The sequence below is a fragment of the Neorhizobium sp. SHOUNA12A genome (genome assembly GCF_023006505.1).
Taxonomy (GTDB): Bacteria; Pseudomonadota; Alphaproteobacteria; order Rhizobiales; family Rhizobiaceae; genus Neorhizobium.
Window position 1 is genome coordinate 1 of the sequence record NZ_JALBGV010000005.1, and the last position, 57,020, is coordinate 57,020.

Below are 57,020 nucleotides of genomic sequence, written 5' to 3' on the forward strand. Positions count from 1 at the left end.
CATCGCGATAAATCCCAAAGGGATTTACGCCTTACGCGGGGTGGAGCAGCCCGGTAGCTCGTCAGGCTCATAACCTGAAGGCCGCAGGTTCAAATCCTGCCCCCGCAACCAAAATCCCCAAACTCCCGAAGCAAGCGCTCCGGGAGTTTTTTGTTGTCGAGGGATATTGTACCGTTCCCAACCAGCCCTCGTCCTCCACGAGTGACCTTGCCCCCAAGTTTTATCCAGTTTTGAGTTCGCTCCAGCGGTTTTTGGTTGCTGTATTCGGGGCGGTAGCGGCGGGTTGCGGTGCAGAGCCATTCCGGCTGCGCAGCACCGCATCACGTCGCGGGTTAATTGTCTGAGCGAACTCGGCAGGTGTCATCCAGCCGAGTCCAGAGTGTGGTCGATGATCGTTGTAATCGCTGCGCCAGTTTGAAAGCGCTGATCGAGCATGGGTCAGTGACGAGAAGAGAGTTTCATTCAGGAACTCATCTCGCAGCCGCCCATTGAAGCTTTCGATGAAGGCATTCTGAATCGGTTTGCCCGGTGCGATGTGGTCCGATCCGTCCATTGCAGGATCGCGTTGCTGGTGAACTCGCTGCCATTGTCGCTGACGATCATCTTCGGCTTGCCGCGTTCTTCGATGATCCGATCCAGCTCACGGGCAACCCGCAGCCCGGAAAGGGACGTATCGGAGACGAGGCCCAGGCATTCCCTGGTGCAATCCAACGACCGTCAGCACCCGGAACCTGCGACCATCGGTGAGTTGATCCGACACGAAGTCCAGTGACCAGCGATCATTGGTGGTAAGCGGGATCAGCATCGGTGCTCGTGTGCCTATCGCTCGCTTGCGACCGCCGCGCTTGCGCACCGTCAGCTTCTCTTCCCGATAGAGCCGGAAGAGCCACTTGTGGTTCACAACGTGACCCTCGCGCCTGAGCAGAACATGAATGCGTCGATAGCCGAAGCGGCGGCGTTCATGCGCCAACGCCTTCATCCGCTCGCGAAGATCGTGGTCATCGCTGCGCCTGGCTTCGTAACGGATCGTCATCCGGCAAAAGCCGATGGCTTTACACGCCCGCCGTTCGCTCATCTGGTGGTGATCCATCAGATGAGCGACAGCTTTCCGCCTTGCTGCGGGCGTCACCACTTCTTTCCCAAAAGGTCTTTCAAGGCGGCATTGTCGAGCATCGCATCTGCCAGGAGCCGTTTCAGCTTCGTGTTCTCGTCTTCCAGCGCCTTCAGACGCTTGGCTTCGGATACGTCCATGCCGCCGAATTTGGCCTTCCATTTATAGATGCTGGCATCGTTGACGCCGTGCTTGCGGCAAAGCTCCGAGACCGACGTGCCAGTCTCGTGCTCCTTCAGAATGCCGATGATCTGTTCGTCTGTGAAACGATTGCGCTTCATTCCCTGGTCCTCTCAATGGGCCAGAGTTTACTTCAAAATGGATTATTTCAACGGGGCAAGGTCACCCTCGACCTCTTCCCGCCGCCCCTTCCGATATCGATATTGGGTATGAATCTATTCTGGCATCCCAGGATTCGAATGGATCCGGCACACTATCTGCAGGGTGCGACACCGGCGGCGCATAGCGTGGCCGAGAACCGCAGGCACGGGAAACTCGAAAAATCCTACGCCTGGTTAATTCACATAAGCATGATTTTAAGGCACTTGCTCAATCTGCAGCCACCTAAGCACATGAAAAAGCGTGCATCTTTCAAAAAACTCCCTATAAAAATATCAGTTGACATATTACAGAAGATACCGGAGGCTCGTCGTGATTATCGAGATAGGGTTCTGATGAAAATTCTTGTCCTCAATCCGAATAGTTCGGCGAAGGTGACCGAGGCAATCGCGGCGAGCATCGCGCCGTTGCAGGCGGTGACGAAGCACACGATCGTATGCGATCGCCTACCCGATGCGCCGATCGGCATCGAGACCGATGAGGATGTGGCGCTTGTCGCGCCTATGGTCGTCGACGCGATCGCTGCAAGCGATGCGGATGCCTTCGTCGTAGCCTGCTTTTCCGATCCCGGTGTTGCTGCGTCGCGATCGGCGACGAACCGACCGGTGGTTGGCATCGCGGAGGCTGCATATTATGCCGCGCTGCAGCTTGCGCCGCGCTTCGGTGTCGTCTCGCTCGGGGCTTCTTCGGTTGCTCGCCATGCGGCCCATATCGAACGGCTGGGCCTGACTGCGCGTCTCGCAGCGGACAGGGCTGTCAACATGTCCGTGGCGGAAGCGAACGACCTGAACCTGGCCGGCACATCGGTCGCGCGCACCGCCAAGGTCATGGCGGAAACGGACGGCGCCGGTGTCGTGATCCTCGGCTGTGCCGGCATGGGCGGTCATCGTCCCGTGCTGCAGCAGGAGTTGGGCGTGCCGGTCGTCGATCCCGTTCAGGCGGCCGTTGCGGCCGCGATCAACGCGCTCGATCTCCAATATTTTGCCAAGGGTTGATCCGATGGAGCTTGTCGTCAAGGGTCGCGTTGTGGTGCCGGATGGCACCCTTGAAAACGGCTGGGTAGCAATCTCCGGCGGTCGCATAGCCGCTGTCGGTACGGGCGAAGCGCCCTCAGCCGCGCGCATCGACGACCGTGGGAATGCGCTCATCCTCCCCGGTGCGGTGGATGGCCAAACCCATGCAACAAGCTACAAGGGCCTCCCCGGCATCGCCGACACGACGCGGTCGGCGATCGCAGGAGGGGTCACCACGCTGGTCGACATGCCTTATGACAATCCGGAGCCGCTTGATCGGCCGGAGCGTCTGGATGCCAAGGTCGCAGCGATCGCAGCGCATTCTCATGCCGACATGGCGCTTTATGGAACGGCGACCCGTGAGACGGGCACGGCCAACCTGGCGGCGCTGATCGAAGGCGGCGTGGTCGCCTTCAAAATCTCGTCGTTCGAGAGCAATCCCGTGCGCTTCCCGCGGATCGCCGAGGACCTCACGCTCGACCTGATGGAGTCGCTGGCTTCGACGCACATTCCGCTCGGGCTGCACAATGAGGATCAGGAGATCGTCATGGCCCGCATCGCACAGGCGAAGGCGGCTGGCCGCAACGGGATCGTCGCGCATGCGCAAGCACGGCCGGAGGCGGCCGAGCTGGCGGCGACCGGCCAGTTCCTGGCTCTCGGCCTTGCAAGCGGGGCGCATGTCCATCCGGTCCATCTGACGACGGAAGCGGGCTTTCGCCTGACCGGAGCGGTCGCCGGACTTGGTGCGGCGGCAACAGGCGAGCTTTGCGTCCATTATCTCTGGCTGGATGCCGCGCGCGACGGCGATCGGCTCGGAGCGAGGATGAAGGTGAACCCGCCCATCCGTTCGGCTGCGATCGATGGCTTGTGGCAGTCGATTTCCGACGACCTCGTGGCATTCGTTTCCTCCGATCATTCGAGCTGGCCGATCGACAACAAGCTGACCGACTCGATCTTTGATGCAGGTGCAGGCGTTCCCGGCCTCGAGACGCTCTTCCCGGCGTTCTTCACGGCCGCCGAAGCGCGTGGCTTCGACGCTGCGCGCCTTAGTGCTGAATATCTGGCTGAGCGTCCCGCCCGCTTCTTCGGCATCGACGACCGCAAGGGCGCGATCGTCGTCGGCCGCGATGCCGACCTGGTCGCGCTCGAACAGGGTTCGTTCGTCTGGGACGAGGCGGCCTCTCATGACGGCCTGAACTGGAGCCCCTTCCACGGCGAGACCTTCACGGTCCGCGTGGCGGCAAGCTGGCTGCGCGGACAGCTCGTCTGGGACGGCAAGGACATTCTCAACAGCCCCGGCAGCGGACAATTCGTACCGCGCGCCACCGCCGGCTGGTATGCGACCGAAAAGGACTGACGATGGCACGTCTTGACGAAAAGGTGCGCGGTGTCTTCGTGATCTCGGTCACGCCGTTCCAGGATGACGGATCGCTCGATCTGGATAGCCTCGACCGCGTGACAGACTTCTACCTGGAGGCAGGTGCCGATGGTCTGACCGTTCTTGGTATGATGGGCGAGGCGCCCAAGCTGACGGGCACCGAGTCCCGACAAGTCATCCAGCGCGTCATCGCACGGGCGCAGGGCAAACCGGTCGTGGTCGGCGTCTCGTCGCCCGGTCTTGCAGCTCTCGCCGAAGTCAGCCACGAGGCGATGGCACAGGGTGCTGCTGGCGTGATGATCGCGCCGCCGATGAGCCTTCGCACGGACGCGCAGATCCTGAATTACTACCGCCAGGCCTGTGGCTTCCTGGGCAGCGACGTGCCGGTCGTGCTTCAGGACTTCCCGCTGGCGACGACAGTGCAGATCAGCGACGAACTGCTTGGCCATCTGATCGACGACCTTCCGCAGATCGTCATGCTCAAGCACGAGGACTGGCCGGGCCTGTCGAAAATCTACAAGCTTCGCGATGCGGAAAAGAAGGGTCGTCGGCGTATTTCCGTGCTTTGCGGCAATGGTGGCGTTTTCCTCCCCGAAGAGGTCGCGCGCGGCGCCGATGGCGCCATGACCGGCTTCGGTTTCCCGGAAATGTTGGTGCAGGTTACTGATCTGGCGGGCCGCGGCGAGATGGATCGTGCCCAGGACCTCTTCGATGCCTACCTGCCGCTCGTCCGTTACGAGCAGCAGCCGGGCGTCGGGCTTGCGGTTCGCAAATACGTGCTGGCCAAGCGTGGCGCCATTGCCTCGGCCGCGCAACGCCAGCCCGGTGCTAAATTGGATGCGCTGGCGCAGGCCGAAGTGGAGCGGCTGCTTCGCCGGCAGGAAAAGCGCCTCGCGGAGCTGGGCTGATGGACTACGGATTTACCGGACGCAAGGCGCCGGTTCCTGGTGCAAGCCGCGGCTTGGGCGCGGCGCGCAATACGTGGAAATAAATCAGCAAGTAAAATCGAACCAACAAAAAAGGGGAATGACATGATGAAAAAAACACTGTGCCTTGCTTTCCTTGCCATGACGGCGACCTCCGCGCTGGCGGAACCGACCCTCACCAAGGGAAAGATCTCGTTTGCCGCAGATTTCGCCGCGGCTCCGAACCAGTTCATCCGTACCGATGGCCAGAAGGACGGCCTCAATGTGGACATGTGCGGTGAGATCGGAAAACGCCTCGGGCAGGAAGTCGAATGGACCAACCTTGCGTTTCCCGGCCTGGTCCCCGGCCTCCAGGCAAAGCGCTTTGACAGCCTCTGCACCGCGATCTTCATCAACCCGGACCGCCTGAAGATCATGAACATGATTGCCTACGTCCAGTGGGGTGAAGGCATGATGGTGCCGAAGGGCAATCCGGGCGGTATTTCGTGCGAAGGCAAGATCGGCATGCCGGCCAGCTACAATGCCTGCTTCGATGGCCTGGCCGGCAAAGTCGTCTCCGTCGCAGCCGGCGGCACGACCAACAAGAACCTGCAGGCGCAGAGCGACCGCATGGTCGCCGCCGGAAAGAAGGCGATCGACATCCGCGCCTTCGATTCCAACTCGGAAGCCATTCAGGCGGCTGTGACAAAGCAGGTCGATGCGGCCTACCTGAACGACCCGCAGGCAGCCTATTACATCTCCACCAGCAAGGCGCCGTTCGAAATGGCGTTCACCGGCAACGCGGCCAACCGCCTTGCGATCACGACGCTGAAGGACAATACCGATCTGGCGAACATGATCGTCAAGGCGCTCGAAGCGATGCGCGCGGACGGCACCTATAACAAGATCGTCGAGAAGTGGGGCGTGGCTCCGGTCGATGCCTTCGTCCTCAACCCGCAGTGATCTGATATAGGTTGCCGATGCAGTTCTCGGTCGAGACATTCCTGCATTATCTGGCTCAGCCACGGTTTGCCACCGTGGCTGGTGTCACACTGCTGGTCGCGATCGCAGCGCAAGCGATCGGAACCGTGATCGGGTTGATCCTGGCGTTGTGCGCCCTGTCGCGGCACAGGGCCTTGCGGATACTCTCCGGGACCTGGGTCTGGCTTTGGCGCGGCACGCCGCCGCTGGTCCAGCTTTTCCTTCTCTATTTCGGCCTACCCCAGCTCGGCATTCGGCTCGGGGTGCTGGAGGCGGGGCTGATCGGCCTCGGCTGCTACTCCGGCGCCTACATGTCCGAGATCATACGCGGCGCATTGCAGAGCGTGCCGCCCGACCAGATGCAGGCCGCCCGGGCAATGGGCATGAGCTGGCTCGGCGCCATGCTGCACGTGATCCTGCCGCAATCGGTGCGGTTGATCCTGCCGCCGTTCGGCAACGAATTTTCCTCGATGATGCGCACCACATCGCTTCTTTCGGTCATTTCCTTCAGCGAACTTCTGCGCGTCACGCGAACCGCCATCAACGAAACCTACGCTGTCATCGAACTCTATGCGGTCGCGGCCTTCTGGTACCTGCTGATGTATTCCGCCTGGATCATCGTGCAGAGCCAACTCGAACGCTACGCCGCAGCAGGCAGCGTCAAACGAAACATGACCAACGTCGCGACCCCGGTGGCGAAAGGTTGAGATACTCGTATTCCGGAGAAACTGAATGAAGACCGCTGTTCTGTTCGGCGTCGGCGCCATGGGCGGGCGACTGCTGCGCGTACTCGAAGCCGACTACCCGACCGTCGAGATAGTTGCCGCCATCGATACCGATGCCGCGAAGATCGGCCGCACGCTGGCCGACGTCACGGGCTACCAGCGTTTCGGCAGCGTAAAGATTGTCGGCGATCTCGCTTCGGCACTCGCCGGAATTTCAGGGAAACCGGACGTGCTGGTGCACATGACGGAGTCCAAGCCTCACCTTATTAAGGAGCAACTGCTCGATGCCCTGAATGCGGGCCTCAATGTGGTGTCGGCTGCCGAATCCATGTTCTATCCCGGCCTTCGCTATGGCGAGTTTGCTGAAGCGCTGGACAGTGCGGCGAGGGCCAGCGGCGTGTCGATCACCGGCACCGGCATCAATCCCGGGTTTTCCTACGATGTGCTTCCGCTGGTTCTGGCACGCGGCACCAGCGCCGTAAAGCGTCTGACCATCCATCGCTGCATTGACGTCACCGGCACGGGGCCGGGGGATATCGAGCATGTCGGATACGGTCTGACGCCCGAGGAGTTCAACCGCCGCATCGCCAATGGCCGCGTCGAGGGTCACATGGGTGCGCCGGAATCGCTGATCCGCATCGCAGATGCCCTCAATCTGGAGATCGACGAGATCACCGAGGCATGGGATCTCGAGACGGCCGATTTCGAAGTCGATAGCGGCGATCCGACACTCGGCATCCTGCCGCCCGGCCGCGTCATCGGCATCACCCAGCGTGCCCGGGCGCTACATCAGGGCAGGGAGGTGCTCAGCACCTCGCTTGCCATGTACTACCAGCCGGAAAAGTTCAACCTCGTCGAGGAAGACCGGATCGAGATCGATGGCGCTATGCCTGTCAAAATGTCGATCAAGCCTGCCATGCAGTCGCTGTTCGGCGCGGCCAACATCATGGCCAACACGATCGTGCCGCTGGCCGATGCCGAGCCGGGTTTGGTGTCTCCGCTGGATCTGCCTACGGGCGGCACCGTGCGCGGCGTTTCGCGCTACGCGGTGGATCCGTCGCGCCAGACCAGGCCCGGTTACCTACCGGTTGTGAGAAGGGTCTGATTTCGTGGGTTTCGACACCGGCATATTCCTGGATATCCTTCAGTCGCCTCTGTTGCTGAAGGCGGCCTGGGTGACGATCTGGGTTGCCGTCGTCGCTCAGACGATTGGCACGGGTCTTGGCTTCGTCCTGGCAGGCATGCTGGCGGCGCCCAGGCTGCTGCGCTGGCCGGCACTCGGCTTCCTTTGGCTGTTCAAGGGCACACCGCTGCTCGCGCAGATCCTGTTCTTTTATTCCGCGCTGCCGCAGATGGGCGTTCCCTTGAGCCTGATCGCCACCGGCCTGCTGTCACTGGGCCTGAACGAAGGGGCTCGCATGGCCGATATCGTGCGCGGCGGCCTGATGTCCGTCTCGCGCGATCAGCGCGAGGCAGGCCTGGCGCTGGGGCTCCATCAGTGGCAGATTTTCCTCAAGGTGGTGTTCCCGCAGGCAATAAGGGCAATCATACCGCCGCTCGGCAACAATTTCAGTTACATGATCAAGGCCACGTCGCTGCTCGCTGCCATCTCTTTCGCCGAGCTCCTGCGCGTCTCCCAGCAACTCGCCCAATCGACCACCCGCGCGCTGGAAGTCTATCTGGCCGTCGCGCTCTGGTATCTCGTCATCCTGACGATCTGGACGCTCATACAGCACCGGATCGAAAAGGCCGTCGCGCTGAAGACCTCCAGTCACGTATCCGCACCGCCGCCGATCGTCGAGCGCAGCGTGGTGCGAGGCGGCCTGGGACCGGATGCGCCTTCTCGTCGCGACCCGGTGCTCGAGGCGCGCAACCTCACCCGCAGCTTCGGGCCGATCAAGGGACTGGACGATGTCTCGCTTTCCGTCGGCAGGGGCGAAGTCGTGGTGGTCCTCGGTCCGTCGGGGTCGGGCAAAAGTACGTTGCTGCGCGCGCTGAACTGGATCGAGCCTGCGGATAGCGGCGATGTCCTGCTTGCGGGCGAAAGTCTGCCTTGGGCCGATGCGGTCCGTCGTATCGCTCGCCCGGAGCACATGCTGGACAAGCGTCGCCGTCGCCTCGGCATGGTGTTCCAGAGTTTCGCGCTGTTTCCCACGATGACGGCTCGGCAGAACGTGGCTTTAGGCCCTCGCAGGCTGCTCGGCATTCCGAAGACGGAGGCGCTTGCTGCCGCGGACAGACTGCTCGACAAGGTCGGGCTCAAGGACAAGCTGCACTCCTATCCCGTGGAATTGTCCGGTGGACAGCGCCAGCGCGTCGCCATTGCGCGGGCGTTGTCGATGAAGCCCGATGCCGTGCTCTTCGATGAACCGACATCCGCTCTGGACCCGGAATCCGTGGGAGGCGTCCTGGGCGTGATGGCGGATTTGGCCGGACAAAGTTTGACGATGGTGATCGTGACACACGAGATTGGATTTGCCCGACGAATCGCCGACCGCATCGCCTATATGGAGCGCGGCCGCCTGTTGATGGATTTGCCGCGCGATCAGGCTTTTGGCGATGATGCGCCGGATTACTTCCGCGCTTTTCTGTCTCGCGAAGGATAATCAGGGATAAGCCATGTGGAATTGGCCATCGGGTAAAAACGCCGCCTTTCGATTGTGTTTTGTACATGCATATCTGCCGGAGCGATCGTCGGATTGCGGGCTGAAAGGCCGACTTACAGATAGGAGAGCCCATGGCTGAGATATCAGCAATCAGGAAGAAGCGTCGGGTGGTGCAGCCGGCAAAGCCGGCATCGCTGATGGAACAGGTTCACGATGCGCTGCGAACCCAGATTCTGACATGCGCAATCCGTCCAGGTCAGGAACTGAACGAAGCTGAAATCGCGGAGCGCTTCAATATATCCAAGACGCCGGCCCGCGAAGCGTTGGCCGCCTTGCGGCAGGAGGGACTGGTCAGATCTTTTCCGCGCCGCGGCTACCAGGTCACGCCGATCACGTTTGCCGACATGGACGAACTGTTCGACGTGCGAACCATTCTGGAAGCAGGCGCCGCCGAACTCGCCTGCACCCGGCTGACGGGGGAGCAGATAGATCGTCTGAACTCCCTTGCAGATGCCACCTATAATCAAGGCGAGCAGCTCAGCCTCGCTACGTTCATAAGGTCCAACCGTGAATTCCATCTGGCGATTGCGGAAGCGACCGGCAATGGAAGGCTCGTCCAGCTACTGACCCATCAGATCGATGCGCTTGAACGTTTCTTCTATCTCGGCGCCCAGCTGCGGGACGTGAACAACGAGACCAGCGTCTCGCACCACCAGATCGTCGAAACCCTGGCCCGTCGTGACCAGGCGGCTGCACGGGAAATCATGATCCGTCACAACGAGCAGACCCGCCAGGGACTGTTCCAGGCGCTTGCGACAGGGCGGGGATACGATCTGATTAACCTCTAGCGCTGGGCCAAGGTCCCGCATGAACAGGAATGATGATGGAAATCGGGTCATTGTGGGAGGCGATCACGCCAGCCGCGCCCAAATGCGCAAAGCTGACGGACGCGATCACCGCCGATGTGGTGATAGTGGGTGCCGGGTTCCTCGGCCTTTCATCCGCCCTGCACGCCGCCGAGGCGGGGCTCGACGTGGTTCTGCTCGAAAGTCATCAGCCTGGCTTCGGCGCATCCGGGCGCAATACCGGCTTCGTGGTTCCGAGCCTCAAGACATCGCTGGGACCTGACGAGGTCGTGGCGGCGCTCGGCGCCGATCATGCCGGGCGCCTGCTGAAACTGGTGGCGGGCTCTGGCCGGGCGGTGTTCGATCTGATTAGTCGCTACGATATCGATTGCGATGCAGTCCAGAACGGCTGGTTGCAGCCCGCACATTCGCGCGCGGCAGAGGAGGTGCTTCATGGCCGTATGCCGCGGCTGCTGGACGCCGGCGTCGACGCCGAATGGCTCGATCGCGAAGCCATGCTGAAGCGGACCGGGCTGCCGTCGCTGCATGGCGGAATCCGCGTGGCGTCCGGTGGCCAGATCACGCCGCTGGCCTATGCGTACGGGCTCGCGCGCGCTGCCATATCAGCGGGAGTACGACTGTTCGGCGACAGTCCCGCAAAGAGCATCGAACCCCATGGGCAGAGTTGGCGCGTGCGGACTGCCGCTGGCGAGGTTCGCGCCCGCCGCGTGCTCATGGCCACCAACGCGCTGATCGGCAACCTGTTGCCGGAGTTGCGTGCGTCGATCATTCCCGCTCGTGTGTTCCAGATCGCTACCCAGCCGCTGCCGCTGCCTCTTCGCGAGACACTGTTGCCTGACATGGCCCCGGTTGCCGATACGCGCCGTCATACGTTCGCATTGCGCTGGTCTCCAGACGGCCGACTGGTGACCGGGGGCATGGTGCCACCGCTGCCCGGACGAATGGCATTGGCCCGCAGGCTTTTTGCAAATCGTCTTCGCCGCATGGTTCCGGATCTCCCGGAAGTCAGAGTGGAATATTCATGGACCGGGATGATTGCCGGTACACCGGATTTCCTGCCGCGGATGATGCGCATCAAGCCGGGCATCGATGCGGTGATCGGCTGCAACGGCCGCGGCGTAGCGCTGACGACGGCTTTCGGACGAGAAATTGGTCCCTGGCTTGCCGGCCGGATGGCGGATGCGGACCTGACCTTGCCGCTGACCGCGCCGCGACCGATTCCCTTCAGCCGCATATCCGGACTAGGACCGCATCTCATCCTGCCGGTCTGGGAGGCCCGGGACGCTTTCGAAGCGCGGTTCCGATAGAGCCGCCACACGTCTGGAAATTCAATTTTCTGCGAACCAAGGAGTCATGACATGAGCGAAGAAGCGGTTGGCGGCAAGATCAAGTGGTCGCGCCAGGAACAGGTCGCGCTGACCTGGGTGCATCCGGGCCAGGAGTTCAGCCACCGGCTGGTCACAAAGAAGCTGCACGGCTCGTCGATTTCCTTCCACATCACCACTTACATGCCGCACTTCGACACCATGGTCGAGGGTGATGGCGTGCATGAGGTGATCCTCTATTGCCTGCATGGCTGGTCCAAGCAGATCGTTGAGGAGACCGGCGAGGAGCACATCTTCAAGCCTGGCGATGCGATGTACCTGCCCGTCAATTACCGCTACCGCCACATCATCGGCGAGGCCGGCCTCGTGATCGCCGTCTGCGCCAACCCTTCGAAAGAAGCGGGCGACATGTAATTTCCGTGCGGGCGGGGATAAGCTGCCGCCCGCTACTCCAGCCGCGAGGGTTCCGGACATGACAGGCATTGCACCCAGGCATTTTGCGCCGTCTTCATTCATATGGGCCGAATTGACGCGTGCAGAGCTGGCGGCGAAGCGGGATGCCGGTGCTTTGGTCGTCGTGCCGACGGGTGCGATCGAGCAGCACGGCGACTTCCTTCCCGTGGAGACCGATACGCTGCTTTCGGCCGCGGTTGCCGAACTCGCGGCAAGCCGCGTAACCAGGGTGGAAATTGTCGTGGCGCCCGCTGTTTCCGTTGGCTTCTCGCCGCATCACCTCAGCCATCCGGGCACGATCAGCCTACGGCTGGAAACCTATCTGGCAGTTCTTTCCGATACCGCGCGATCAATCCTGGATTCCGGATTTCCGCGCGTCGTCTTCGTCAACGGTCATGGGGGCAACTCGGCGCCGTTGCGCTCGCTCTGCGCCCAGATGGTGACCGATGGATATGCGGTTGGCATGGTCGATTATTTCGCACCGGGCGAGAGGGACTGGTTGCCGCTTCTGAAGGGCGCACTGCCGCGCACCGGCCATGCCTGCGAACAGGAGGCGGCGTTGACGATGGCATTGACCTCTCCGGAAGCGAGCGAACGGGTCCGATCGGCGATCGAAGGGCTTCCGGCGCGCCTGGTGCAGCCCTGGATCGCGCCGGGCCACACGGGCGATCCGATCACCGCGTTCGGGGCAGGCTGGCCGCCGATCTTCCAGGCGGACGACTGCGGTTATTTCGGCGATCCGGCAAAGGCTACCATGGAAAACGGCGCCTTGATCCTCGAAGCGACGGTTGCGGGTCTGGCGGCATTTTTGGAAGCATTCGCCCGTACACCGTTGCGGCTGGGAATCGCTCGTGACGCCGCCTCGCCGAGGCTGGCGAGAGAAATTCGAGAGCGGACGTAAGCAAGAATGACCGGGTCAATATCGCGGCCAGACGTGGTAGTCGCTTGACAGTCGTCGCGCACGCGGTCACCATTTCACAATGGGGTTGCGATCACCCCACGAGGCGTCAGCCGAAGAATCGCGTCCATTCAACCCAAAACCAGGGAGGACGCGCTATGCCGTCATTTCTCGAAATTTCTCCTGAAAAACTCAACCGCCTTGTCGGTACGCCCGGCGCACCGCTCATCATCGACGTCCGCACGGACGAAGACTTCGCGCTCGATCCGCGGCTGGTACCGGGATCCGTCCGCCGCAAGCACGAGAATGTCACAGAATGGAGCGGAGCCGTCGACGCTGAATCTGTCGTTGTCGTCTGCCAGAGGGGTGGCAAGCTTAGCCACGGCGTCGCCGCCTATCTCAGGCACGAAGGGGTGGCGGCCGAAAGCCTGGAAGGCGGCTTCGAGGCCTGGGCCGCCGGAGGGATGGCGGTTCCGGAGGACAAGTTGCCTCCCCGCGACGGCCAAGGTCGAACCGTCTGGGTTACGCGCGTCCGGCCGAAGATCGACCGTATCGCCTGTCCCTGGTTGATCCGGCGTTTCATCGATCCGGACGCAGTGTTTCTTTATGTGCCGGCTTCCGAAGTTTCGATGGTTGGCAGCCGGTTCGGTGCGACACCCTTCGATATCGAGGATGTATTCTGGAGCCACCGGGGCGAGCTCTGCACGTTCGACGTCATGGTCGAGGAATTCGGGCTGACCTGTGATGCGTTGCTGCGTCTTGCAACCATCGTCAGGGCGGCCGACACCGCGCGACCCGATCTTGCCCCAGAGGCGCCAGGGTTGCTGGCGGCGTCGCTCGGTCTGTCGCGGATGTATAACGATGACCTTGAGCAGCTTGAGGCTGGCATGCTTCTCTACGACGCCTTCTATCGCTGGTGCCGCGATGCTACCGAGGAGACCCATAACTGGCCTTCGGTGAAGAAGGGAGCTTAAAATGGCCGAGGTCATCAGAGATGCGTCCGCGGATCGCGAGAAAAGCGAATATATCCATGGAGTCTCCTTCGGCGAGGCCTTCAAGGTTTGGGTCCGTATCGCCGCTCTCAGTTTCGGTGGACCGGCTGGACAAATCGCCGTCATGCATCGGATCATTGTCGACGAGAAGCGGTGGATCGGCGAAAACCGCTTCCTTCATGCCCTCAACTACTGCATGCTTCTGCCCGGACCGGAAGCCCAGCAGCTCGCGATCTATATCGGCTGGCTGATGCATCGGACCGCGGGCGGACTGGTTGCAGGCATCCTGTTTGTGCTCCCCGGATTTCTGGCCATCCTTGGCCTGAGCTACATCTACGCGGCCTTCGGAAGCGTAGGCGTTGTCGCCGGACTGTTCTTTGGTCTGAAGGCGGCCGTTCTCGCGGTCGTTGTCCAAGCCGTCTTCCGGATCGGCAGCCGGGCTCTCAAGAACAATGCCATGGTGACGATCGCTGCTGCCGCCTTCGTCTCGATCTTCTTCCTGCATGTCCCGTTTCCATTGATCGTTCTGACTGCGGGCATCGTCGGTTATTGCGGCAGCAGGTTCGGTCTTGCGTCTTTCAAGGTCGGGGGCGGCCACAAGACGGCCGGTGGCCCTACACTTTCAGACGCCGACTCGCTCCTCGGAGAGGGGACGCCGGCTCACGCACGCTCCAACCTCTCATGGTCGCTTCGCATCTCGGCGATCCTTCTCGCACTCTGGATCATACCCATCGGCTTATTGTGGTGGGTCCTGGGTTCGAATGACGTCTTCACCCAAATCGGGTTTTTCTTCAGCCAGATGGCAGTCGTCACCTTTGGCGGGGCCTATGCGGTTCTCGCTTATGTGGCGCAGGAGGCCGTCCAGCATTATGGATGGCTGAAACCTGGGGAGATGCTCGATGGCCTTGGCATGGCAGAGACGACACCCGGACCGCTGATCATGGTGGTGCAGTTTGTCGGCTTCATGGGCGCCTTTCGCGATCCCGGAGCGCTCAACCCGATGATCGCGGCGACCCTCGGCGCGATCCTGACCACATGGGTCACCTTCGTTCCATGCTTCCTCTGGATATTCCTCGGCGCGCCGTTCATCGAAAAGCTGCGTGGCAACATCGCGCTTGCCGGAGCGATGTCGGCGATCACCGCGGCGGTGGTCGGGGTGATCCTCAACCTCGCCATCTGGTTTGCGTTGCATACGCTGTTTGAAGAAGTCCACGTGGTCCGTCTGGGAGCGTTTTGGCTCGACATACCGGTCCTCGGTTCGATCGTCCTTCCGGCCGCTATCCTTTCGACCGCGGCCGCAGTTGCGATCTTTCGGTTCAGAGTCTCGGTGATTACCACGCTGCTCGCCTGCGCACTCGCTGGCATGGCGTGGACGCTCGCGACATGAGCGGAAATATCGGAGCCGTGGCATCCGAGGTCGAGTTTTTAGTTGCTTAGAGATGCGCGGCGCTTAAAGCATATGCGTATCAGACGCCGCGAAATTGGACCGCAAAACAGACCCATGACCAACAGAGATTATTATTCGAAACTCGGTGGCCTGCCGCCGCAGACCGAACTGCTTTCCAGCAAGGCTGTTTTCACGACATCCTACGCCGTCATCCCCCGAAGCGTCATGTCAGACATCGTGGCCAGCCTGCTTCCCCATTGGCAGGGAACCCGGGCATGGATCATCTCCCGCCCGATGACGGGGTTTTCGGAGACGTTCTCGCAATACATCATGGAGGTTCAACCTGGAGGCGGAAGCGACCGGCCGGAACCCGATACCCGCGCCGAGGCGGCGATCTTCGTCGTCGAGGGCGAGATGTCGATCGAGTTCGCCGGAAGCGATCATGCGCTGAGGGCCGGTTCCTTTGCATATATCCCGGCCGGATCGCCATGGAAGCTGCGCAATCGGGCCACGGCGCCCGTCAAGTTCCATTGGGTCCGCAAGGCCTTCCAGGCGGTCGAGGGGCTGGATGCTCCGCCGGCGGTCTTCACCCATGAAGACGAACATCCGATTTCCTGGATGCCGGACACGGGCGACCGCTGGGGAACCACCCGTTTCCTCGATACGTCCGACGTCCGTTACGACATGCATCTCAACATCGTCACGTTGGAGCCGGGCGCGACCATCCCCTTCATGGAGACCCATGTCATGGAGCACGGCCTCTACGTGCTCGAAGGCAAGGCGGTCTATCGGCTCAATCAGGATTGGGTCGAAGTGGAGGCCGGCGACTACATGTGGCTGCGCGCCTTCTGCCCGCAGGCCTGTTATGCGGGTGGTCCGGGACGTTTCCGTTATCTGCTCTACAAGGATGTCAACCGGCACACCCAGCTCTGGTAGTCGCTGGTTTTCGTGAACGCGAGCGGCGTCCGGGCGTTGGGACGCCGCCTCAGCCGAGTTCGAGAGTGGTAATTCCGAACACGCCCGGCATACGCACCGCCGGCGCCGTACCGCGATACATCCGCGCGGTCGTGAAGCCTTTCACGAAACGATGCGCCTCCAGATAGGTGGAAAATTCCGTCTGCGAGGCGGGTACGTCGACGTGCAGCATTTCGTCGCCGATCTCCGCGGCGCAGGCGTTCAGCAGCGTTTGCGCGTCGTCAGCGGTCTGCGCAAACAATGGGCCGATCTTATAACCGTCATGGCATTTGCGGCAGACTGCATAGCCGCGGATATCGCTGTCGCGGACGAGGACCTTGGCGGCACGCGGCGGCTTCAGCCAGGCGGTCAGGAAAGCATCGCGCTGTGCAGGGAAGAAAGCTTGGTCATAGCCAAGAATGGCAGGCACGAGATCATCGGTAATCGCGGCCACATCGGCATTGCGGCATCCAGCAAGGCTGCCGCTCCAGCGAAACGTCTCGTAGGCCGGCTCGAAGCCCATGCTGCGATAGTTTGCCTGCTGTTCCGGCACGCCGTCGAGGCCGATCGTCCGACCGTCGAGATGCGCCATGCCGGCATCCCAGACCTTTCTGCCCAGACCCCTGCCGCGAAAATTCGGGTGGGCGATATAGAGGCCGATGAAGCCGAAATCGGAACCGTAGCGGACTGCGGATATGCCGGCTGCCATCTGGCCGTCCACGAAACAGCCGATGAAACCTTGAGGATCGGCGGCATGCAGAGCCGGCGCATCGGCGAGGCCCGGATTCCAGCCCTCGATCCGCGCCCAGTCGACGAGCTGTTCGACCTCGAAGGAGGTGAGCGCGCGAATGGTGGGATGGGTTTTCATTTGGCGATGAGTTTCCCGGGCTCGAAATCTTCGAGCAGACCTATATAGGGCTTGCGGACCGGCGAAGCATAAGCGCCTCGCTTGGCCGTCGACAAGCCCAATGTCACCAGCGCCTCGGCCTGTTTCACCGCTGCCGCGACGCCGTCGACCACAGGCACGCCGAATTCGCGGCGCAGTTCGGCTGTCAGATCGGCCATGCCGGCACAGCCGAGCACGATCGCCTCCGCCTTGTCGTCGCGCAGCGCCGTCGCGATCTCGCTGCGCAGCCGGTCGCGGGCGTTGGAATTCGGATCTTCCAGCGAGAGGACGGGAATATCGGCGGCCCGTACCTTGCATCGCCCGGACATGCCGTAGCGATGAACAAGATGTTCGAGCGGCAGGCGCGAGCGTTCCATGGTGGTGACGATGGTGAAACGCTGAGCGATGAAGGCGGTCGTGGCCAGAGCCGCTTCGCAGATGCCGACCACAGGAATATTGGCCAGCGCCCGTGCGGCGTCGAGGCCGGTATCGTCGAAGCAGGCGATGATCGCCGCATCGGCACCGGCCTTTTCGCCCTTGGTAATCTCGATCAGCAGACCGGGTACTGCGAAGACCTCGTCATAATAGCCCTCGATCGAGACCGGGCCCATCGAAGAGGTGACGGCAAGGATTTCAGTGCCGACATTGGCGACGCGGGTTGCGGAATCGGCGATCGTCGCCGTCATGCTGGCGGTGGTATTCGGGTTTACGACAAGGATGCGCATTCTGTTCACGACCGCAGGCGGCGGCGATTGAGGTGGACGATCAGGCCGAGCGTGCCGGCGATGACGAGGAAGGAGAATACCGTCGTCACCGTGCCGAGCGCGTAGAGCACCGGCGTCGTGACATTGGTCGTCATGCCGTAGATCTCGAGCGGCAACGTGTTGAACGAACCTGCCGTCATCAGCGTGCGGGCGAATTCGTCATAGGACAGCGTGAAGCCAAACAGGCCGACGCCGATGAGGCTCGGCGCGATCATCGGCAGCACGACATGGCGGAAGGTCTGCCAGGGCGAAGCGCCGAGATCGCGCGCGGCTTCCTCGTAGGCCGGCGAAAAGCGGTTGAAGACGGCGAACATGATCAAGACGCCGAAAGGCAGCGTCCAGGTGAGGTGGGCGCCGAAAGCCGAGGTATACCAGGACGGCTGGAAACCGAGCTGCTGGAAGACGACCCCGATGCCGAGCGAGATGATGATCGACGGCACGACGAGGCTGGCGACTGCGAGATAGAACAGCGCGGTAGAGCCGATGAAGCGGCGGCGGAAGGCGAGGCCCGCCAGCAGCGAGACGACGACGGTGACGATCATCACCATAATGCCGAGCATCGCGGAACGGCGGAACGATCCGCCGAAATCGCCGACCGCCTGCGTCTCGAACAGGTTGGCGAACCAGCGCAGCGAAACGCCGTTCAGCGGGAAGGTGAGGCCGCCGTTCGGTCCCTGGAAGGAGAGGATCAGGATCGCCGAAAGCGGGCCGTAGAGGAACAGCACGAAAATGGCGAAGAAGATGGCGAGGATGTAGAATTCGCGGCCGCGCTTGTCGCTGTGCATCTCAGAGTTCCCCTTTTCCTAAAGTTCTTTGCGGATGTCGACGATGCGAAGAATGCCTGCGACCATCAGGAGAACGAGGACAAGCAGCACGACCGCGTTGGCGGCGGCTGCCGGGTATTGGAGCAGCGACATCTGGTTTTTCATCATCAGCGCCACCGAAGCGCTCTGGCCGCCCGACATCACCTGCACGGTCGAAAAGTCGGCCATGACCAGCGTCACGACGAAGATGGTGCCGATCGCCATGCCGGGCTTGGCAAGCGGAATGATGACGTTGGTGAGGATCTGGGTGCTGGTGGCACCGGCGTCGCGCGCCGCCTCGACCAGCGATTTGTCGATACGCATCAGCGTGTTGAAGATCGGCGTCACCATGAACAGCGTATAGAGATGCACCATGGCGAGCACGACGGCAAAATCCGAATAGAGCAGCCATTCGACCGGCTCTGGGACGATGCCGGCATTGATCAGCGTCGTGTTGACGAGGCCGTTGCGCCCGAGAACCGGGATCCACGAGATCATGCGGATGATGTTCGACGTCAGGAACGGCACCGTGCAGACGAGGAAAAGCACCATCTGCATTGCGGTGGTGCGGATGTGAAAGGCCAGAAAATAGGCGACCCAGAAGCCGACGAACAGCGTGATCGCCCAGACCAGCAAGGCGAATTTCAACGTGTTCAGGTAGGTCTTCCAGGTCACCCACGAACCGAGCGTCTCGGCATAGTTCATCGACAGGAAGTCCGGATACATCTGGGCGAAGTCGTAGTCCCAAAAGCTGACGGCTGTAATCATCAGGATCGGCAGCAGCAGGAAGGCGCCGAGGATCAGCGCCAACGGCGTCGCCTGGAGATAGGAGATCAGCGCCGGCGACAGACGAAAGCTTCTGGGCTTTGTGTTCTCTTCGGCCGTTTCCGGCTCGGATGATGCGATCGTCGCCATGTCTTGATGTCTCCCTGGGTTTGCCCCTCATCCGCCCTGCCGGGCACCTTCTCCCCGTCGGGACGGGGAGAAGGAGACTAGTGGTAAGCCGCTCGGTCCTCTTCAGTGCCTGCTCGGGGCACGTCCCCTCCCCCCGCGAGCGGGGAGAGGGCTAGGGTGAGGGGCAACTTTGTTTACGCAGCGATGAACTCGTTCCAGCGGCGGACCATGTAGCGGTCCTCGTCCATCACCGAGTTCCAGCAGGCCACGTGGCCCATGCGTTCCTCGAAAGAGCCGCCATCGCGCACGGCGCCTGCCTTTTCCATGATCTTGCCGTCCGGAGCGACGATATCGCCCTTGGCCGGCTTGCCTTCGATCCAGTAGCCCCATTCGTCGGCGGACATGTGTGCCTTGGCGGTTTCCATCGCGGCCGAGTAGTAGCCCTGACGGTTGAGATAGGCGCCGACCCAGCCGGACGTGTACCAGTTGATATATTCATAGGCAGCGTCGAGCTTGGCGCCCGAGAGATGGGCGGCAAGGCCCAGACCGCCGCCCCACGAGCGGTAACCTTCCTTGAGCGGCTGATATTTGCAGGCGATGCCCTTGGAACGGACGGCGGCGACGGCCGGCGACCACATGGACTGGATGATGACCTCGCCGGAGGCCATCAGGTTGACGCTCTCGTCGAACGACTTCCAGAAGGCGCGGAACTGGCCGGCCTGCTTGGCCTTGATCAGGAAGTCGATCGTCTTGTCGATTTCCGCCTTGGTCATGTTGCCCTTGTCGGCATACTTGATGTTGCCCATGGCTTCCATGATCATCGCGGCATCCATGATGCCGATCGATGGGATGTTAAGGATCGATGCCTTGCCCTTGAACTTCGGGTCCATGATGTCGGCCCAGGTCGAGATCTCGCGGCCGACCAGGTCCGGACGGATGCCGAGCGTGTCGGCGTTGTAGATGGTCGGAACCATCGTGAACCACTTGGTTTCTTCCTTGGCGAACGTCTTGTCGCCGGGTTTTGCGACGTAACCCACCGTGTGCGGCGCGGTCCCTTGCGCGATCACGCTGTCCGGCTTCAGCTTGCCGTTTTTGAACAGCGGCACGATCTTGTCGTAGTATTTCAGCTTGGTCGTATCCATCGGCTGGATGACGCCGGCCGGATAGACCTTCTTCAGGATCCAGTATTCGATATCGGCGATGTCGTAGGAGTTCGGCTGAGTGACGGCGCGCTGGGCGGCGGCATCGGAGTCCGTCGCGGTCATTTCGAGCGTGATGCCGAGGTCGGCCTTGCACTTCTCGGCGATCGCGTTGAGGTTCGAAACGCCGGTGCCGAACTGGCGAAGCGTGATCGGGTTCTGCGCCCAGATGGTCGGGAAGCCGGTGATGGCGCCGGAGCCGGCGGCAAGACCGGCCGCAGCGGACGCCGTCTTCAGAAGCGTGCGGCGCGAAATGCCCTTTGTTGGTTTCTTGGTCTCAGTCATTGCCTTGTTCTCCTCTGGTTGAGTTTTTTGGTGGCATCAGTTCTTGAGGCGGCCGAGGACGATGGCGTCCTCGCGGCCCCAGGAAAGCGGGATCGCTTCTCCGACCTTGACCGGATTGGCGAAAAATTCGGCGTCGGTCAGGATCGCGGTGAAATCCTCGATGCCCGCGCCGTTGACCGAGAGCTTTACCGAAGAACCACGGTATTCGACGTTGGAAACCGAGCCGGTGAAGCCGAGGCCTTTTTCAGAAGGCTGGCCGATACGGACATGGTCCGTGCGGATGGCGATATCGGCCACGTCGGTCAGCCCGGCGGCTCCATCGTCGGTGGCGAGGAAATCGCCGCCTGCGGGCACTGACAGCATCAGCTTGTCGCCGGAACTCTGCGTCACCCGGCCGAAGATGACGTTGTGGTCGCCCATGAACTTGGCGACGAAGGCGGTCGCGGGTTTTTCGAACACCACGCGCGGATGGGCGGCCTGTTCGATACGGCCATCGTTCATCACGACGATCAGGTCGGCGAGCGCCATCGCTTCTTCCTGGCTGTGCGTCACGTGCACGAAGGTAATGCCGAGCGAGGTCTGCAGCTTCTTCAGTTCCGCGCGCATGCGGATCTTCAGGAACGGGTCGAGCGCCGAAAGCGGCTCGTCGAGAAGCAGCGCTTCCGGATCGGTGATCAGCGCCCGGGCAAGCGCCACGCGCTGCTGCTGGCCACCGGAGAGCTGGGCCGGGCGGCGGGTCGCATAGGCTTCGAGCTGCATCAGCCGCAACATGTCCATCGCCTTGGCGCGCCGTTCGTCCTTGTCGACGCCCTTCATCTTGAGGCTGAAGGCGACATTGTCGACGAGGTCGAGATGCGGAAAGAGGGCGTAGGACTGGAACATCATCGCCGTGCCGCGTTTCGCCGGCGGCAGGTCGGTGACGACGGTATTGCCGAGGCGGACGTCGCCCGAGGAGATGCTCTCGTGCCCGGCGATCATCCGGAGCGTCGAGGTCTTGCCGCAGCCGGAAGGGCCGAGCAGGCAGCAATAGGTTCCGGCGGGAATCTTCAGGCTGATCGCATGAACGGCAGTGGTTGTTCCGTAGATCTTAGAGACTGAAGCGATGTCGATTTCGGCGGCTTTGCTCATCAGGCGCTCCCTTGCGTCTGATATTGTTATGCATCAGCCATGCCAACTGGATTAAACCTCTAGAAAGACTTGCGTTTACCTGAAAGGGTCAGCGGCGGGGTTTTGCCGGTGCGCAAAAATCAGGCGATCGTTTTCGATCCCTTGGGCAAATCGTATGCAATCTTGGCATTGGATCAAAAACAAGTCGCTTGGCATCCTGTAGACACTCGGGTTACAAAGGCCGTACATTGGACCGCAGCAATGAATATCAGCGAAAAGATCAATCTTACCGATACGACGCCCGAGGATCGCTCCCCGGAAGATCGCTCCATGGCGATCCGGGAGACTTTACGCAACGCTATTATCGATCGGCGTCTTGCGCCCGGCACCAAGCTGTCGGAAAGCGAAGTCGGCTCTCTTTTCGACGTCAGCCGCACGGTTGCCCGCGCCGCGCTGCAGATGCTCGCGTTCGAAGGCCTGGTGAAGACCGAGCGTAATCGCGGCGCTTTTGTTTCCAATCCGTCACCGGAAGAAGCGCGTCAGATTTTTGCCTCCCGCCGGCTGATCGAACCCGGCATCGTCGCAAGCGCGGTCGAGCGCATCACGCCCGAGGATATCGCGGAATTCCGCCGTCAGCTCGATGAGGAAGAGCGTTATCTGAACGAACGGGGTCCGGCTGCGCGGCGCGCCGAGATCAAGGCGTCCGGCGATTTCCACCTGATGCTGGCTTCCGTTGCCGGCAATGTCATCCTGCAGCGTTTCATGGATGAACTGGTTGCACGTTCGTCGCTGGTGATCGCGCTTTACGGCCGTTCCGGCGTGTCGAGCTGTGGGCATGCCGAGCATAGCGCCGTTCTCGACGCCCTGGAAAAGGGCGATGGCGAGCGCGCCGCCAAGCTCATGATCCACCACATCGACCATATCGAAGCCGATCTCGATCTTCAGCTGAAGCAGGGTCTTGGCCTTAAGGACGCCTTGTCGCTCGCCTAACCGCGCAAGTGTCGCAAGGCCTCGGTATAAGCGGCCAGGTCCCTTTCGGGATCGGCTGGCAGTGCCGCGGCGCGAATGACCCGGCCGCCACCTTCCTCGATGCCGACATCGATCATCAGGTTGTCGGCCTTGCCATGGTTCTCGATCGACAGCCCGTCCGGGCCGCGAGGACGACCGCTGCTCTCGTCGATATCGAGCCCGGAATACCAGATCGACCGCACCCGAGTGCCATAGTCGTCGGGATGGTTGGTATAGGCCCAGACCCGTTTGCCGAGCGCGATCATGAAGCCGATTTCATAGACGGTGCCGGGATCGGCACTGATGCCGCGAAACGGCGTGATATTGGCGAGGCAGACATCCGCGCGTCGCATCGCGCCGTCGTTGCGCTGGTAGATCGCGGCTGCCGTCAGCTGGCCTACGGGCGCCTGGTTCTCGTCGCTGCCGGGACCGGTCGGCTCAAAACCGAAGCTGCGAGCAAGCCGGCGTTTTTCGCCCATCACGGTCTGGGCATCGGGCAAAAATACTTCGGGGCCGGCGAGATAGATGGTGGGCATGAAAATCCTTTGATGAATCGGTCAGCACCAATGTTCCATAGCGTCCTGTCCGGCGCATTGCGAGCATGAATGCGCCGGTCGACTGGCTTGAACCGCCGAAGAGGCCTGAGTCCCTTCAGGAGGTAAACAGGTTCCTGAGTTGCGATGGCTGGCAGCGGAGATATTGCGGTGCGGGCTTCACCTGGGCGCCGAGTTCCGCCGCGGCATGCCAGGGCCAGCGCGGATCGTAGAGCACCGCACGGGCGATCGCGACGATATCCGCGTCGCCGGTCGAAACGATCGCTTCCGCCTGCGTCGGTTCGGTGATCAGCCCGACCGCCACCACCGGCATCTTCACCGCAGCCTTGACGGCGCGTGCCAAGGGCACCTGATAATTCGGGCCGAGCGGGATTTTCTGCTCGATATGCAGCCCGCCGCTCGACACGTGAATTGCATCACAGCCCTTCTCGTCCAGCATCTGGGCAAACGCGATGGTCTGGTCGATGTCCAGGCCGCCCTCGACCCAGTCGGTCGCCGAGACGCGCACCGTCACCGCTTTGTCGGACGGGAAGGCCTGACGCACGGCATCGAAAACTTCCAGCGGAAAACGCATGCGGTTCTCGAGCGAGCCGCCATATTCGTCGGTCCGCTGGTTGGAGAGCGGCGACAGGAACTGGTGCAGCAGGTAGCCATGCGCTGCGTGGATCTGGATCGCATCGAGGCCGATCCTTGCCGCCCGTACGGCGGAAGCCGCAAACGCGTCGCGCACCTCGTTCAGGCCTTGCCTGTCGAGCGCGACGGGGGCCACGTATTTCGGATTGAAGGGGATCGCCGAAGCCGATTGGGTCTGCCAGCCGTTCGCGTGGTCCGGGGCGATCTGGCTGCCGCCGAGCCAGGGCTTGTCGGTCGAGGCCTTGCGGCCGGCATGCGCCAGCTGCACGGAGATCGGCATGTCCGACCATTTGCGGATGCTGTCGAGCGTGCGGGCCATCGCCGCCTCGGTCGCATCGTCATAAAGCCCGACATCCGCATAGGTGATGCGGCCTTCCGGGGTGACCCCGGTCGCCTCGATCGTCAGAAGCGCTGCGCCGGAGAGCGCGAGCTGGCCGAGATGGATAAGGTGCCAGTCGGTCATGCAGCCGTCCTCGGCCGAATATTGACACATGGGCGCGATGACGATGCGGTTCGAGAGTTCGAGATTGTGGACGCGGATCGGAGTGAAGAGGGCAGGCTGGGCCATGATTAGGTTCCTTGCGCAAGCGACGCCGAGGCGGGAGGATCGGTGGCGCCGAAAAATCAATCCCAGCGGTTTTGGCAAATCAACCGGACCTCATCAAGTCACGCTGACGAGAGCGGCCTACTACCAGACGACCGGGTGCGTTTCGCCGGTCAGCACGTTGACGAACCCCTCAGGCGCCCGCTCCGATGGCGCCACCAGCACCCAGCGCCAGGGCGAACAGGTCAGTGTCGCAAACGACAGCCGCTCCGGGAAGCCCGGCCACCAGCGCGGCGAAAAGGTCGGCTCGTACATCCAGTCGATCGTCTCGCCGGCTTTGTAGAGCGCCTGCATTTCCGCATCCAGTTCCTCCGCCGAGCGCGCCGTCATCAGCCCGCCGACTTCGTAGTGGACGCGGGCGATCACCTTGCCGCCGGAGACCAGCACCCAGCCGCCCTGCTGTTCGGCGAGCGCATTGGCCACCATCGCCATCGCCTCGTCCGAGGAGCCAACCACCCAGATATTGTGCTTGTCATGCCCGAGCGTCGAACCGAGCGCGGTATCCGGCGTGCGCGGTCCGGTGCCGAGCCAGAACATTTTTGACACTTTCGCCTCACCCGAAAACCGGTCGACGATCGAGAATTTCGTGACGTTGCGGTCATGGTCGCGCTGGACTGCGCCATCCCTGACCGGCAGTTCCATGGTGATGAAATCGTCCGACCAGTGGAAGGGCCGCAGCAGGGCGGCATTCGCCGCGGCGCGATCCGCCGGCGCCTCGATGCGGAAATCGGCGGCGGTCACCTGTCGATCGATTTTCACCGTCTTGGTCGCCCATTCCGGCCAATCGATCTTCGGACGCGCGCCGGTAAATGTCCTGCCTTCCGAAACCGGCGTGCCATCCGCCCAGACCTTGGCGATAGACAGCTTTTCGACGTCGTCGAGCAGCACGATATCCGCAAAACGGCCCGGTGCGATCGACCCGACCCAGGGCGTCAGCCGCATATGCCGCGCAGGGTTGAGCGTCACGCACTGGATGGCGATTTCCGGCGAAAGGCCGTTCTCGATCGCAAGGCGGACATTGTAGTCCGTCGCGCCCATCTTCAGCGTATCGGAGGCGCTGCGGTCGTCGGTAACGAAAGCCACCTGCGACCAGTCGGCGAGGTTCTTCTCGATGAGGCCCTTGATCACCTCCGGCAGCGAATGCGGCCGAAGCTCGATGAACAGCCCGTGCTGCAGCTTCTGCCAGATCTCCTCCAGGAACCAGCCTTCGTGATCGGAGGCAAGGCCGGCGGCGGCGAAGGCATTGATCGAGGCCAAGTCGCGCAGGCCTGCGCCATGACCCTCGACCACGCCGCGCTGTTCGAAGGTCGCGCCGATCATGCCCCAGAGCCGGTCGTAGGAGGGGTTTGAGGGATCCGAGATCGACGGCCAGTCCATTACCTCGTCGAGGCCGGCGACCATCAGGCTTTCGCTCATGAACCGCTTCTGCTCGTCATAACCGAAATAGCCACCGCCCCATTCATAGGCCGTCGGAGGCACGGCCGAGCCCGGCAGCGGGAAGACCTTCATCGGCGAGCCGCGGCGGCGGGCCTCAAGCCAGAATTCCAGATTGCGGGCGCCGTTGACGTTCGAGAATTCGTGGCTTGCCTCACAGGTCCAGGTGACCCCGTGCGGCATGACGAGCGCCGCTTCCCATTCCGGCGTCAAATGCGAGCTCTCGATATGCTTGTGCGCCTCGCCGAAACCCGGCACCGCGAAGAGATCGGGCTCGTGACTACGTTCCGCCACCTCCCCTGCAAAACTGCCCGCCGGTCCCACATAGGCGATCCGCCGTCCCTTGATGACGATCTCCTGGTCCTCGAGCCAGGTCCTGCTGTGGACATCGAGCAATCTGCCAACCCTCAGCAGCCGGTCGGCCGGCCGTTTGCCGAGCGCGGTCAGCACCAGGTCCTGGCGGATGCGGACCTCGTCGGCCGCGTTGATCAGCAGGTCGTCGGGGAGGGGGGCGGAAACTGTCATCGGAGGAATGCCTGTCGGTTCTGATCGCCGGACCCTAAAGACGATGCCCGGATGTGTAAACCATCGCAAACCGTGCATCGGCCGCCACGTGAGGCCCGAAATCAACCTCCAGTATGAGATGGTTCAAGCCTAAAGAAATTTGGTTCTTGACTGCATATGCCTAATAATTGGGCTTGCGGCCGGGCCGTTCAAAAAATAGTATCACCCCCAATTCCCGGGGGTGTCCCAGGGGAGCATCAACGCCGCTTTCGCAAAAGGACCCCGCCTCATGAAGGCCACTCGTTTCACCCAATTGGCAACCCTTGCTCTCCTGGCGACGCTCGGCGGCACGGCAACGGCAAGTGCCCAGTCGAAGACTCTCACCATTTCCTGGTGGGGCTACAACGGCGAGAAGATGACCGCCAACATCATCGACCCGTTCAAGAAGATCTGCGGCTGCGACATCGTTTTCGAAACCGGCAACAATGCCGACCGCCTCAACAAGCTGAAGCTGCGCGACGGCAAGGGCGTCGATGTCATCTATCTGACCGACAGCTTCTCGCAGCTTGGCATCGAGCAGGGCCTCTTCCAGCCGGTCGATTCCGCGAAGATCCCGAACCTCTCCGAGATCTACGAACTCGGCCGCGCGCCGCAGGGCAAATACGGCCCGGCCTATACGATCGGCCGTATCGGCCTCGTCTACGATTCGGCCAAGGTGAACCCTCCGGTCACCTCCTGGAACGATCTGTGGCGCCCGGACCTGAAGAGCTCGGTTTCGCTTCCGGGCATCACCACCACGGCCGGCCCGATGGTCGTGGTGCAGGCCGGCAAACATGCCGGCGTCGATCCCTATGCCAGCACCGACAAGGCGTTCGAAGCCGTCGAAACCCTGAAGCCGAACGTCGTCAAGAACTACAATACCGGCTCCGAACTGGTGAATTTGATCTCGACCGGCGAAGTGCGCGTCGCAATCGGCCAGGATTTCACGCTCGCCTCCATGCAGGCGGCGGTGAAGACCATGACCTGGGCGAAGCTCAAGGATGGCGATATCGCCACGTTGAACACCGTCAACATTCCGAAGGGTTCAACAAACGTCGAACTGGCTCACCAGTTCATCAACTTCATCCTGTCGAAGGACGTGCAGCAGAAGGAAGCCGAGCAGGGCGTCGATGCGCCGATCTCCACCAAGGTCCAGCTCACGCCGGACCAGGCGAAGATCTGGACCTACGGTGCCGATCAGGTTTCCAGCCTGAGCCGTGTCGACTACGCCAAGATGAACGCCGCGAAGACCGATTGGATCGACCGCTGGAACGAGGTTTTCGGCAAGTAATCCCGGATGTCGCCTGACCGGCCACATGGTTGAAATGAAAACGGAGCGCCGCTATCAACGCGGCGCTCCTGCCTTTGAGAGAGACTGTCGATGAACAAGTTTGCCAGATGGAGTTTGACGTTGCCGGCGACGATCGCCGTCGTCCTGCTTCTGGTCATCCCCGTCGTTCTGACGATCGCCACCACGTTCGGCGAGGCGGGCGGGCCGTTCTCCACTTATGCGGCCTTCTTCAAGAGCGGCTTCCGCATGGCGGTTCTCTACCGCACCCTTCAGATCGCATTGATCACCACGGGCATCTCGCTCGTGGTCGGTTTCATCACAGCTTACGTCATCGCCCAGATGCCGGGACGGTTGAAGAGCATCATGATCGTCGCCGCAGTCTTTCCGCTGCTGACCGGCGTCGTCGTCCGCTCTTTCGCCTGGCTGATCATCCTCGGCAAGAACGGCATCATCAACAATGTCCTGATGTCGGTCGGACTGATCAGCGAGCCCCTGTCGATGCTCTACACGCAAGGCTCGGTCATCGTTGCGATGGTCTATCTGTTCGTACCGCTGATGATCCTGACACTGGTCGGTGTGCTTGAGGGAATCCCGCGCGACCTCATCGAGGCGGCCACCTCGCTCGGCGCCCGGCCGATCCCGACCTTCCTCCAGGTCATCCTGCCGCTCGCAGCTCCTGGCCTCATTGTCGGCGCGGTGCTGGTCTTTACCGGCAGCTTCACCTCCTATGCGACACCGCAGCTTCTCGGTGGCGAAAAGCAGATGATGATGGGCACGTTCCTCTATCAGCGCGCCATGGTGACCTTCGATTGGGTCGGCGCCTCGACGATCGCCGCCATCATGGTGGTCATAACCATCGGCGTCGTGCTCATCATGAGCCGCATGGCACGCCGTCTCAACCCGATGGCAGTCTGATGGCGACGCGTATTCATCCCCTGCTCGGCGCTTTCGCCATTCTCGTCTTTTTCTTCCTGCTCGCGCCGCTGGTGATCATCGTCGGCGCGGCCCTCAGCGACACGACATTCCTCACTTTCCCGCCACAGGGACTGACGTTGCGCTGGTTCGCCAACATCTTCCAGATCGAGGCTTTTCGGCGCACGGCGATTACCAGCCTGCAAGTCGCCATCCTCGGCACCGGCCTATCGCTGCTGATCGGCATTCCGGCGGCCTATGCGCTGAACCGTTATAGGGTCGAGCTGCCGCGCTGGCTCTCGACGCTGTTCGTGCTGCCGATCCTGGTGCCGGAAATCGTCTTCGGCTTCGCGCTCTTGAAGTCGATCACGATAGGCCTCGGCCTGCCGGTCTTCATCAGCCTCGTCGTCGGCCATGCGTTACTCATCCTGCCCTATTCGGTGCGCGTCGTCGGCGCCAGCCTCGCCTCCTTCGATTTCTCGATCGAGGAGGCCGCGAGAAGCCTCGGCTGCCCGCCGCTCAAGACCTTCATGACCGTGGTGCTGCCGAACATCCGTGCCGGGGTCATCGCCGCCTTCATCCTGGCCTTCATTACCTCCATCAACGACGTCTCGGTCTCGGTCTTCCTGACCGGACCCGGCATTTCGACGCTGCCGATCCAGATTCTCGCGCATATGGAGCAGTTCTTCGACCCGACGATCGCTTCCGTTTCCGTGCTTCTGATGCTGGTGACCGTCGGCGTCATGGCGATCGTCGAAGCGACGCTCGGCCTCACATTCCTCACCAAGTAGGTTCCCGTGACCGTATCTCTGACCATCGAAAACCTCTCCGCCCACTACGGAACCACCCAGGTTCTGAAAGACCTGTCGATTTCCGTTGCCGCCGGTGAACTGGTGTCGCTGCTCGGCTCCAGCGGCTGCGGCAAGACGACGACGCTGCGTCTGGTGGCGGGTTTCCTGCAGCCGACCAGCGGCCGGATCAGGCTCGGCGACCGCGATCTGACGACGCTCCCCGCTCATGCACGCGATATCGGCCTCGTGTTCCAGAACTATGCGCTTTTCCCGCACCTGACCGTGCTCGATAACGTCGCCTTCGGCCTGAAGCAGCGTGGCCTTTCCAAACCGGACCGGGCCAAGCGGGCGATGGCGATGCTGGAGCGCGTCGGTCTCGCGCCGCTCGCCGACCGCCTGCCTGCAGCGCTGTCCGGCGGCCAGAAACAGCGCGTCGCGCTCGCCCGGGCTCTCGTCATTGAGCCGCCGCTCCTGATGTTCGACGAGCCGCTCTCCAACCTCGATGCCAAGCTCAGGATCGACATGCGCGTCGAGATCCGCCAGCTGCAGCGCGCCAACGGCACCACATCGCTCTACGTCACCCACGATCAGGAAGAAGCGTTTTCGATCTCCGATCGCGTCGCGATCATGAATGCCGGCCGCATCCTGCAGCTCGACACGCCGGAGGTGCTCTACCAGAAGCCGGCCAGCGCCTTCGTCGCCCGCTTCGTCGGCTTCGAAAACCTGATCCGCATGAAGGTCATTGAGCGCCAGTCGGCCATCGTCGCCGCCGAGGCTGCAGGCGGCACGCGGCTTCATCTTTCCCAGGACCTGTTCGGCCCGATCAAGGACGATTTCATCCTGGCCTGCCGCGCCGATGGGCTTGCGGTCCGCCGCGAGGGCGAAGGCATTCCGGCGGTGCTCGGGACGCGCACCTATCTCGGTCGTGCCTATCAATACAAATGCGAAACCGCTGCCGGCGAAATCACCGCCAATGGCCCGCTTTCCGACCCGCTGGATGCCGGCGCAAGGGCAGTCCTCGCGCCGCTGCCGGAACAGTGCTGCATCCTCGATCCGGAAGACTGAGCCGGTAATAACATAAGCATGGAGCCGTTTGGGCGGGGCGTTGACGCAGGTCAAACCCCCGGCGCGGTCCGTATGTCAGCACATCATGGTCACAATCCTTCAACCGGCAGCGCATTTGCGCTGTGAGGCCAAAGACCATGAATTACGTCTCAGAAACACTCTGGCTGGCAATCGGCACCTTCCTGGCGTTGCTCGCCGCCGCTTATACCCATGACAGCCTGTTTGCAGCCCATATGTGGGTCCTGTTCTTCGTGCTGTTGATCAGCACGGTCGTTTTGACGCGCAGGATTTCCTTCGCGCCGCGGGCGTCTGCGATAAGCCTGCCGTCAAAATCCGAATATTTCGACGAGGTGGTGAAATACGGCACCATCGCCACGGTTTTCTGGGGTGTCGTCGGTTTTCTGGTCGGCGTCGTCATCGCCCTCCAACTTGCCTTTCCGGACCTGAACATCGAACCCTGGTTCAATTTCGGCCGCCTGCGGCCGCTGCACACATCCGGTGTCGTCTTCGCCTTTGGCGGCAATGCGCTGATCGCCACGTCCCTCTTCGTGGTCCAGCGCACCTGTCGGGCCCGCCTTTTCGGCGGCAATCTCGCCTGGTATGTGTTCTGGGGCTATCAGCTCTTCATCGTCATGGCCGCGACCGGCTATCTGCTCGGCATCACGCAGGGTCGAGAGTATGCCGAACCGGAATGGTATGTGGACCTCTTCCTGACCGTCGTCTGGGTCGCTTATCTCGTCGTTTTCCTCGGCACGATCCTGAAGCGCAAGGAGCCGCATATCTACGTGGCCAACTGGTTCTATCTCGCCTTCATCGTGACGATCGCCATGCTGCATGTGGTGAATAACCTCGCGGTCCCGGTCTCCTTCCTCGGCGTGAAGAGCTATTCGGCCTTTTCGGGCGTGCAGGATGCGCTGACCCAGTGGTGGTACGGCCATAACGCTGTCGGGTTCTTCCTGACCGCGGGCTTCCTCGGCATGATGTACTATTTCGTGCCGAAGCAGGTCAATCGTCCGGTCTATTCCTACCGGCTGTCGATCATCCACTTCTGGGCGCTGATCTTCCTCTATATTTGGGCAGGCCCGCACCACCTGCATTACACCGCGCTGCCCGACTGGGCGCAGACGCTCGGCATGGTCTTCTCGATCATGCTCTGGATGCCCTCCTGGGGCGGTATGATCAACGGCCTGATGACGCTCTCGGGCGCCTGGGACAAGATCCGCACCGACCCGATCGTCCGCATGATGATCATCGCCATCGCCTTCTATGGCATGTCGACCTTCGAGGGTCCGATGATGTCGATCAAGGCCGTCAATTCGCTCAGCCACTATACGGACTGGACGATCGGCCACGTGCATTCCGGCGCACTCGGCTGGGTCGGCATGATCACCTTCGGCGCCGTCTATTACATGACGCCCAAGCTCTGGAACCGCGAGCGTCTCTATAGCCTCGACCTCGTCAACTGGCACTTCTGGCTCGCCACCCTCGGCATCGTCGTCTACGCCGCCGTCATGTGGGTCGCGGGCGTGCAACAGGGCCTGATGTGGCGCGAATACGACAACCAGGGTTTCCTCGTCTATTCCTTCGCGGAAACCGTCGCGGCGATGTTCCCCTACTACCTGCTGCGTGCGGTCGGCGGCGCCATGTATCTCGCTGGTGGGCTCATCATGGCCTTCAACGTCACCATGACCATCCTCGGTTACCAGCGGCAGGAGAGGGTTCGGGGCGGTATATCCCCCGCCGCTCTCCAGCCGGCCGAATAAGGAGGGATACCCATGTCCATTCTCGACAAACATTACTTCATCGAACGCAATGCGACCCTGCTTCTGGTCGGTTCGCTGCTCGTCGTCTCGATCGGCGGCATCGTGGAAATCGCACCGCTCTTCTATCTCGAAAACACCATCGAGAAGGTGGAAGGCATGCGGCCCTATTCGCCGCTCGAACTGGCCGGGCGCGACATCTATATCCGCGAAGGCTGTTATCTCTGCCACAGCCAGATGATCCGCCCCTTCCGCGACGAGGTGGAGCGTTACGGTCACTACAGTCTGGCGGCCGAATCCATGTACGACCACCCGTTCCAGTGGGGATCGAAACGCACAGGGCCAGACCTTGCCCGCGTCGGCGACCGTTATTCGAACGAATGGCACGTGCAGCATCTGACCGAACCGCGCGACGTCGTCCCGGAATCGGTGATGCCGAGCTATTCCTTCCTCAAGACGACGCCGCTCAAGGTTACGGATGTTTCCATGAATCTGAAGGCGAACCGTGCCGTCGGCGTTCCCTATTCGGACGAGATGATCGCAAGCGCCAAGGCGGATCTGGCCGCCCAGGCGGATCCGAATGCGGATACATCCGGTCTGCTTGCCCGCTATCCCAAGGCTAAGGTCGGCGATTTCGACGGCAACGCCCAGAGCCTCACCGAAATGGACGCGCTGGTCGCCTATCTGCAGATGCTCGGCACGCTGGTCGATTTCTCGACCTATGACGATGCCGCCGGTTACCGCTGAAGGGACAAGATCATGGAATTCTACACGGCCATGCGCCACTTCGCCGATAGCTGGGGTCTGCTCGCCATGACCCTGTTCTTCCTCGGCGTTCTCGTCTTCACCTTGCGCCCCGGCGGAAAAGCCTCTGCAGACGAGGCCGCGCAGATCCCTCTGAAGGAGGATTGAACATGGCGGAAAAACATATCGACGAATTGAGCGGCATAGAGACCACCGGCCACGAATGGGACGGCATCCGCGAACTCAACAACCCGCTGCCGCGCTGGTGGCTCTGGACCTTCTACGCCTGCATTCTTTGGGCGATCGGTTATGCGATCGCCTATCCGTCCATTCCTCTCCTCACCAATGCGACAAAAGGCCTGCTTGGATATTCGAGCCGCGCCGAGTTTGCAGCCGATCTCAACGGTGCGAAGATTGCCCAGGGCGGCATCCTGGAGAAGATCTCGACCTCTTCGCTGGAAGACATCGTCGCCGATCCGCAGCTCAACCAGTTCGCAACGGCCGGCGGCGCCGCGGCTTTCCGCGTCAACTGTACCCCGTGTCACGGCACGGGTGCGACCGGCGGACGGGGTTATCCTAACCTCAACGACGACGACTGGCTTTGGGGTGGCGATATCAACGCCCTCTACCAGACGATCGCCCATGGCATCCGTGATCCTGCCGACGGGGAGACCCGCATCTCCGAAATGCCGGCCTTTACCGACATGCTGAAGCAGGACGAGGTGCGCCAGGTCGCCGCCTACGTGGTGAGCCTTACCGGAACCCCGCGCGATCCATCGATGGTCGAGCCCGGAAAACAGCTCTTTGCCGACAATTGTGTCGCGTGCCACGGTGAAAAGGCCGAGGGCAAACGGGACCTCGGCGCGCCGAGCCTTGCCGACGCCATCTGGCTGAAGGTTCACGGAGAAGCGGAGATTGCCAGACAGATCCAGACCCCGAAACACGGCGTCATGCCAGCCTGGCAAGGCCGCTTGGGCGACGTGGCCGTGAAGCAGCTCACGGTCTACATCCACTCGCTCGGCGGCGGGGAATAAGAATAACCGTTGCTCCATTCGATCTGACGAACGGCCGCCTGTCTGTCATCAGCGGGCGGCCGTTTTGTCACATCGGCGCGGTTGACTTGCGTCAAGGAGTGGGCGTCGCCGAGATGAGAAAACATGGACCAAAGGAACTGGTCCCATGAATCTCTATACGTCTCCCGCGCTTGGCCCCAGCGACGCCTCCGTTGAGCGCATCGATGTCCAGCCCGTGCATTCGCCGGGCGCATCGAACAACCCGCTTTACGAGAAGCGCAAGAAGATATTTCCAAAACGCGCCGAAGGGCGCTTCCGCCGCTTCAAGTGGTTGGTGATGCTGATAACCCTCGGCATCTATTACCTCACTCCCTGGATCCGCTGGGACCGCGGTCCCTTCGCGCCCGATCAGGCGGTACTCGTCGATCTTGCGAGCCGTCGTTTCTATTTCTTCTTCATCGAGATTTGGCCGCAGGAATTCTTCTTCGTCGCGGGACTTCTGGTCATGGCCGGTTTCGGCCTTTTCCTGGTGACGTCGGCTGTCGGTCGCGCCTGGTGCGGTTATGCCTGTCCGCAGACGGTCTGGGTCGATCTTTTCCTGGTCGTCGAACGGTTCTTCGAGGGCGACCGCAATGCCCGCATCAAGCTCGACGCCGCACCGTGGAGCCTCGACAAGTTGTGGAAGCGCGTCGCCAAACACGCCACATGGCTGGCGATCGCAGTGGCGACCGGCGGCGCCTGGATTTTCTATTTTGCCGATGCGCCCTCGCTCGCCTTCGATTTCGTCACCGGCCAGGCGGCGCTGGTCGCCTATTCGACCGTGGCCACCCTGACGGCCACGACCTACGTGCTCGGCGGGCTGTTGCGCGAACAGGTCTGCATCTACATGTGCCCCTGGCCGCGTATCCAGGCCGCCATGCTCGACGAGAGCTCGCTGGTCGTCACCTATAACGACTGGCGCGGCGAGCCGCGCAGCCGGCATACCAAGAAGGCGGCGGCAGCCGCGCAGCCGGTCGGCGATTGCGTCGACTGCAATGCCTGCGTGGCCGTCTGTCCCATGGGTATCGACATCCGCGAGGGGCAGCAGTTGGCTTGCATCACCTGCGCGCTCTGCATCGATGCTTGCGACGGCGTGATGGACAAGATCGGCAAGCCGCGTGGCCTGATCGCATATGCGACACTCGACGAATACGACGCCAACATGGCGCTTGCGACAAACGGCAGCACGACGGCGATCGACCCGGTACGGGTGCGCAATCCGGACGGTTCCTTCATCGACAAGATCCGCCACTTCGACTGGAGGGTGATCTTCAGGCTCCGCACGCTGATCTATTTCGGCGTCTGGTCGGCCGTCGGTCTCGGCCTCGTTTTCGCGCTGCTGTCGCGCGACCGGCTGGAGGTCAACGTGCTGCATGATCGCAACCCGCAATTCGTGCTGGAATCGGACGGTTCCATCCGCAACGGCTACACGATCCGGCTGCTCAACATGATCCCGGAGCCGCGCACGATCCTGGTTTCGATGGAAGGCTTGCCCGAAGCGACGATGAAAATTTCCGGCATCACGGATGTTCCGGGCCGTCTCTTCGCGGTGCAGGTGGAGCCCGACAAGACGCTCGCCCTGAAAGTCTTCGTGACCCTGCCCAAGGGTGCAGTTTCCGCCGAGGCCGCCGATTTCCACTTCATCGCCGAAGATCGGTCGAGCCACGAAAAGGACAGCTATTCAGCGGTCTTCAACACGCCGGGAGCCAGAAAATGAGCACGACGAAAATGGATACGATCCCAGCAAAACCTTTCGTTTTCACCGGCTGGCATATGCTCGGTGTGCTGGTGCTCTTTTTCGGCACCATCATCTCGGTCAATTTCTACATGGCCTACAACGCGGTTACGAGCTGGAGCGGGCTGGTGGCGGAAAATACCTATGTCGCCAGCCAGCAGTTCAATGGCAAGGCGGCCGAGGCGCGGATGCTGACGGCGACCGGCGTCACCGGGCGCATCACCGTCGACGGCTCCGATATCCGATACGAGGTCTTTCACCCGAAGAACGGGCCGGTCGCGGCCGATACGCTGACGCTCAAGTTCAAGCGGCCGGTCGGCGAACACCAGGATTTTGAACTCGATCTCGTTCCCGTCACCAAGGGTGTCTTCGCCGCCACCCATGAAATCCTGCCCGGCCATTGGATCGTCGATGCGAGCGCCATCAGGAACGGCAAGCGCATCCTGCATCAGGCCGAGCGGATCGCGGTTTTGAGGAGAGCGGAATGAGCTGCTGCGCGCCCGGAGCCGAAGGATATTCGGACCATTCGCTTCCGTCCTCCGAGGAGTTGACGCTGTCCAGCCGGATGATCGGGCCCGGCCTGCGCCAGACCGATCTCAGCGTTCCACAGGTCCATTGCGGCACCTGCATCGCGACGATCGAAAAGGCGCTCAATGCGTTGCCGTCCGTCGAGCGGGCACGGGTCAATCTTTCCACCAAGCGCGTTTCGATCGTCTGGAGGGAGAAGGCCGGAGACGACGCCACGGATCCGGTCGAACTGGTCAGGGCCATCGTCGATGCCACCGGCTACGAAGCACATCTTTTCTCGAATGCCGAGGAGGTCGGCGAAAAACTGCAGCGCGATCTGATCCGCGCCGTCGCCCTTTGTGGCTTCGCGGCAGCGAACATCATGCTGCTCTCGGTCTCCGTATGGTCGGGCGCCGATGCCTCGACCCGCGACATGTTCCATTGGATATCGGCACTGATCGCCGCGCCGGCGCTGATCTATGGCGGCCGTTTCTTCTATCAGTCGGCCTGGAATGGGCTACGCCGCGGCCGCACCAATATGGACGTGCCGATCGCGCTCGCCATCACGCTCTCTTATGCGGTGTCGCTGTGGGAAACCATGCATCACGGCGAACAGGCCTGGTTCGATGCGACTGTCTCGCTCCTGTTCTTCCTGCTGATCGGCCGCACGCTCGACCATGTCATGCGCGACCGTGCCCGCGCCGCGATCAGCGGTCTTGCACGCCTGTCGCCTCGCGGCGCCACGGTCATCGGTCCGGACGGCTCGCGTGAGTATCGTCCCGTGGACGAAGTCCGGCCGGGCGACCGGGTGGCGATTGCCGCCGGTGAGCGGGTGGTGGTCGACGGCACCGTCGAAAGCGGCGCAAGCGACATCGACGTCTCGATCGTCAACGGCGAAAGCGCTCCAAGGCCGGTCCGTGTTGGGGATATGATCCAGGCAGGAACGCTCAGCCTCACCGGTTCGCTGGTGCTGAAGGCGACGGCTGCCGCCAAGGATTCCTTCCTGTCCGAAGTCATTTCGCTGATGGAGGCGGCCGAGGGTGGACGGGCGCGCTACCGTCGGATTGCCGATCGGGCGGCGCGATATTACTCTCCGGCCGTCCATCTTCTGGCGCTCACCGCCTTTCTTTCCTGGGGTTTCATCGGCGGCGACTGGAAGCACGCCATGCTGGTCGCCATCGCCGTGCTGATCATCACCTGCCCCTGTGCCCTCGGCCTTGCGGTGCCGGTGGTGCAGGTGGTCGCGGCCGGCCGGCTGTTCCGCAACGGCATCATGGTCAAGGATGGTTCGGCCATGGAACGGCTTGCCGAAATCGACACGGTGTTATTCGACAAGACCGGCACGCTGACCCTCGGCCGGCCTCGACTGCTGGAAGTCGAGCGGTTCGACAGGAAGCTGCTCGCCTTGGCAGCCGGCCTCGCCGCCCATTCGCGCCACCCTCTCTCCCAGGCGCTCGCGATGGCGGTATCCGGTCCGGTTGCGGTCTTCGAGACGGTCACCGAAATCCCGGGGCGGGGCCTCGAAGCGGTGACGCCCGCCGGCATTTACCGCCTCGGCAGCCGTCGCTTCGCCTTGTCTGTGCCGGGCGACGGAAGCCCGGGCAATAGCGTGACTGAAACGGTTCTCTCGCTCGACGCCGAGGAGATTGCCACCTTCCGCTTCGACGATTCGCTTCGTCCCGGCGCCCCGGCCGCCATGGCATCCCTCGCGGCCAGCGGTTTCGAGACGGGCATATTGTCCGGAGACCGGCGCCGGGTGGTTGCCGATCTCGCCATTCGCCTCGGCCTCGAACATTGGCAGGCGGAGCTTTCGCCGAAACAGAAGGCGGAGTTCTGCACCTCGCTTGAGGCAAGCGGCCGCAAGGTGCTGATGGTCGGCGACGGCATCAATGACGCCCCGGCGCTCGCCGCAGCGCATGTCTCGATCGCGCCGGCGACGGCGGCGGATGTCGGCCGTCAGGCCGCCGACTTCGTGTTCATGCACGACAGCCTCGAAGCAGTGCCGCTGGCGATCGATATTTCGCGGCGCGCTGGCCGGCTGATCCGCGAGAATTTCGCACTCGCCATCGGCTACAATGTCATCGCCGTGCCGATCGCGCTGGCCGGTTATGCGACGCCTCTGATTGCCGCCGTTGCCATGTCCACATCCTCGATCATCGTCGTCGCCAACGCCCTGCGGCTCAGTGGATCGGGACGCGCCGCCGAGGCCGATGCGGCGGAGAGTAACGGCGGAGCAAAAATTCCTCCCGGTGAGGCTCGCGTCGCATGAACATGCTGATCTATCTCATCCCGATTGCGCTTTTCCTCGGCGGTCTTGGCCTCTTCGCCTTTCTCTGGTCGCTGAAGAGCGGCCAATATGACGACCTCGAAGGCGCCTCCTGGCGTGTGCTGCAGGACGACCCGCCGGAATGAATCGGGAATCTTGGACAAACGCCGGCCCCGATGCTGGTGCCACCAGCCACTCAGGCATTTCTTGAGCGATTATCAAAAAAAGGGCTGCAGATGCAGCCTTTTTGAAATCTAACTCAGTCCAGCAGTTCCCGAAGCCGCACCGCGAGCTCTCGGGCGGTATACGGCTTCTTTAGCCAGCTACCGGATTGGGCGAGCTCGCGCCCGGCGATCGCCGGCTCCGCGTAGCCGGAGGTGAACAGCACTTTCATGCCGGGCCGTCTTGCGCGCACTTCGGCCGCCAGTTCGTCGCCCGTCATTCCGCCTGGCATCACGATATCGGTGAAAAGAAGGTGGATGCCGTCGTGTTGGCCGAGCTGGTCCAGCGCTTCCCGGCCGTTCGAGGCCTCGATGACGCCGTAACCGAGCTGCGTCAGCCGGGACACGGCGATGCGCCGGACCCGCGGGTCGTCCTCGACGACGAGGATCTTTTCGTTGCCGCCGGGAATGGAGGCTTGCTTCGAGCCAGCCTCGACGGCAAGCGCACCCGCCGCCTCCGCCTTGTGCGCCACCGGCAGGAAAATTCTGACGCTCGTGCCCTGTCCCGGCTCGCTGTAGAGCTGGATGTGCCCGCCGGACTGTTTGGCGAAGCCATAGACCATGCTGAGGCCGAGGCCTGTTCCGGCGCCCAGGCCCTTGGTCGTGAAGAAGGGCTCGAAGGCTTTGTCCTTGACGTCGGGAGGCATGCCGATGCCCGTGTCGGTGACGGAAATCAGCACGAAATCGCCGGTGCGGACATCAGGATACATCTGCGCATAGTCGACATCCAGCCTGACGCGGGAGATCTCGATCGACAGCTTGCCGCCACGCGGCATCGCGTCTCGGGCATTGAGCGTCAGGTTGAGAAGCGCGTTCTGGAGCTGCGATGCATCTACCAGCGCTTCGTTGGAGACACCGGTGACGGTTGTGCGAAGCTCGATCGTTTCGCCGAGCGTGCGCCTGAGAAGCTCCGAGAAACCGGACACGAGATTGCCGACATCCGCGAGCTTCGGGTTGAGCGGCTGGCGCCGTCCGAAGGCGAGAAGCTGGCCCGTCAGTTTGGCACCGTCTTCCGCGGCGCCCTGGGCCTCGTGCAGCAGTTCGAGCAGTCCCGCATCCGCGAGCTTGTTCTCCATCATCTCGAGATTGCCGCTGATGACGGTGAGAAGATTGTTGAAATCGTGCGCCAGGCCGCCTGTCAGCTGGCCGATCGCTTCCATCTTCTGGGCCTGGCGCAGCTCTTCTTCGATCTTGTGACGGCTGGTTAGGTCGCGGACGAAGCCGGTAAAGATGCGTTTTCCGTTGGTGACGGCCTCGCCGACCGAAAGCTCCATGGGAAATGTGCTTTTGTCCTTGCGCTGCCCGGTCACGACGCGGCCGTAACCGATGATCCGGCGTTCGCCGGTGGTGAGGTAGCGCGAGATATATCCGTCATGGGCTTCGCGATCGGGGGATGGCATCAGCATCTTGACATTCTGTCCGCAGACTTCATCGGAAGAGTAGCCGAACAGCTGCTCGGCCGCGGTGCTGAAGGAGGAAATGCAGCCGACCTCGTCGATGACGATCATCGATTCCGGCACGGTGTCCAGAATGGAGCGCAGATGCGCTTCGCGTCCGGCAAGATCGTTCTGCACCCTTTTCATCTCGGTGATATCGTTGTTCGTTTGAATGATGATCGAAGGCCCGTCGCTCGACGGATTGACTGCCACCCAGCGGCTCGCCACGACGACCGTGTGGCCATTCTGGTGCCGATGGACGACTTCCCCTTGCCAGGCATGATAGGTCTGGACGTGACGACGGATCTCGTCGAGCGGCTCGGGAAACTGCGTCGCCAGAAGATCGTGGACGACCTTTCCGAGAGCTTCCTCCCGGCGCCAGCCGTAAAGCTGCTCGCAGCCGCTCGTCCAGCGGCTGATGATGCCGTCCACGCCATGGACGATGAGATTGGCATCGTCGAGAAGAAGAGTGACGGCATCGAGCTGGCTTTCCGTCGTGGCTTCGGATCCTGTATTGCCGATCATGTCTATTCCGTCTAATGGCGCCGTCGCTCGCCGAGAGCGATCAGGTCGCGCCGCATGTCTCCACAGTCATCGTCGTCTCCGGCAAGTTGCGCAAGCATTCCCGGCCGTTCGATTCTTATGGAATGACGGGCGGCCGGGTCCAGAACATTCAGCACGCCCTTGCCGATGAGCCTGGTGATCGTACGCGAAACGGTCTCGATCGTCAGGCCGAGATAGTCGGCCATGTCCTGTCGGCTCATGGAGAGTTCGACGATCGGTTGCGCATTGCCTTCGGCCATCGCACGTTTCAGGTATTTCAGCAGGAACGTGCAGATCCGTTCCTCCGCGCTCTTGCTCGACAAGAGCACCATCTGGTCCTGGGCTGCGGCCATTTCGTCGCAGACCCGGGCAAAGACCTTGGGCCTCAGGCTCTCGGAATTGATGATCGCCGCTTCGAACTGTCGGCGCGACAGCCGACGGACTTTCGCCGTCGTGATGGCCTCTGCGGTGTAGATATAATTGTCCCGGAGCGAAACGCCGATCATATCGCCGGCGTGCAGAAATCCGGTAATCACCCGCCGTCCTTCCGAAATGATCCGGAAAACCCGCAAATTCCCTTCGATGACTTCGAAAATATGCCTGGCCTCGTCACCTTCGAAAAAGAGGGGCTGGCCGGCCGCGAGATATTCGACAGGCTGCTTTGCAAACAGCGAATGCAGGCAGTCCGGCTCGTCTAGCGGTCTTGCTGCTGCCGAGTTGAAGGTCTTCGCATTATCCGTGACAAACATGAAACTGCCCCTATCCGTTTGGTTGAGGCAGTTGACCGAATCCCGGTAACGCGCGAATGCTAGTCGTGTGAAAGACGGTTCTAATTGGTAACAATCTGTAACACGCCGGTTCCCTGTTGATGTCATCCCCCGCCAGTTCCGCAAATATCCTCGTCGTCGACGACGACCCTCGAATCCGTCAGATGCTGACGCGATATTTCGAGGGCGAAGGATATGCCGTCAGCGCGGTGTCCGACGGGCAGGAAATGCGCGTTCAGCTGAAAAGGCAGGAGATCGACATCATCCTTCTCGATCTCTCGCTTCCCGGTGGCCAGGACGGCTTCGATCTTGCGCGGGAAATCCGGATGCAATCGGACATTCCGATTATGATGCTGACCGGCCGCGACGACGTGGTCGACCGGATCATCGGCATCGAGATCGGCGCTGACGATTACATCGCAAAACCGTTTCACCTGCGCGAAGTGCATGCGCGGCTGAAATCGATCCTCAGGCGGCGCCAGCCGGCTCAGCCGAAGCCGGAGGAGAACGAGGAGAAGATCGTCCGTTTCGAAGGATGGACGCTCAATCTTTCCAGACGCCAGCTGCTGTCTGCCGGAGATGGCGAAGTCGAACTGACAACCGGCGAATTCGACATGCTGGCGGCCTTCGTCCAGCACGCCGGCCGCGTGCTGACGCGCGATTTCCTGATGGATGAGACAAGGGGACGGCAGCTCGACGCCTTCGACCGCACGATCGACGCCCAGATCGTCCGGTTGCGCCGCAAGATCGAGGCGGATGCCAAGCATCCCCAGCTGATCAAGGCCGTCCGCGGCGTCGGTTACATTTTCACCGGCAAGCTTGGTTGATCAGACGACGCGTTGCCGGTCTGCAGCCGGAAGCCCGGCGAGCGCTCTTTCCCTGATCTCGTCTGCATCGGAACCCTGCAGCGGAACCGGGCCTGGAGGCAGACCTTGGTCCACCGGCCTGCCGACGGAAATCGGCAGCAGTTCAAGTCTCTCGCACGTACCGTCATCGGCAAGCGTCAGCCGGATTGCGGCGCTGCGCCAGACATCGACACCTTTTTGGTCATAGGTCGCCGGCCGCCGCGTATGGAAAACGAAGTTGCCGAGACCGGCGATGATCGCTCGCCCGCGATGAAAGGTGATCGGCTGCATGACCGGTGCGCCGGTGCCGAGAACCAGGTCCGCGCCGCTGTCGATCAGGCCGCGGCACAGATCGAGCAGCCAGTCGGGCGTCGTTTTCCAGTTCGCATCCCAATGATGGCCGTGGATTGCAACCGCGACCAGGTCGCCGATCGCCTTCGCGGCATCGACGCCGTCGACGAGCCGCTGCATGTCCTTTTCGTCGGCAGTCCAGCGGGCGCCGATCGCGTCGCCGGCAACGACGGGCGTACCGAAGACGTCCAACTCCGGGCGTTCGCCGAGGTCATAACCGACCGCAGCACGCGCCGCGCCGCGCTTGTCGTCACCGAGCGTCCCGACGATCCGTTTGAGCGTCTCGAATTCCGCAGGCGGCGCGGTTACCGTCCGCCTCATCCGCAAGGGTGTTATGCCGCTGCGATCGACCGAGGCGTAGTTGATGTCCGGCTGAGGTCCGAGATCGACGGAGAAGATAGCGAGCGATCTATGAGGTCCTGGCACGATCGCCGGCGCTGCGGCCTGCTCGATATCCGACCCGCTGCCGGCAAGCTTCAGCCCGGCCGCTTCCACGGCGGCGCGCGTCGATGCGATGCCCGGCGGGCCGAGGTCGAAGGCGTGGTTGTTGGCATGCGTCACCGCATGAAAGCCGAGTTCCCGTACCGAGACGAGAGCATCCGCCGAGGCCAGATGCAGCGTTTTCGTCTTGGTCGGCCATGCCCCTGCAGTCTCCACCGTCGCTTCGAGATTGCCGAAGGCCACATCCGCCTCGAGGAAATCCCGAACCTCGGCCTGCCCCTCGCCACAGAGGTCGAGGGGGCCGTGGATCAGGATTTGGCCGGTAACGGCGACGGTCAGCATGGCCTAGTTCATTTCGCGATGGGCATCAGCCCCACCATTGCCGCTCCACCGACGATCGGCAGGCGGATGGCAGATGCACGCGTACCATCGCAGAAAACTGTGTTGCGGGCCACTTGGCTTGTGCGCCCCCGGCCCTCCGGCGCATAGCTATTTGGATTTATATCGTACTTCGGGAAGTTGGATGATGAGATATCAACCCTGATGCGGTGGCCCTTGGCGAACAGGTTGGCGGTCGCGAACGGTTCGATCGTCACCTTGAACACCTCGCCCTCGACGATCGGTTCAGGCTTTTCGAAGGAATTGCGGTAGCGGCAGCGGATAATCCCGTCGGTGATGTTGAGCGCATACCCGGTCGGGTAATCCTTGCTCGGCGGATAGACATCGACGAGTTTCGCGGTGAAATCCGTGTCCGGCGCATCGGACGAGACGTAGAGCTCGACCGTGATCGGCCCGACTACGGCGACATCTTCGGCGAGCGGCTCTGTCTCGAAGGAGAGCACGTCGGCACGCGCCGAAAGTGGCAGGCCCGGATGTTTCGAGCCGTAGAATTTCTCTCCCTCGCGCTGGTCGAAACCGCCGCCTTCGAAAATCGGCTGGCCGCTTGTCAGCGATCCGCCGATGGTCGGAACCGGGTTCTTAGGGTCGAAATCGTAGGTGAAGGGCGCGGCACTCGTTTTCGGCTTCTCGGTCGAAAGCGAGCCGTTCTCATGGATGTAATAGTTGCGGAATTCCGTTCCCGGCAGCGGCCAGTCGCTTGCTTCGATCCAGCGTCCGCCGTGATCCAGGCGCCCGTCCGGATTGCGCATGCCGGACCCGCCGCCCATCACGAAGGCGCGCACCATCGGTTCCTGAGCAACCGTATTGTCGTTGGCCTTCAGCCAATGGTCGAACCAGTTGCGGCGGAAGGATAGCCAGCTTTCCACGACGTTCCCGCCGAGCGGCGCAGTCGGCCCGAAAGATGTATCGCCGGCGAGCGTCGTGTTGCGGTTGCCGTGCAGCCACGGTCCCATGATCAGCTGTAGCGGTCGGCTGTCCTTGCCGGAAAGGCCGCGATAATTGTCGAGCGTCGACTTCACATAAGCGTCGTACCAGCTCGACATCAGCACGATGGGCACTTCCGGAAAAGTCTCGTAGAAACCCTCCATATAAAGGCCGACACGACGCCAGCTTTCGTCGAACGTGCCGCTGCGCCACTGGTCGAGCAGGTAGCTTTCGTATTCCGGCATCCAGCGCACCGGAGAATTGCCTTCGCTCCAGGGCATGACGTTGAACCATGCGTGAAGATCCTCCGCTTCGATCGCCGCACGGGCAAATTCGTTGCCTTCGCCGATCGCCTGGTTGTAGGCCCAGGTCGCCTGCTTCAGCTCGAATGCGCCGCCCTGGCGGATGCCGCACTGATAGGCGTTCGAGAATCCCCCCGAGTCCATCACCATGCAGGCCAGCCCCGGCGGGTTGAGGCAGGCGAGCGCCGCTTGCGTATGCGCCGCGTAGGAAAGGCCCATCGTCCCGAACTGGCCGTTTGACCACGCCTGTTCCACCAGCCAGCAGGCGGTATCGTAGCCGTCCGCAGCTTCTGAAATGTATTTGCTGAATTCGCCCTCGGAATTGTAGCGGCCGCGGCAATCCTGGTAGATCACGGCATATCCGGCCCGGACGAAATAGCTTGCAACCTCATGGCGCTTCATCGGCTCGGTCATGCCCACCTCGATCTCGGAACGCGAGCGCTCCGCCTTGCCGTAGGGCGTGCGTTCCATGATCGCCGGCAGTCGGCCGTCGATCACCTTGCCGTCCTTGGCCGGTCGGTAGACGTCGGTCGCGAGCTTTATGCCGTCGCGCATCGTCACCATCACATCGCGTTCGACGATCACGTCGTCAGCAATCACCTCGAAGCGCGATGGCGTCAGGGTATCCATGTCCATATCCTCAAAATTGGCAAATCAATACCCGGGCCGGCCCCACCACACGTCAGGCCGGCCCAGGATGTTGCGGCTCCGGAAAGAGGGGCCGCAGCAAAGACCAGGCCTACTTGGCGATGCCGGCAAGCGTCGCGCTGGTGTCTTCCGTCATGTTGGCGACATAGGAGACGTTCGCCTTGCCGGCCCAGTGAACCTTCTGCCAGTAGAGCGGGATGACCGGCACGTCGGCGAACACCATCTTGGTCGCCTTCTGCAGCAGCTCCACGCGCTTCTTGACGTCGAATTCGGCGGTGGCGGCACGCATCGCATCGTCAAAGGCCGGGTTCGAATATTTCGTCCGGTTGAACGAGCCGGTACCGGCATCTTTGTTGGCCGTCATCAGCAGGTTGCGAAGACCGGTTGCCGAGGTCGGCGTAGAGTTGCCGAGCGAGAAGATGAAGGCGGAGAATTCGCCGGCTCCGGCGCCCTTGGTGTAGACGTTATAGGGCTGGGCGACGACGCCGTTGACCTTCAGGCCGCCGCGCGCAAACATCTGGCCGAGGGCCTGTGCCACTTCCGAGTCGCCCGGGAAGCGATCATTGGAGGTGTGGATGGTGATGCCGAAACCGTCCTTGTAGCCGGCTTCCGCCAGCAGTTTCTTGGCGTCCTCGGCGTTCATGGCCGGGGCCTTGATCGACGGATCGTTGCCGGCGACGCCGTTTGGCACCAGCTGGCCAGCGGCTTCCGCCGAGCCGTCGAGAATGCGGTCGATGATCAGCTGGCGGTTGACCAGTTCCGAGAGCGCCTGGCGGACCTTGACGTCCTTCAGCGGGTTCTTGTCGAGCGGCTTGCCTTCCTTGTCGGTGATGAAGGGGCTCTTGTCGCGGGCGCTGTCGAGCGCAAGGTAGATCATGCGGGACGAGGCGATCGAGAAGACCTTGAGGCCGGAGATCCCCTGGAGGGTCTTCACATCGCCCGGCGGCACGGCGTCGATCAGATCGACGGCGCCGGAGCGAAGCGCGGCGACGCGCGATGCATCGTTGGAGATGAACTTTATCGTGACGTTTTCGAAATCCTGTTTCTTGCCCCAGAAGGCATCGTTGCGGGTGAGTGCCAAGTTGTCGCCCGGGGTCCAGGACTTGAACTTGTAGGCGCCGGTGCCGATCGCCGCCTTGCCGCTGTTGAAGTCCTCGATCGAGGCGCCTTCCGCGACCTTCTTCTCGACGATGTAGACGAAACCGACCTGTTCGATGAAATCGGGCGTCGGCTTCTTGGTCTTGAATTCGACGGTCAGGTTGTCGATCGCCTTCATGCTGTCGATCGCCCCGACATTGCCGGAAAACGGCGCCGGGCTGTTCGGGATGTCCTTGGCGCGGGTGAGCGAGAAGATCACGTCCTCTGATGTCAACGGGTTGCCGTCATGGAATTTGACACCGTCGCGCAGTTTGATCTGCCAGGTCAGCGGATCGGTATTGGTCCAGGAGACGGCAAGCGCCGGCTCGACATTGATTGCCGGGTCGGTCTGCACCAGGCGGTCGAAGACCTGCATGGCAATGTTCTGGTTGTTGCCGGTGCGCGAAAACTGCGGATCGATCGCCGAGGGCTCGGTGGCGCTGCCGAGTATCAGGTTCGCGGCCTGAGCCGAGCTCAGCGCGAGGACCGAGGCCGCAACCCCGGCCAGGAAAAATTTCATCGGTTTCATTATGTTCGTTCCCTTCCTTTTTAGATGACCGGTTCGGCCGTCGCATGTGTTGCCTGATGGGCGGCAAGATCGTTCAGGTGGCAGGCGCTGACATGGCCTGCGGCGTTTTCCTTCAAGACCGGCCGTTCAACGCGGCAGCGGTCGAAAGCCATTGGACAGCGGGGGTGGAAATGACATCCAGGTGGCGGATGGAGCGGCGAGGGGATCTCGCCTTTGATCGGCGTGAATACCCGGCGGCGGTCGGTGACCGACGGCAGTTCGCGGATCAGTGCCTGGGTATAGGGATGTTTCGGATTATCGAAGAGATCGTCCGGCGTGGCGCTTTCCACCACGCGGCCGAGATACATGACGACCACCCGATCGCAGATGTGTTTCACGACGCCGAGGTCGTGGCTGATGAACAGGTAGGTCAGCCCGAATTCCCGTTTCAGGTCCATGAACAGGTTGAGGATCTGCGCCTGGATCGACACGTCGAGCGCGGCGACCGATTCGTCGCAGACGAGCAGTTTGGGCTTTACCGCCAGCGCCCGGGCAATGCCGATGCGCTGCCGCTGGCCGCCGGAAAACTGGTGCGGGAAACGGTCGAGATAGGACGGATCGAGGCCGACCCGCTCCGCGAGCGTGGCGACGTAGTCGCGCATCTCCCGGCCCTTGACGATGCCGTGCACTTTCGGCGCCTCGCCGATCAGGTCGATCACCCGCTTGCGCGGATTGAGTGTCGACATCGGGTCCTGGAAGATCATCTGGGCGGAAAGCCGCATGGCGCGTTTGTCGTCACCCTGCAGCGATGTCAGCGGCCGGCCTTTCCAGCGTACCTCGCCGCCGCTCGCCGGCATGATACCGGCCATCACCCGCCCGAGCGTCGATTTTCCGCAACCGGACTCACCGACGAGGCCGACCACCTCGCCCGGATAGACGGCGAGATTGACCTCGTCGACCGCATGCACAGTCTTTTCCTCGAGACCCGCACCGAACAGGTTGGCGATCTTCTCCGCATAATCGAGCTTGCGGGAAAAACGCCGGCTGACGTCCACGGCTTCTATGAGCGGCACGGTTTCCACGAGCGGGTTTGTCATGCGGCGCTCCAGAGATGGGGGTGGAAACAGCGGAACTCGCGATCGGCGGCGATTTCCAGCATAGGCTCAGTGGCGCAGACATCGGTGGCCCGGGCGCAGCGGTCGCGGAAGGCGCAGCCGGAGGGGCGCGACAGCGGCGAGGGCGCGAAACCCGGGATCGGTCGGAGTGGTTCGCCGCGCGGCACCGCCGCAGGCACGGCGCTGAGCAGGCCGGACGTGTAGGGATGGCGTGGCGCGGTGAGCACCCCATCGACCTGTCCCGCCTCGACGATGCGGCCCGCATACATGACCATGATCCGGTCCGCGAGCGCCGCGACGACGCCGAGATCGTGGCTGATCCAGATCAGCGCCATGCCGAACTCGCCGGCCAGCCGTTTGATCTCGAACAGGATCTGCGACTGGATCGTCACGTCGAGCGCCGTCGTCGGTTCGTCGGCGATGATCAGGTCCGGCCGGTGCAGCAGCGCGATGGCGATCGCCACGCGCTGGCGCATGCCCCCGGAAAACTGGTGCGGATAGGAATCCAGCCGCTCCTCCGGCGAAGGAATGCCGACGAGGCCGAGGGCATCCCGAGACCGGGCGCGGGCTTCCGCACGGGAAACCCGGTCATGCGCCTGCACGGTCTCGATCATCTGGGTGGCCACCGAGAGAACCGGGTTCAGCGTCATCATCGGATCCTGGAAGATCATCGCGATGCGTTTGCCACGGATGGCCCGCATCGCTGTCGGCGATTTCGTCAGCAGGTCTTCGCCGTTGAACAGGATCTGGCCGCTCACCACCCGACCCGGCGGATCGACGAGGCCGAGAATCGAGAAGCCGGTGATCGATTTGCCGGAGCCGGATTCGCCGACAAGCCCGACGATCTCCCGCTGACCGACCGTGAAGCTCACGTCGTCGACGGCCTTCAGCACGCCGCGACGGGTCATGAAATGGGTGGAAAGGTTCTTGACTTCGAGGACGGGTGTCATCGCGCTCACCTTTCGCCAAGTCGGGGATTGAGGACTTCGCGCAACCGGTCGCCGACGATGTTGATCGAGAACACCAGCACGAGCAGCAGCACGCCCGGATAGACGCTGATCCAGTATTCGCCGGACATCAGAAGCTGGTAGCCGTTGGCGATCAAAAGCCCGAGCGACGGTTCGGTGATCGGAAGGCCGATACCGAGGAAGGAAAGCGTCGCTTCCGCCGAGATGGCGTTCGCCACCTGCAGCATGCCGATGACGATCAGTGGCGGCAGACAGTTGGGCAGGATATGGCCGATCAGGATACGCGGTGTGCCGATGCCGAGCGTCACCGCCGCCTCGACATAATCCTTGTTCTTCTCGACCAGTGCTGCACTCCTGACGGCGCGGGCAAATGTCGCCCACTGCACCAGGATCAGCGCGAAGATCACCTTCCAGAGGCCCTGGCCGAGAAGCGCCAGCAGCATCAGCGCCACGAGGATGGTCGGAAAGCCGAGCATCAGGTCAACGACGCGCATGATCAGCGTGTCGATGCGCCCGCCGAAATAAGCGGCGATCAAGCCAAGCACGGTGCCGACGATGAGCGCGACGAGACCGGAAAAAACACCGACGCCGAGGCTGGTGCGCAGGCCGTAGATCATCGCCGAAAACATGTCGCGGCCCTGGCCGTCGGTGCCGAGCCAGTAGTTCATGCCGTCCATGCTCTGCGAGCCGGGCGGCAGCTTGGAATCGAGGATGTCCAGGACCGCGAGATCGAACGGGTTCTGGGGTGTCAGATAGGGCCCGATGACTGCGGCAAACAGCAGGATGATGCAGACGACGGCGGCAACGACCGCCTTCGGGCTGCGGCCGATGCCGGTAAACAGTCTGCCGAGCAGCATGTCTTCAGCAAAAAGGGCTCGAACGGTCATTGAGCGCCTCCCAGCCGGACGCGGGGATCGACGAGCGAATAGAGCACGTCGACGACGAAATTGATGAAGATGAACAGGCTGACGATGACCAGCAGGTAGGCGACCACGACAGGCCGGTCGAGCCGCATGATGCTGTCGATCAAAAGCTTGCCGATCCCCGGCCAGGCGAAGATCGTCTCCGTCACCACCGCAAAGGCGAGCATGCTGCCGAGTTCCAGGCCGATCACGGTGATCAGCGGGATCAGGATGTTCTTGAACACATGCACGAAGACGATGCGCCGTTCGGAAATGCCCTTGGCGCGCGCGAACTTGACGAAATCGAGCGGCATGGTCTCGCGCACCCCGGTGCGGGTGAGGCGGATGACCAGAGAGAGCTTGAACAGCGACAGGTTGATTGCCGGCAGGATGAGATGCGTCAGGCCGTCCAGCGTGAAGAGGCTTGAATGGAGCCCAAGAAATTCGCCCATCTGGCCGCGTCCGGTGGAGGGCAGCCAGCCGAGCCAGACGGAGAAGATCATGATCAGCATCATGCCCTGCCAGAAGCTCGGCAACGAGAAGCCGAAGATAGAGCCGGTCATGATCACTTCGTCGGTGGCGCTGTTCGGCTTCAGGCCGGACAGCAGGCCGAGCGGAATGCCGAGCAGCAGCGCGAAGACGAGGCCGGTCAGCGTCAGCTCCAGCGTCGCCGGCAGGCGTTCGAAGATCAGGCTGATGGACGGACGGTTGAAGACGAAGGAACGGCCGAGATCCCCATGCAGCGCATTCCAGGCGAAGGTGAAGAACTGTTCCCAGAGCGGCTTGTCGAGGCCGAGCGAGGCGACCACCTGGGCGCGTTCCGCAGGGCTGGCATCCGGAGCGATCAGCATTTCGGCTGGGTCGCCGATCGCGTAGATGCCGATGAAGACGATGACCGCGGTCAGGATGAGGACGGCGATGCTCTGCAGGAAGCGGCGAATGACGAAAACCGTCATAGCATGCGCTCCCGCTTATCCTTCGTCCCGCAGGGACAGAGAATTTTCATGAAAGACGTTCCCTTTTCTCTTTGTTGACGCAGACGATAGCGGTCCGGGAAGGATGCGCAATATTATGCGCGGAACGCATGGTCCTATGCGTTTTGCGCGTGGAAACCTTGTTCGATGTCTTTGCTTGTGTTCGCCGTCGCCTTCCGTAGGATCGCGACATGAATTTCAAGCAACTCGAAATCTTCAAGACGATCATGGATACCGGCTCGACGATGGCAGCCGCTGCCCAGCTCGGCCTGTCGCAGTCGGCGATCAGCCGTCAGCTCGCGTCGCTGGAAGAGGAGATCGGGCGCGAACTTTTCCTGCGCGACAAGGGTCGTCTGATCCCGCGGCCGGAAGCGCATCTCTTGGTCGACGAGGTGGATGATGTCGCCGAGAGCGTTGCCCGGTTGCGCGTCAAGGTCGGAGACGTCCGCTCCGGCGCCTTCGGCGAGGCGCTGATCCGGGTGGCCTTCCCGCACAGCCTCGCGACCACCATGCTGCCGCCGATCCTCGCCCGCTTCAAGGCCGATCACCCGCGCGTCACGGTGGAAATCCTGAGCGGCCCCTATGATGCGATCGAGCGGATGGTGCGCGGCCGCGTCGCCGATCTCGGCTTTGTCCGGCTGCCACCGGAGGAACATTCCTTCGACGCCCGCCCGCTCTTTGCCAGCGGCACGACCTGCGTGATGCCGGCCGGCCATCCGCTGGCCGCCAAGCAAGCGATCGACGTCAACGATCTCGCCCGCAACGACCTGATCCTGCTCGGTCGACAGCGCGTCAACCGCAACGAGCTGGAACACGAACTGCGCCGTATGGTGCCGACCTACCGCTGCAGCCTCGAAGTCCATTCGGTCGAAACGGCCTGCGCCTGCGCAGCCCAGGGCCTCGGCATCGCCATCGTGCCGTCGCTGATCGCCGAATTCTTTCGCAGCGATGCGCTCGCCATGCGGCCCTTCGTGCCGGACAAGATCGCCGATTACGGGATCATCACCATGCCCGGCGCGCCGCTGTCCTGGACGGCCGAGGCCTTCATCAACATCATCAAGACGAATTCGGGCGAAACCGCGCTCTAATTGCCGTCGTATGTTTTCCGGCGTTTTGCATTTTCCGGTTCACGCTCTTATCAATTCGTATAGATGCGCGTTCCGCGGTTTCCCGTCGGGGCGCAAGACGCTAAGTAATGCCTAATGGAATACCGGGAGCAGACATGCGGGCAGTTCTGGGTGAAGTCGAAAAACGCCGTGCGGAGGCAAGGCTTGGCGGTGGGAGCAAGCGTATCGAGGCGCAGCATGCCAAGGGCAAGCTGACGGCGCGTGAACGCATCGAAGTTCTGCTCGACGAGGGCTCGTTCGAGGAGTTCGACATGTACGTGACCCACCGCGCGGTGGATTTCGGCATGGCCGAACAGAAGGTCGCGGGCGACGGCGTCGTCACCGGTTGGGGGACGATCAACGGCCGCCAGGTCTATGTTTTCTCCCAGGACTTTACCGTTCTCGGCGGCTCGCTCTCCGAGACCCATGCGCAAAAAATCTGCAAGATCATGGACATGGCGGTGCGCGTCGGCGCCCCAGTGATCGGGCTCAACGATTCCGGCGGTGCCCGTATCCAGGAAGGCGTCGCGTCGCTCGCCGGTTACGCCGAAGTTTTCCGCCGCAATGCCGAGGCCTCCGGCGTCGTGCCGCAGATTTCCGTCATCATGGGGCCCTGCGCCGGCGGCGCGGTCTATTCGCCGGCCATGACCGACTTCATCTTCATGGTGCGCGACAGTTCCTACATGTTCGTCACCGGTCCGGACGTGGTGAAGACCGTCACCAACGAGATCGTCACCGCCGAAGAACTCGGCGGGGCGGGCACCCACACGAAGAAGTCGTCGGTCGCCGATGCCGCCTTCGAGAACGACATCGAGGCGCTCGAAGCCGTCCGCCAGCTCTTCGATTTCTTACCCGCCAACAATCGCGAAAAGCCCCCTGTCCGCCCCTTCCACGACGATCCCGCCCGCGTCGAGAGCCGCCTCGACAGCCTGATCCCGGATAGCGCCGCAAAACCTTACGATATGAAGGAACTGATCTATGCGATCGCCGACGAGGGCGATTTCTTCGAGATTCAGGAAGCCTACGCGCGAAACATCATCACCGGCTTCATCCGCCTCGAAGGTCAGACGGTCGGCGTCGTCGCCAATCAGCCGATGGTGCTGGCCGGCTGCCTGGACATCGACAGCTCCCGCAAGGCGGCCCGCTTCGTGCGTTTCTGCGACGCTTTTTCGATCCCGATCCTGACGCTCGTCGATGTTCCCGGCTTCCTCCCCGGCGTCGCGCAGGAATATGGCGGCGTCATCAAGCATGGTGCCAAGCTTCTCTTTGCCTATTCCGAAGCGACTGTCCCGATGGTCACGCTGATCACGCGAAAAGCCTATGGCGGCGCCTATGACGTCATGGCCTCGAAGCATATCGGCGCCGACTTCAATTATGCCTGGCCGACAGCCGAAATTGCCGTGATGGGCGCCAAGGGCGCGACCGAAATCCTCTATCGCTCAGAACTCGGCGATGCGGGCAAGATCGCAGCGCGGACCAAGGAATATGAGGAGCGTTTCGCCAATCCGTTCGTGGCGGCCGAGCGCGGCTTCATCGACGAGGTGATCATGCCCCATTCGTCGCGCCGCCGCATTGCCCGGGCGTTTGCCTCGCTGCGCAACAAACAGGTGACGACGCATTGGAAGAAACACGACACGATCCCGCTGTGACGCCCCCTGTGACAAGAGCGGCCGCAGCCATGAAATATTCCAGGAGTCTATGATGCCCAAAATCCCCGAAATGACCAAGCATCGTGGCTTTCCGTCGGGTTTAAGTGGAACGCAGTGGCAGTTCACCATTCGCCGGGCGAATCCCAAGGTGACGGTGCTGGGACAATGGCCGCGCCATCTCAGCCGGGATCAGACGGTCGCTCTGGCCGATACCGCCTTCATGCATTCCCTTTGGCATTATTTCGGAGCGGAACCCTTTGAGCGCGGCAATCTCGATGGCGAACGCTTGTCGCGTTTGCTGGGGCGGGAAGTGATCCCCGCAGATCGCTCGTTCGACCCCGCCTCCTACCAGGCGATGTTGCGTATCAACGAAAGCCTGGCGCGGAAAAACTTTCCCCAGGCTTTCGAAGACGTCCTGGAGGTTTGATGGCGGCGTTTAAAAAAATCCTCATCGCCAACCGTGGCGAGATCGCCTGCCGGGTCATCAAGACCGCAAGGAAGATGGGCATTGCAACGGTCGCCGTCTATTCCGATGCGGATGCAGAAGCGCTGCATGTGCGCATGGCCGACGAGGCGGTGCATATCGGCCCGGCGCCGTCCAGCCAGTCCTATATCGTCATCGACAGAATTCTCGAAGCGATCAGGAAGACCGGTGCCGATGCCGTGCATCCCGGTTATGGGTTCCTGTCGGAAAACGCCGCGTTTGCGCAGGCGCTGGAGAAGGCAGGCGTCGCCTTCATCGGCCCGCCGGTGAAAGCCATCCAGGCGATGGGCGACAAGATTACCTCGAAGAAGATCGCCGCCGAAGCCGGCGTCTCTACCGTTCCCGGCCATATGGGCCTGATCGAGGATGCCGAGGAGGCGGTAAAGATCTCCGCCTCGATCGGTTACCCGGTGATGATCAAGGCGTCGGCCGGCGGCGGCGGCAAGGGCATGCGCATCGCCTGGAACGACGCCGAGGCGCGTGAAGGTTTCCAGTCCTCCCGCAACGAAGCGAAGAACTCGTTCGGCGACGACCGCATCTTCATCGAAAAGTTCGTCGACCAGCCCCGCCATATCGAAATCCAGGTGCTCGGCGACCAACATGGCACCACGCTTTATCTCGGTGAGCGTGAATGCTCGATCCAGCGCCGCAACCAGAAGGTCATTGAGGAAGCCCCGTCACCCTTCCTCGACGCGGCAACGCGGAAAGCCATGGGCGAGCAGGCCGTCGCACTCGCGAAAGCGGTCGGTTATTTCTCGGCCGGCACTGTCGAGTTCATCGTCGACGGCGCCAGAAATTTCTATTTCCTCGAGATGAACACCCGCCTGCAGGTGGAGCACCCGGTCACCGAACTCGTCACCGGCATCGATCTCGTTGAACAGATGATCCGCGTTGCGTCAGGCGAGAAACTGTCCTTTGGTCAGGACGACGTCAAGCTGAATGGCTGGGCGATCGAAAGCCGGCTATACGCTGAGGATCCCTACCGCAATTTTCTGCCCTCGATCGGCCGGCTGAGCCGCTACCGCCCGCCGGCGGAAGGCCGGCAGGACGACGGCACCGTGGTCCGCAACGACACCGGCGTCTTCGAAGGCGGCGAGATCTCCATGTATTACGACCCGATGATCGCAAAACTCTGCACCTGGGCGCCTGATCGTCTGACGGCGATCGACGCAATGGGCAAGGCGCTCGACGATTTCGAGGTGGATGGCATCGGCCATAACCTGCCTTTCCTGTCGGCCGTCATGGGGCATGGCCGATTCCGCTCCGGAAACATCACCACCGCCTTCATCGCCGAAGAGTTCCCGGAAGGCTTTTCCGGTGTGCATCCGGACGAGGCGGCGGCAAAGAAGCTTGCCGCCATCGCCGTCCTGGTCAATCAGGCCCTGCAGGAGCGCGCGGTGCAGATCTCCGGCACGATCGGCAACCATCGCCGGGTGATCGGCAAGGATTGGGTGGTTACGCTCGCCGATTTCGAGGAAGCCGTAACGCTCGAAACCGGGCCTGACGGCACCGGCGTCCGCTTTGCCGACGGAACGCCGCTTTCCGTCGCCGGCGGCTGGCTTCCGGGCCAGCAACACGCCCGCTTCCAGGTCGGCGGCGAGACGATGGGCGTCAAGGTCAACCTCGTCGGCTCGGCCATCCGGCTGCGCTGGCGGGGCATGGACGTAACCGCCCGCGTCCGTTCGCCCCGCGTTGCCGAACTTGCCCGCCTGATGCCGAAAAAGCTGCCGCCGGACACTTCGAGAATGCTGCTCTGCCCCATGCCCGGCGTCATCACCTCCGTCTCGGTGAAAGTCGGCGACGCCGTCGAAGCCGGCCAGACGCTGGCGACCGTCGAGGCGATGAAGATGGAAAACGTGCTGAAGGCGGAGAGGAAGGGCGTGGTCAAACGGGTCGCCGCGAGCCAGGGCCAAAGCCTGGCGGTCGACGAGTTGATCATGGAGTTTGAGTGATGGCCGAGAAGACCGTGAAAGCCGCAAAGACCGTCAAGGATTGGGAGGCGCTTGCCGAGAAGGAGCTGAAGGCTTCGCCGGAGACGCTGGTCTGGCACACGCCCGAAGGCATTAATGTCAAGCCGCTCTATACCGCCGAAGACCTGCAGGGCATCGACCATCTGGATTCGCTGCCCGGTATGAAGCCCTTCGTGCGCGGGCCGCGCGCCACCATGTATGCCGGCCGGCCCTGGACCATCCGCCAATATGCCGGTTTCTCGACAGCCGAAGCCTCGAACGCCTTCTACCGCCGCAATCTCGCCGGCGGTCAGAAGGGCCTGTCGGTCGCCTTCGACCTCGCCACTCATCGCGGTTACGATAGCGACCATCCGCGCGTCGAGGGCGATGTCGGCAAAGCGGGCGTTGCGATTGACAGCGTCGAAGACATGAAGATCCTGTTCGATGGCATTCCGCTGAAAGACATGTCCGTGTCGATGACCATGAACGGCGCGGTCATCCCGATCCTTGCCTCGTTCATCGTCGCCGGCGAGGAGCAAGGCTGTTCCCGCGCGGAACTTTCCGGGACGATCCAGAACGAC

51 protein-coding genes, 1 tRNA gene and 1 pseudogene (1 of these 53 running past the window's edge) are annotated in these 57,020 nt (G+C 62.1%); 34 read left to right on the forward strand and 19 right to left on the reverse strand.

The window, feature by feature from the left end:
* Positions 1-34: 34 nt before the first annotated feature.
* Positions 35-111: transfer RNA gene (locus tag MOV63_RS03680), tRNA-Met, on the forward strand.
* Positions 112-220: 109 nt separating this feature from the next.
* Here the strand turns inward: MOV63_RS03680 and MOV63_RS03685 are convergent.
* A pseudogene (locus MOV63_RS03685) lies at positions 221-1,392 on the reverse strand (IS3 family transposase).
* Positions 1,393-1,785: 393 nt separating this feature from the next.
* Between MOV63_RS03685 and MOV63_RS03690 the strand changes: the two are divergent.
* The 14 genes from MOV63_RS03690 (at position 1,786) to MOV63_RS03755 (ending at position 15,915) form a co-directional block, all read left to right on the forward strand.
* A complete protein-coding gene (locus tag MOV63_RS03690; RefSeq protein WP_247031756.1) occupies positions 1,786-2,445 on the forward strand; it encodes an aspartate/glutamate racemase family protein in 660 nt (219 codons plus the stop codon).
* 4 nt (positions 2,446-2,449) lie between these two features.
* Entirely contained in the window at positions 2,450-3,820 is a 1,371-nt protein-coding gene (locus MOV63_RS03695) for a dihydroorotase family protein (RefSeq protein WP_247031758.1), read from the forward strand.
* 2 nt (positions 3,821-3,822) lie between these two features.
* Positions 3,823-4,749, forward strand: a complete 927-nt coding sequence (locus MOV63_RS03700; RefSeq protein WP_247031760.1) for a dihydrodipicolinate synthase family protein — start codon at positions 3,823-3,825, stop codon at positions 4,747-4,749.
* 123 nt (positions 4,750-4,872) lie between these two features.
* The gene (locus tag MOV63_RS03705) at positions 4,873-5,709 is read left to right on the forward strand and encodes an ABC transporter substrate-binding protein (protein WP_038547508.1); all 837 of its coding nucleotides are present in this window, start codon (positions 4,873-4,875) and stop codon (positions 5,707-5,709) included.
* 17 nt (positions 5,710-5,726) lie between these two features.
* Positions 5,727-6,434, forward strand: a complete 708-nt coding sequence (locus MOV63_RS03710) for an amino acid ABC transporter permease (RefSeq protein ID WP_247031943.1) — start codon at positions 5,727-5,729, stop codon at positions 6,432-6,434.
* A 25-nt stretch (positions 6,435-6,459) separates the two neighbouring features.
* Positions 6,460-7,557 carry a hypothetical protein gene (locus MOV63_RS03715; RefSeq protein ID WP_247031762.1) on the forward strand — a complete coding sequence of 366 codons (1,098 nt, stop codon included), beginning with the start codon at positions 6,460-6,462 and terminating at the stop codon, positions 7,555-7,557.
* Positions 7,558-7,561: 4 nt separating this feature from the next.
* Entirely contained in the window at positions 7,562-9,058 is a 1,497-nt protein-coding gene (locus tag MOV63_RS03720) for an amino acid ABC transporter permease/ATP-binding protein (protein WP_247031764.1), read from the forward strand.
* A 131-nt stretch (positions 9,059-9,189) separates the two neighbouring features.
* Entirely contained in the window at positions 9,190-9,906 is a 717-nt protein-coding gene (locus MOV63_RS03725) for a GntR family transcriptional regulator (protein ID WP_247031766.1), read from the forward strand.
* 29 nt (positions 9,907-9,935) lie between these two features.
* Positions 9,936-11,231 carry an FAD-binding oxidoreductase gene (locus tag MOV63_RS03730; protein WP_247031768.1) on the forward strand — a complete coding sequence of 432 codons (1,296 nt, stop codon included), beginning with the start codon at positions 9,936-9,938 and terminating at the stop codon, positions 11,229-11,231.
* A 51-nt stretch (positions 11,232-11,282) separates the two neighbouring features.
* A complete protein-coding gene (locus tag MOV63_RS03735; RefSeq protein ID WP_038547517.1) occupies positions 11,283-11,663 on the forward strand; it encodes a hypothetical protein in 381 nt (126 codons plus the stop codon).
* 58 nt (positions 11,664-11,721) lie between these two features.
* Positions 11,722-12,603, forward strand: coding sequence for a creatininase family protein (locus tag MOV63_RS03740; RefSeq protein ID WP_247031770.1), 882 nt, complete (start codon positions 11,722-11,724; stop codon positions 12,601-12,603).
* A 155-nt stretch (positions 12,604-12,758) separates the two neighbouring features.
* Positions 12,759-13,574 (forward strand): chromate resistance protein ChrB domain-containing protein, encoded by an 816-nt coding sequence (locus tag MOV63_RS03745; RefSeq protein ID WP_247031772.1) that lies wholly within the window; start codon positions 12,759-12,761, stop codon positions 13,572-13,574.
* A gap of 1 nt (position 13,575) precedes the next feature.
* Positions 13,576-14,979 carry a chromate efflux transporter gene (gene chrA / locus MOV63_RS03750; RefSeq protein ID WP_247031774.1) on the forward strand — a complete coding sequence of 468 codons (1,404 nt, stop codon included), beginning with the start codon at positions 13,576-13,578 and terminating at the stop codon, positions 14,977-14,979.
* Between the two features lie 114 nt (positions 14,980-15,093).
* Positions 15,094-15,915: a bifunctional allantoicase/(S)-ureidoglycine aminohydrolase gene (locus MOV63_RS03755; protein WP_038547528.1), complete on the forward strand. Its 822-nt coding sequence runs from the start codon at positions 15,094-15,096 to the stop codon at positions 15,913-15,915.
* Positions 15,916-15,964: 49 nt separating this feature from the next.
* On the opposite strand, the gene MOV63_RS03760 is transcribed toward MOV63_RS03755, so the two are convergent.
* The 6 genes from MOV63_RS03760 to MOV63_RS03785 form a co-directional block, all read right to left on the reverse strand.
* Entirely contained in the window at positions 15,965-16,801 is an 837-nt protein-coding gene (locus tag MOV63_RS03760; protein ID WP_247031776.1) for a GNAT family N-acetyltransferase, read from the reverse strand.
* Complete coding sequence (locus tag MOV63_RS03765) at positions 16,798-17,544, reverse strand: aspartate/glutamate racemase family protein (RefSeq protein WP_247031778.1); 747 nt, start codon at positions 17,542-17,544, stop codon at positions 16,798-16,800. Before MOV63_RS03765 ends, MOV63_RS03760 begins: the two co-directional genes overlap by 4 nt.
* A 5-nt stretch (positions 17,545-17,549) precedes the next feature.
* Complete coding sequence (locus MOV63_RS03770; RefSeq protein ID WP_247031780.1) at positions 17,550-18,368, reverse strand: ABC transporter permease; 819 nt, start codon at positions 18,366-18,368, stop codon at positions 17,550-17,552.
* 18 nt (positions 18,369-18,386) lie between these two features.
* Complete coding sequence (locus tag MOV63_RS03775; protein ID WP_247031782.1) at positions 18,387-19,301, reverse strand: ABC transporter permease; 915 nt, start codon at positions 19,299-19,301, stop codon at positions 18,387-18,389.
* A 173-nt stretch (positions 19,302-19,474) separates the two neighbouring features.
* A complete protein-coding gene (locus MOV63_RS03780; RefSeq protein WP_247031784.1) occupies positions 19,475-20,764 on the reverse strand; it encodes a PotD/PotF family extracellular solute-binding protein in 1,290 nt (429 codons plus the stop codon).
* 36 nt (positions 20,765-20,800) lie between these two features.
* On the reverse strand, positions 20,801-21,892 hold the full coding sequence (locus MOV63_RS03785) for an ABC transporter ATP-binding protein (protein WP_247031786.1): 1,092 nt from the start codon (positions 21,890-21,892) through the stop codon (positions 20,801-20,803).
* A 240-nt stretch (positions 21,893-22,132) separates the two neighbouring features.
* On the opposite strand from MOV63_RS03785, the gene MOV63_RS03790 reads away from it, so the two are divergent.
* On the forward strand, positions 22,133-22,861 hold the full coding sequence (locus MOV63_RS03790; RefSeq protein WP_247031788.1) for a GntR family transcriptional regulator: 729 nt from the start codon (positions 22,133-22,135) through the stop codon (positions 22,859-22,861).
* Here the strand turns inward: MOV63_RS03790 and MOV63_RS03795 are convergent.
* The 3 genes from MOV63_RS03795 to MOV63_RS03805 form a co-directional block, all read right to left on the reverse strand.
* The gene (locus tag MOV63_RS03795; protein ID WP_038547550.1) at positions 22,858-23,415 is read right to left on the reverse strand and encodes a nucleoside 2-deoxyribosyltransferase; all 558 of its coding nucleotides are present in this window, start codon (positions 23,413-23,415) and stop codon (positions 22,858-22,860) included. The two genes, MOV63_RS03790 and MOV63_RS03795, sit on opposite strands and share 4 nt — an antisense overlap.
* A gap of 115 nt (positions 23,416-23,530) precedes the next feature.
* Positions 23,531-24,634 carry an NADH:flavin oxidoreductase/NADH oxidase gene (locus tag MOV63_RS03800; protein ID WP_247031790.1) on the reverse strand — a complete coding sequence of 368 codons (1,104 nt, stop codon included), beginning with the start codon at positions 24,632-24,634 and terminating at the stop codon, positions 23,531-23,533.
* Between the two features lie 120 nt (positions 24,635-24,754).
* Positions 24,755-26,629: an adenine deaminase gene (locus MOV63_RS03805; RefSeq protein WP_247031792.1), complete on the reverse strand. Its 1,875-nt coding sequence runs from the start codon at positions 26,627-26,629 to the stop codon at positions 24,755-24,757.
* Between the two features lie 268 nt (positions 26,630-26,897).
* Between MOV63_RS03805 and MOV63_RS03810 the strand changes: the two genes are divergently transcribed.
* The 12 genes from MOV63_RS03810 to ccoS all read left to right on the forward strand — a co-directional run bounded on the left by MOV63_RS03810 (position 26,898) and on the right by ccoS (position 38,916).
* Positions 26,898-27,938 carry an ABC transporter substrate-binding protein gene (locus MOV63_RS03810; RefSeq protein ID WP_247031794.1) on the forward strand — a complete coding sequence of 347 codons (1,041 nt, stop codon included), beginning with the start codon at positions 26,898-26,900 and terminating at the stop codon, positions 27,936-27,938.
* A gap of 90 nt (positions 27,939-28,028) precedes the next feature.
* Positions 28,029-28,853 (forward strand): ABC transporter permease, encoded by an 825-nt coding sequence (locus MOV63_RS03815; protein ID WP_247031796.1) that lies wholly within the window; start codon positions 28,029-28,031, stop codon positions 28,851-28,853.
* Positions 28,850-29,641, forward strand: coding sequence for an ABC transporter permease (locus tag MOV63_RS03820; RefSeq protein WP_046600505.1), 792 nt, complete (start codon positions 28,850-28,852; stop codon positions 29,639-29,641). Before MOV63_RS03815 ends, MOV63_RS03820 begins: the two co-directional genes overlap by 4 nt.
* A gap of 6 nt (positions 29,642-29,647) precedes the next feature.
* Positions 29,648-30,706: an ABC transporter ATP-binding protein gene (locus MOV63_RS03825; RefSeq protein ID WP_247031798.1), complete on the forward strand. Its 1,059-nt coding sequence runs from the start codon at positions 29,648-29,650 to the stop codon at positions 30,704-30,706.
* A 137-nt stretch (positions 30,707-30,843) separates the two neighbouring features.
* Positions 30,844-32,469 carry a cytochrome-c oxidase, cbb3-type subunit I gene (gene ccoN / locus MOV63_RS03830; protein ID WP_247031800.1) on the forward strand — a complete coding sequence of 542 codons (1,626 nt, stop codon included), beginning with the start codon at positions 30,844-30,846 and terminating at the stop codon, positions 32,467-32,469.
* Positions 32,470-32,481: 12 nt separating this feature from the next.
* The gene (ccoO, locus tag MOV63_RS03835) at positions 32,482-33,213 is read left to right on the forward strand and encodes a cytochrome-c oxidase, cbb3-type subunit II (protein WP_247031802.1); all 732 of its coding nucleotides are present in this window, start codon (positions 32,482-32,484) and stop codon (positions 33,211-33,213) included.
* A 12-nt stretch (positions 33,214-33,225) separates the two neighbouring features.
* Positions 33,226-33,378: a cbb3-type cytochrome c oxidase subunit 3 gene (locus MOV63_RS03840; protein ID WP_219741244.1), complete on the forward strand. Its 153-nt coding sequence runs from the start codon at positions 33,226-33,228 to the stop codon at positions 33,376-33,378.
* A gap of 2 nt (positions 33,379-33,380) precedes the next feature.
* Positions 33,381-34,244: a cytochrome-c oxidase, cbb3-type subunit III gene (gene ccoP / locus MOV63_RS03845; RefSeq protein WP_038547572.1), complete on the forward strand. Its 864-nt coding sequence runs from the start codon at positions 33,381-33,383 to the stop codon at positions 34,242-34,244.
* Positions 34,245-34,389: 145 nt separating this feature from the next.
* Entirely contained in the window at positions 34,390-35,979 is a 1,590-nt protein-coding gene (ccoG, locus tag MOV63_RS03850; RefSeq protein WP_247031805.1) for a cytochrome c oxidase accessory protein CcoG, read from the forward strand.
* On the forward strand, positions 35,976-36,485 hold the full coding sequence (locus MOV63_RS03855) for a FixH family protein (protein WP_247031807.1): 510 nt from the start codon (positions 35,976-35,978) through the stop codon (positions 36,483-36,485). The genes ccoG and MOV63_RS03855 overlap by 4 nt, the downstream gene beginning before the upstream one ends.
* On the forward strand, positions 36,482-38,773 hold the full coding sequence (locus tag MOV63_RS03860) for a cation-translocating P-type ATPase (RefSeq protein ID WP_247031809.1): 2,292 nt from the start codon (positions 36,482-36,484) through the stop codon (positions 38,771-38,773). Before MOV63_RS03855 ends, MOV63_RS03860 begins: the two co-directional genes overlap by 4 nt.
* Entirely contained in the window at positions 38,770-38,916 is a 147-nt protein-coding gene (ccoS, locus tag MOV63_RS03865) for a cbb3-type cytochrome oxidase assembly protein CcoS (RefSeq protein ID WP_007757373.1), read from the forward strand. The genes MOV63_RS03860 and ccoS overlap by 4 nt, the downstream gene beginning before the upstream one ends.
* Before the next feature lie 113 nt (positions 38,917-39,029).
* On the opposite strand, the gene MOV63_RS03870 is transcribed toward ccoS, so the two are convergent.
* Together MOV63_RS03870 and MOV63_RS03875 are read right to left on the reverse strand one after the other, a co-directional pair.
* Complete coding sequence (locus MOV63_RS03870) at positions 39,030-40,952, reverse strand: PAS domain-containing sensor histidine kinase (RefSeq protein ID WP_247031811.1); 1,923 nt, start codon at positions 40,950-40,952, stop codon at positions 39,030-39,032.
* An 11-nt stretch (positions 40,953-40,963) separates the two neighbouring features.
* Positions 40,964-41,719 carry a cyclic nucleotide-binding domain-containing protein gene (locus tag MOV63_RS03875; RefSeq protein WP_247031813.1) on the reverse strand — a complete coding sequence of 252 codons (756 nt, stop codon included), beginning with the start codon at positions 41,717-41,719 and terminating at the stop codon, positions 40,964-40,966.
* A gap of 119 nt (positions 41,720-41,838) precedes the next feature.
* Here MOV63_RS03875 and MOV63_RS03880 point away from each other — a divergent pair, with 119 nt between their 5' ends.
* Entirely contained in the window at positions 41,839-42,564 is a 726-nt protein-coding gene (locus tag MOV63_RS03880) for a response regulator (protein WP_247031815.1), read from the forward strand.
* Here the strand turns inward: MOV63_RS03880 and MOV63_RS03885 are convergent, their stop codons facing one another.
* The 7 genes from MOV63_RS03885 to MOV63_RS03915 form a co-directional block, all read right to left on the reverse strand.
* Positions 42,565-43,716 (reverse strand): CapA family protein, encoded by a 1,152-nt coding sequence (locus tag MOV63_RS03885; protein ID WP_247031817.1) that lies wholly within the window; start codon positions 43,714-43,716, stop codon positions 42,565-42,567.
* Between the two features lie 8 nt (positions 43,717-43,724).
* Complete coding sequence (locus MOV63_RS03890; protein ID WP_247031819.1) at positions 43,725-45,629, reverse strand: CocE/NonD family hydrolase; 1,905 nt, start codon at positions 45,627-45,629, stop codon at positions 43,725-43,727.
* Between the two features lie 109 nt (positions 45,630-45,738).
* Positions 45,739-47,313, reverse strand: a complete 1,575-nt coding sequence (locus MOV63_RS03895) for an ABC transporter substrate-binding protein (protein ID WP_247031821.1) — start codon at positions 47,311-47,313, stop codon at positions 45,739-45,741.
* A gap of 20 nt (positions 47,314-47,333) precedes the next feature.
* Positions 47,334-48,389 (reverse strand): ABC transporter ATP-binding protein, encoded by a 1,056-nt coding sequence (locus MOV63_RS03900; protein ID WP_247031823.1) that lies wholly within the window; start codon positions 48,387-48,389, stop codon positions 47,334-47,336.
* A complete protein-coding gene (locus tag MOV63_RS03905; RefSeq protein ID WP_247031825.1) occupies positions 48,386-49,357 on the reverse strand; it encodes an ABC transporter ATP-binding protein in 972 nt (323 codons plus the stop codon). Before MOV63_RS03905 ends, MOV63_RS03900 begins: the two co-directional genes overlap by 4 nt.
* 5 nt (positions 49,358-49,362) lie before the next feature.
* Positions 49,363-50,262, reverse strand: a complete 900-nt coding sequence (locus tag MOV63_RS03910) for an ABC transporter permease (RefSeq protein ID WP_247031827.1) — start codon at positions 50,260-50,262, stop codon at positions 49,363-49,365.
* A complete protein-coding gene (locus MOV63_RS03915; protein ID WP_247031829.1) occupies positions 50,259-51,233 on the reverse strand; it encodes an ABC transporter permease in 975 nt (324 codons plus the stop codon). Before MOV63_RS03915 ends, MOV63_RS03910 begins: the two co-directional genes overlap by 4 nt.
* 209 nt (positions 51,234-51,442) lie before the next feature.
* Between MOV63_RS03915 and MOV63_RS03920 the strand changes: the two genes are divergently transcribed.
* The 5 genes from MOV63_RS03920 to scpA form a co-directional block, all read left to right on the forward strand.
* Positions 51,443-52,339: a LysR family transcriptional regulator gene (locus MOV63_RS03920; protein ID WP_038591833.1), complete on the forward strand. Its 897-nt coding sequence runs from the start codon at positions 51,443-51,445 to the stop codon at positions 52,337-52,339.
* Between the two features lie 134 nt (positions 52,340-52,473).
* The gene (locus MOV63_RS03925; RefSeq protein ID WP_247031831.1) at positions 52,474-54,006 is read left to right on the forward strand and encodes an acyl-CoA carboxylase subunit beta; all 1,533 of its coding nucleotides are present in this window, start codon (positions 52,474-52,476) and stop codon (positions 54,004-54,006) included.
* A 52-nt stretch (positions 54,007-54,058) separates the two neighbouring features.
* Entirely contained in the window at positions 54,059-54,433 is a 375-nt protein-coding gene (locus MOV63_RS03930; protein ID WP_038594370.1) for a hypothetical protein, read from the forward strand.
* Complete coding sequence (locus tag MOV63_RS03935; RefSeq protein ID WP_247031833.1) at positions 54,433-56,442, forward strand: acetyl/propionyl/methylcrotonyl-CoA carboxylase subunit alpha; 2,010 nt, start codon at positions 54,433-54,435, stop codon at positions 56,440-56,442. The genes MOV63_RS03930 and MOV63_RS03935 overlap by 1 nt, the downstream gene beginning before the upstream one ends.
* A 14-nt stretch (positions 56,443-56,456) precedes the next feature.
* On the forward strand, positions 56,457-57,020 hold the start of the coding sequence (gene scpA, locus MOV63_RS03940) for a methylmalonyl-CoA mutase (protein ID WP_405029299.1). It continues 1,578 nt past the right edge of the window; 564 of the gene's 2,142 nt are visible here — the first part of the coding sequence; it begins with the start codon at positions 56,457-56,459; its stop codon lies beyond the right edge, outside the window.

Excerpts from the sequence above, each read along its gene's own strand:
- MOV63_RS03690 (WP_247031756.1), top strand. The coding sequence starts at position 1,786 with ATGAAAATTCTTGTCCTCAATCCGAATAGTTCGGCGAAGGTGACCGAG.
- MOV63_RS03695 (WP_247031758.1), top strand. The coding sequence starts at position 2,450 with ATGGAGCTTGTCGTCAAGGGTCGCGTTGTGGTGCCGGATGGCACCCTT.
- MOV63_RS03700 (WP_247031760.1), top strand. The coding sequence starts at position 3,823 with ATGGCACGTCTTGACGAAAAGGTGCGCGGTGTCTTCGTGATCTCGGTC.
- MOV63_RS03705 (WP_038547508.1), top strand. The coding sequence starts at position 4,873 with ATGATGAAAAAAACACTGTGCCTTGCTTTCCTTGCCATGACGGCGACC.
- MOV63_RS03710 (WP_247031943.1), top strand. The coding sequence starts at position 5,727 with ATGCAGTTCTCGGTCGAGACATTCCTGCATTATCTGGCTCAGCCACGG.
- MOV63_RS03715 (WP_247031762.1), top strand. The coding sequence starts at position 6,460 with ATGAAGACCGCTGTTCTGTTCGGCGTCGGCGCCATGGGCGGGCGACTG.
- MOV63_RS03725 (WP_247031766.1), top strand. The coding sequence starts at position 9,190 with ATGGCTGAGATATCAGCAATCAGGAAGAAGCGTCGGGTGGTGCAGCCG.
- MOV63_RS03730 (WP_247031768.1), top strand. The coding sequence starts at position 9,936 with ATGATGATGGAAATCGGGTCATTGTGGGAGGCGATCACGCCAGCCGCG.
- MOV63_RS03735 (WP_038547517.1), top strand. The coding sequence starts at position 11,283 with ATGAGCGAAGAAGCGGTTGGCGGCAAGATCAAGTGGTCGCGCCAGGAA.
- MOV63_RS03740 (WP_247031770.1), top strand. The coding sequence starts at position 11,722 with ATGACAGGCATTGCACCCAGGCATTTTGCGCCGTCTTCATTCATATGG.
- MOV63_RS03745 (WP_247031772.1), top strand. The coding sequence starts at position 12,759 with ATGCCGTCATTTCTCGAAATTTCTCCTGAAAAACTCAACCGCCTTGTC.
- chrA (WP_247031774.1), top strand. The coding sequence starts at position 13,576 with ATGGCCGAGGTCATCAGAGATGCGTCCGCGGATCGCGAGAAAAGCGAA.
- MOV63_RS03755 (WP_038547528.1), top strand. The coding sequence starts at position 15,094 with ATGACCAACAGAGATTATTATTCGAAACTCGGTGGCCTGCCGCCGCAG.
- MOV63_RS03760 (WP_247031776.1), bottom strand. The coding sequence starts at position 16,801 with ATGAAAACCCATCCCACCATTCGCGCGCTCACCTCCTTCGAGGTCGAA.
- MOV63_RS03765 (WP_247031778.1), bottom strand. The coding sequence starts at position 17,544 with ATGCGCATCCTTGTCGTAAACCCGAATACCACCGCCAGCATGACGGCG.
- MOV63_RS03770 (WP_247031780.1), bottom strand. The coding sequence starts at position 18,368 with ATGCACAGCGACAAGCGCGGCCGCGAATTCTACATCCTCGCCATCTTC.
- MOV63_RS03775 (WP_247031782.1), bottom strand. The coding sequence starts at position 19,301 with ATGGCGACGATCGCATCATCCGAGCCGGAAACGGCCGAAGAGAACACA.
- MOV63_RS03780 (WP_247031784.1), bottom strand. The coding sequence starts at position 20,764 with ATGACTGAGACCAAGAAACCAACAAAGGGCATTTCGCGCCGCACGCTT.
- MOV63_RS03785 (WP_247031786.1), bottom strand. The coding sequence starts at position 21,892 with ATGAGCAAAGCCGCCGAAATCGACATCGCTTCAGTCTCTAAGATCTAC.
- MOV63_RS03790 (WP_247031788.1), top strand. The coding sequence starts at position 22,133 with ATGAATATCAGCGAAAAGATCAATCTTACCGATACGACGCCCGAGGAT.
- MOV63_RS03795 (WP_038547550.1), bottom strand. The coding sequence starts at position 23,415 with ATGCCCACCATCTATCTCGCCGGCCCCGAAGTATTTTTGCCCGATGCC.
- MOV63_RS03800 (WP_247031790.1), bottom strand. The coding sequence starts at position 24,634 with ATGGCCCAGCCTGCCCTCTTCACTCCGATCCGCGTCCACAATCTCGAA.
- MOV63_RS03805 (WP_247031792.1), bottom strand. The coding sequence starts at position 26,629 with ATGACAGTTTCCGCCCCCCTCCCCGACGACCTGCTGATCAACGCGGCC.
- MOV63_RS03810 (WP_247031794.1), top strand. The coding sequence starts at position 26,898 with ATGAAGGCCACTCGTTTCACCCAATTGGCAACCCTTGCTCTCCTGGCG.
- MOV63_RS03815 (WP_247031796.1), top strand. The coding sequence starts at position 28,029 with ATGAACAAGTTTGCCAGATGGAGTTTGACGTTGCCGGCGACGATCGCC.
- ccoN (WP_247031800.1), top strand. The coding sequence starts at position 30,844 with ATGAATTACGTCTCAGAAACACTCTGGCTGGCAATCGGCACCTTCCTG.
- ccoO (WP_247031802.1), top strand. The coding sequence starts at position 32,482 with ATGTCCATTCTCGACAAACATTACTTCATCGAACGCAATGCGACCCTG.
- MOV63_RS03840 (WP_219741244.1), top strand. The coding sequence starts at position 33,226 with ATGGAATTCTACACGGCCATGCGCCACTTCGCCGATAGCTGGGGTCTG.
- ccoP (WP_038547572.1), top strand. The coding sequence starts at position 33,381 with ATGGCGGAAAAACATATCGACGAATTGAGCGGCATAGAGACCACCGGC.
- ccoG (WP_247031805.1), top strand. The coding sequence starts at position 34,390 with ATGAATCTCTATACGTCTCCCGCGCTTGGCCCCAGCGACGCCTCCGTT.
- MOV63_RS03855 (WP_247031807.1), top strand. The coding sequence starts at position 35,976 with ATGAGCACGACGAAAATGGATACGATCCCAGCAAAACCTTTCGTTTTC.
- MOV63_RS03860 (WP_247031809.1), top strand. The coding sequence starts at position 36,482 with ATGAGCTGCTGCGCGCCCGGAGCCGAAGGATATTCGGACCATTCGCTT.
- ccoS (WP_007757373.1), top strand. The coding sequence starts at position 38,770 with ATGAACATGCTGATCTATCTCATCCCGATTGCGCTTTTCCTCGGCGGT.
- MOV63_RS03870 (WP_247031811.1), bottom strand. The coding sequence starts at position 40,952 with ATGATCGGCAATACAGGATCCGAAGCCACGACGGAAAGCCAGCTCGAT.
- MOV63_RS03875 (WP_247031813.1), bottom strand. The coding sequence starts at position 41,719 with ATGTTTGTCACGGATAATGCGAAGACCTTCAACTCGGCAGCAGCAAGA.
- MOV63_RS03880 (WP_247031815.1), top strand. The coding sequence starts at position 41,839 with ATGTCATCCCCCGCCAGTTCCGCAAATATCCTCGTCGTCGACGACGAC.
- MOV63_RS03885 (WP_247031817.1), bottom strand. The coding sequence starts at position 43,716 with ATGCTGACCGTCGCCGTTACCGGCCAAATCCTGATCCACGGCCCCCTC.
- MOV63_RS03890 (WP_247031819.1), bottom strand. The coding sequence starts at position 45,629 with ATGGATACCCTGACGCCATCGCGCTTCGAGGTGATTGCTGACGACGTG.
- MOV63_RS03895 (WP_247031821.1), bottom strand. The coding sequence starts at position 47,313 with ATGAAACCGATGAAATTTTTCCTGGCCGGGGTTGCGGCCTCGGTCCTC.
- MOV63_RS03900 (WP_247031823.1), bottom strand. The coding sequence starts at position 48,389 with ATGACAAACCCGCTCGTGGAAACCGTGCCGCTCATAGAAGCCGTGGAC.
- MOV63_RS03905 (WP_247031825.1), bottom strand. The coding sequence starts at position 49,357 with ATGACACCCGTCCTCGAAGTCAAGAACCTTTCCACCCATTTCATGACC.
- MOV63_RS03910 (WP_247031827.1), bottom strand. The coding sequence starts at position 50,262 with ATGACCGTTCGAGCCCTTTTTGCTGAAGACATGCTGCTCGGCAGACTG.
- MOV63_RS03915 (WP_247031829.1), bottom strand. The coding sequence starts at position 51,233 with ATGACGGTTTTCGTCATTCGCCGCTTCCTGCAGAGCATCGCCGTCCTC.
- MOV63_RS03920 (WP_038591833.1), top strand. The coding sequence starts at position 51,443 with ATGAATTTCAAGCAACTCGAAATCTTCAAGACGATCATGGATACCGGC.
- MOV63_RS03925 (WP_247031831.1), top strand. The coding sequence starts at position 52,474 with ATGCGGGCAGTTCTGGGTGAAGTCGAAAAACGCCGTGCGGAGGCAAGG.
- MOV63_RS03930 (WP_038594370.1), top strand. The coding sequence starts at position 54,059 with ATGCCCAAAATCCCCGAAATGACCAAGCATCGTGGCTTTCCGTCGGGT.
- MOV63_RS03935 (WP_247031833.1), top strand. The coding sequence starts at position 54,433 with ATGGCGGCGTTTAAAAAAATCCTCATCGCCAACCGTGGCGAGATCGCC.